General features: G+C 59.2%; 56 protein-coding genes (1 of these 56 running past the window's edge). 29 read left to right on the top strand and 27 right to left on the bottom strand.

Translation table 11 applies throughout. The features are described 5' to 3' along the window. The 6 genes from ABIN98_RS05955 to ABIN98_RS05930 all read left to right on the top strand — a co-directional run. Positions 1–421 carry the 3' portion of a glutathione S-transferase family protein gene (locus ABIN98_RS05955; protein ID WP_346908275.1) on the top strand. 386 nt of this gene lie to the left of the window's left edge, so 421 of the gene's 807 nt are visible here — the last part of the coding sequence; its start codon lies off the left edge, out of view; it ends in the stop codon at positions 419–421. Positions 422–582: 161 nt separating this feature from the next. After that, a complete protein-coding gene (locus ABIN98_RS05950) occupies positions 583–1,215 on the top strand; it encodes a TetR/AcrR family transcriptional regulator (protein ID WP_346908273.1) in 633 nt (210 codons plus the stop codon). A 6-nt stretch (positions 1,216–1,221) separates the two neighbouring features. Then, positions 1,222–1,995, top strand: coding sequence for an enoyl-CoA hydratase/isomerase family protein (locus ABIN98_RS05945; RefSeq protein WP_346908271.1), 774 nt, complete (start codon positions 1,222–1,224; stop codon positions 1,993–1,995). Positions 1,996–2,034: 39 nt separating this feature from the next. Then, positions 2,035–3,570 carry an AMP-binding protein gene (locus ABIN98_RS05940; RefSeq protein ID WP_346908269.1) on the top strand — a complete coding sequence of 512 codons (1,536 nt, stop codon included), beginning with the start codon at positions 2,035–2,037 and terminating at the stop codon, positions 3,568–3,570. Continuing rightward, the gene (locus ABIN98_RS05935) at positions 3,567–3,950 is read left to right on the top strand and encodes a MaoC/PaaZ C-terminal domain-containing protein (RefSeq protein ID WP_346908267.1); all 384 of its coding nucleotides are present in this window, start codon (positions 3,567–3,569) and stop codon (positions 3,948–3,950) included. The genes ABIN98_RS05940 and ABIN98_RS05935 overlap by 4 nt, the downstream gene beginning before the upstream one ends. Continuing rightward, positions 3,947–4,318, top strand: a complete 372-nt coding sequence (locus ABIN98_RS05930) for a phosphate acetyltransferase (RefSeq protein WP_346908265.1) — start codon at positions 3,947–3,949, stop codon at positions 4,316–4,318. Before ABIN98_RS05935 ends, ABIN98_RS05930 begins: the two co-directional genes overlap by 4 nt. Before the next feature lie 4 nt (positions 4,319–4,322). Here ABIN98_RS05930 and ABIN98_RS05925 read toward each other — a convergent pair whose 3' ends face one another. From ABIN98_RS05925 to ABIN98_RS05895, 7 genes are all read right to left on the bottom strand, one after another. Then, entirely contained in the window at positions 4,323–4,649 is a 327-nt protein-coding gene (locus ABIN98_RS05925; RefSeq protein ID WP_346908263.1) for a hypothetical protein, read from the bottom strand. Between the two features lie 10 nt (positions 4,650–4,659). Beyond that, the gene (locus tag ABIN98_RS05920; RefSeq protein ID WP_346908261.1) at positions 4,660–5,160 is read right to left on the bottom strand and encodes an alpha/beta fold hydrolase; all 501 of its coding nucleotides are present in this window, start codon (positions 5,158–5,160) and stop codon (positions 4,660–4,662) included. Next, positions 5,157–6,218: a branched-chain amino acid ABC transporter permease gene (locus tag ABIN98_RS05915; protein ID WP_346908259.1), complete on the bottom strand. Its 1,062-nt coding sequence runs from the start codon at positions 6,216–6,218 to the stop codon at positions 5,157–5,159. The genes ABIN98_RS05920 and ABIN98_RS05915 overlap by 4 nt, the downstream gene beginning before the upstream one ends. An 11-nt stretch (positions 6,219–6,229) precedes the next feature. Beyond that, complete coding sequence (locus tag ABIN98_RS05910; protein ID WP_346908257.1) at positions 6,230–7,258, bottom strand: branched-chain amino acid ABC transporter permease; 1,029 nt, start codon at positions 7,256–7,258, stop codon at positions 6,230–6,232. Next, on the bottom strand, positions 7,255–7,980 hold the full coding sequence (locus tag ABIN98_RS05905) for an ABC transporter ATP-binding protein (protein WP_346908443.1): 726 nt from the start codon (positions 7,978–7,980) through the stop codon (positions 7,255–7,257). Before ABIN98_RS05905 ends, ABIN98_RS05910 begins: the two co-directional genes overlap by 4 nt. Then, on the bottom strand, positions 7,980–8,750 hold the full coding sequence (locus ABIN98_RS05900; protein WP_346908255.1) for an ABC transporter ATP-binding protein: 771 nt from the start codon (positions 8,748–8,750) through the stop codon (positions 7,980–7,982). Before ABIN98_RS05900 ends, ABIN98_RS05905 begins: the two co-directional genes overlap by 1 nt. A gap of 238 nt (positions 8,751–8,988) precedes the next feature. Next, a complete protein-coding gene (locus tag ABIN98_RS05895) occupies positions 8,989–10,188 on the bottom strand; it encodes a substrate-binding domain-containing protein (protein ID WP_346908253.1) in 1,200 nt (399 codons plus the stop codon). Positions 10,189–10,589: 401 nt separating this feature from the next. Here ABIN98_RS05895 and ABIN98_RS05890 point away from each other — a divergent pair, with 401 nt between their 5' ends. Then, complete coding sequence (locus tag ABIN98_RS05890) at positions 10,590–11,219, top strand: glutathione S-transferase N-terminal domain-containing protein (RefSeq protein ID WP_346908251.1); 630 nt, start codon at positions 10,590–10,592, stop codon at positions 11,217–11,219. A 22-nt stretch (positions 11,220–11,241) separates the two neighbouring features. On the opposite strand, the gene ABIN98_RS05885 is transcribed toward ABIN98_RS05890, so the two are convergent. Genes ABIN98_RS05885 through ABIN98_RS05875 form a run of 3 tightly spaced genes read right to left on the bottom strand, consistent with a single transcriptional unit; the run spans position 11,242 to position 15,961 of the window. After that, positions 11,242–13,230, bottom strand: coding sequence for a MacB family efflux pump subunit (locus tag ABIN98_RS05885; protein WP_346908249.1), 1,989 nt, complete (start codon positions 13,228–13,230; stop codon positions 11,242–11,244). 5 nt (positions 13,231–13,235) lie between these two features. After that, positions 13,236–14,465, bottom strand: a complete 1,230-nt coding sequence (locus tag ABIN98_RS05880; RefSeq protein ID WP_346908247.1) for an efflux RND transporter periplasmic adaptor subunit — start codon at positions 14,463–14,465, stop codon at positions 13,236–13,238. Beyond that, positions 14,462–15,961, bottom strand: a complete 1,500-nt coding sequence (locus ABIN98_RS05875; RefSeq protein ID WP_394701451.1) for an efflux transporter outer membrane subunit — start codon at positions 15,959–15,961, stop codon at positions 14,462–14,464. Before ABIN98_RS05875 ends, ABIN98_RS05880 begins: the two co-directional genes overlap by 4 nt. A gap of 803 nt (positions 15,962–16,764) precedes the next feature. On the opposite strand from ABIN98_RS05875, the gene ABIN98_RS05870 reads away from it, so the two are divergent. From ABIN98_RS05870 to ABIN98_RS05820, 11 genes are all read left to right on the top strand, one after another. Continuing rightward, positions 16,765–17,421 carry an RNA polymerase sigma factor gene (locus ABIN98_RS05870; protein WP_346908245.1) on the top strand — a complete coding sequence of 219 codons (657 nt, stop codon included), beginning with the start codon at positions 16,765–16,767 and terminating at the stop codon, positions 17,419–17,421. A gap of 134 nt (positions 17,422–17,555) precedes the next feature. Then, entirely contained in the window at positions 17,556–19,136 is a 1,581-nt protein-coding gene (locus ABIN98_RS05865) for a flagellin (RefSeq protein WP_346908243.1), read from the top strand. A gap of 101 nt (positions 19,137–19,237) precedes the next feature. Further along, positions 19,238–20,926 carry a flagellar filament capping protein FliD gene (gene fliD / locus ABIN98_RS05860; protein ID WP_346908241.1) on the top strand — a complete coding sequence of 563 codons (1,689 nt, stop codon included), beginning with the start codon at positions 19,238–19,240 and terminating at the stop codon, positions 20,924–20,926. Further along, positions 20,927–21,370 (top strand): flagellar export chaperone FliS, encoded by a 444-nt coding sequence (locus ABIN98_RS05855; RefSeq protein ID WP_346908239.1) that lies wholly within the window; start codon positions 20,927–20,929, stop codon positions 21,368–21,370. Positions 21,371–21,460: 90 nt separating this feature from the next. Next, positions 21,461–21,829 (top strand): hypothetical protein, encoded by a 369-nt coding sequence (locus tag ABIN98_RS05850; RefSeq protein WP_346908238.1) that lies wholly within the window; start codon positions 21,461–21,463, stop codon positions 21,827–21,829. Between the two features lie 372 nt (positions 21,830–22,201). Then, complete coding sequence (locus tag ABIN98_RS05845) at positions 22,202–22,870, top strand: FlgD immunoglobulin-like domain containing protein (protein WP_346908236.1); 669 nt, start codon at positions 22,202–22,204, stop codon at positions 22,868–22,870. Between the two features lie 10 nt (positions 22,871–22,880). After that, complete coding sequence (gene flgE / locus ABIN98_RS05840; protein ID WP_346908235.1) at positions 22,881–24,137, top strand: flagellar hook protein FlgE; 1,257 nt, start codon at positions 22,881–22,883, stop codon at positions 24,135–24,137. 47 nt (positions 24,138–24,184) lie between these two features. Beyond that, a complete protein-coding gene (locus ABIN98_RS05835; protein WP_346908234.1) occupies positions 24,185–24,403 on the top strand; it encodes a hypothetical protein in 219 nt (72 codons plus the stop codon). A gap of 23 nt (positions 24,404–24,426) precedes the next feature. Further along, positions 24,427–24,879, top strand: a complete 453-nt coding sequence (locus ABIN98_RS05830) for a hypothetical protein (RefSeq protein WP_346908232.1) — start codon at positions 24,427–24,429, stop codon at positions 24,877–24,879. Between the two features lie 42 nt (positions 24,880–24,921). Then, a complete protein-coding gene (gene flgK, locus ABIN98_RS05825; protein WP_346908230.1) occupies positions 24,922–26,301 on the top strand; it encodes a flagellar hook-associated protein FlgK in 1,380 nt (459 codons plus the stop codon). 11 nt (positions 26,302–26,312) lie between these two features. Further along, positions 26,313–27,209: a flagellin gene (locus ABIN98_RS05820; protein WP_346908228.1), complete on the top strand. Its 897-nt coding sequence runs from the start codon at positions 26,313–26,315 to the stop codon at positions 27,207–27,209. A gap of 61 nt (positions 27,210–27,270) precedes the next feature. Here the strand turns inward: ABIN98_RS05820 and ABIN98_RS05815 are convergent, their stop codons facing one another. Next, complete coding sequence (locus ABIN98_RS05815; protein WP_346908226.1) at positions 27,271–28,644, bottom strand: aminomethyl transferase family protein; 1,374 nt, start codon at positions 28,642–28,644, stop codon at positions 27,271–27,273. A 108-nt stretch (positions 28,645–28,752) separates the two neighbouring features. Between ABIN98_RS05815 and ABIN98_RS05810 the strand changes: the two genes are divergently transcribed. The 5 genes from ABIN98_RS05810 (at position 28,753) to ABIN98_RS05790 (ending at position 32,908) form a co-directional block, all read left to right on the top strand. Continuing rightward, positions 28,753–29,976 (top strand): LysR family transcriptional regulator, encoded by a 1,224-nt coding sequence (locus tag ABIN98_RS05810; protein WP_346908224.1) that lies wholly within the window; start codon positions 28,753–28,755, stop codon positions 29,974–29,976. A 320-nt stretch (positions 29,977–30,296) separates the two neighbouring features. Further along, positions 30,297–31,016, top strand: coding sequence for a MotA/TolQ/ExbB proton channel family protein (locus ABIN98_RS05805; protein WP_346908222.1), 720 nt, complete (start codon positions 30,297–30,299; stop codon positions 31,014–31,016). Beyond that, on the top strand, positions 31,006–31,386 hold the full coding sequence (locus ABIN98_RS05800) for a biopolymer transporter ExbD (protein WP_346908221.1): 381 nt from the start codon (positions 31,006–31,008) through the stop codon (positions 31,384–31,386). Before ABIN98_RS05805 ends, ABIN98_RS05800 begins: the two co-directional genes overlap by 11 nt. Positions 31,387–31,394: 8 nt before the next feature. Beyond that, positions 31,395–31,793, top strand: coding sequence for a biopolymer transporter ExbD (locus ABIN98_RS05795; protein ID WP_346908219.1), 399 nt, complete (start codon positions 31,395–31,397; stop codon positions 31,791–31,793). Then, positions 31,790–32,908 (top strand): TonB family protein, encoded by a 1,119-nt coding sequence (locus ABIN98_RS05790; protein ID WP_346908218.1) that lies wholly within the window; start codon positions 31,790–31,792, stop codon positions 32,906–32,908. Before ABIN98_RS05795 ends, ABIN98_RS05790 begins: the two co-directional genes overlap by 4 nt. Before the next feature lie 5 nt (positions 32,909–32,913). Here the strand turns inward: ABIN98_RS05790 and ABIN98_RS05785 are convergent, their stop codons facing one another. Beyond that, positions 32,914–34,158 (bottom strand): MFS transporter, encoded by a 1,245-nt coding sequence (locus ABIN98_RS05785; protein ID WP_346908216.1) that lies wholly within the window; start codon positions 34,156–34,158, stop codon positions 32,914–32,916. Positions 34,159–34,462: 304 nt separating this feature from the next. On the opposite strand from ABIN98_RS05785, the gene ABIN98_RS05780 reads away from it, so the two are divergent. Next, positions 34,463–35,572, top strand: coding sequence for a glycosyltransferase family 2 protein (locus ABIN98_RS05780; RefSeq protein WP_346908214.1), 1,110 nt, complete (start codon positions 34,463–34,465; stop codon positions 35,570–35,572). A 9-nt stretch (positions 35,573–35,581) separates the two neighbouring features. Continuing rightward, on the top strand, positions 35,582–36,280 hold the full coding sequence (locus ABIN98_RS05775) for an FkbM family methyltransferase (protein ID WP_346908212.1): 699 nt from the start codon (positions 35,582–35,584) through the stop codon (positions 36,278–36,280). A gap of 13 nt (positions 36,281–36,293) precedes the next feature. On the opposite strand, the gene ABIN98_RS05770 is transcribed toward ABIN98_RS05775, so the two are convergent. The 3 genes from ABIN98_RS05770 to ABIN98_RS05760 are packed head-to-tail and all read right to left on the bottom strand — an operon-like array spanning position 36,294 to position 39,399. Next, positions 36,294–37,325 (bottom strand): glycosyltransferase, encoded by a 1,032-nt coding sequence (locus tag ABIN98_RS05770; RefSeq protein WP_346908439.1) that lies wholly within the window; start codon positions 37,323–37,325, stop codon positions 36,294–36,296. A 20-nt stretch (positions 37,326–37,345) separates the two neighbouring features. After that, positions 37,346–38,293, bottom strand: coding sequence for a glycosyltransferase family A protein (locus ABIN98_RS05765; protein ID WP_346908210.1), 948 nt, complete (start codon positions 38,291–38,293; stop codon positions 37,346–37,348). Further along, positions 38,290–39,399, bottom strand: a complete 1,110-nt coding sequence (locus ABIN98_RS05760; protein WP_346908208.1) for a glycosyltransferase family 4 protein — start codon at positions 39,397–39,399, stop codon at positions 38,290–38,292. The genes ABIN98_RS05765 and ABIN98_RS05760 overlap by 4 nt, the downstream gene beginning before the upstream one ends. Positions 39,400–39,673: 274 nt before the next feature. On the opposite strand from ABIN98_RS05760, the gene ABIN98_RS05755 reads away from it, so the two are divergent. From ABIN98_RS05755 to ABIN98_RS05745, 3 genes are all read left to right on the top strand, one after another. After that, positions 39,674–40,549: a polysaccharide deacetylase family protein gene (locus ABIN98_RS05755; RefSeq protein ID WP_346908206.1), complete on the top strand. Its 876-nt coding sequence runs from the start codon at positions 39,674–39,676 to the stop codon at positions 40,547–40,549. Positions 40,550–40,607: 58 nt separating this feature from the next. Then, complete coding sequence (locus tag ABIN98_RS05750; protein WP_346908204.1) at positions 40,608–42,053, top strand: amidohydrolase family protein; 1,446 nt, start codon at positions 40,608–40,610, stop codon at positions 42,051–42,053. A gap of 261 nt (positions 42,054–42,314) precedes the next feature. After that, a complete protein-coding gene (locus tag ABIN98_RS05745; RefSeq protein ID WP_346908202.1) occupies positions 42,315–43,109 on the top strand; it encodes an MBL fold metallo-hydrolase in 795 nt (264 codons plus the stop codon). A gap of 10 nt (positions 43,110–43,119) precedes the next feature. On the opposite strand, the gene ABIN98_RS05740 is transcribed toward ABIN98_RS05745, so the two are convergent. The 6 genes from ABIN98_RS05740 to ABIN98_RS05715 form a co-directional block, all read right to left on the bottom strand. After that, the gene (locus ABIN98_RS05740; protein ID WP_346908200.1) at positions 43,120–43,947 is read right to left on the bottom strand and encodes a hypothetical protein; all 828 of its coding nucleotides are present in this window, start codon (positions 43,945–43,947) and stop codon (positions 43,120–43,122) included. Next, entirely contained in the window at positions 43,944–44,561 is a 618-nt protein-coding gene (locus ABIN98_RS05735) for an isochorismatase family cysteine hydrolase (protein ID WP_346908198.1), read from the bottom strand. Before ABIN98_RS05735 ends, ABIN98_RS05740 begins: the two co-directional genes overlap by 4 nt. Before the next feature lie 18 nt (positions 44,562–44,579). Beyond that, positions 44,580–45,386, bottom strand: a complete 807-nt coding sequence (locus ABIN98_RS05730; protein ID WP_346908197.1) for an ABC transporter permease subunit — start codon at positions 45,384–45,386, stop codon at positions 44,580–44,582. After that, positions 45,383–46,384 (bottom strand): hypothetical protein, encoded by a 1,002-nt coding sequence (locus ABIN98_RS05725; RefSeq protein ID WP_346908195.1) that lies wholly within the window; start codon positions 46,382–46,384, stop codon positions 45,383–45,385. Before ABIN98_RS05725 ends, ABIN98_RS05730 begins: the two co-directional genes overlap by 4 nt. After that, a complete protein-coding gene (locus ABIN98_RS05720) occupies positions 46,381–47,517 on the bottom strand; it encodes an ABC transporter ATP-binding protein (protein WP_346908193.1) in 1,137 nt (378 codons plus the stop codon). The genes ABIN98_RS05725 and ABIN98_RS05720 overlap by 4 nt, the downstream gene beginning before the upstream one ends. A gap of 89 nt (positions 47,518–47,606) precedes the next feature. Further along, positions 47,607–48,719, bottom strand: coding sequence for an extracellular solute-binding protein (locus ABIN98_RS05715; protein ID WP_346908191.1), 1,113 nt, complete (start codon positions 48,717–48,719; stop codon positions 47,607–47,609). Positions 48,720–49,115: 396 nt separating this feature from the next. Here ABIN98_RS05715 and ABIN98_RS05710 point away from each other — a divergent pair, with 396 nt between their 5' ends. After that, positions 49,116–50,249 (top strand): 2-oxoglutarate and iron-dependent oxygenase domain-containing protein, encoded by a 1,134-nt coding sequence (locus tag ABIN98_RS05710; RefSeq protein ID WP_346908189.1) that lies wholly within the window; start codon positions 49,116–49,118, stop codon positions 50,247–50,249. Between the two features lie 60 nt (positions 50,250–50,309). Here the strand turns inward: ABIN98_RS05710 and ABIN98_RS05705 are convergent, their stop codons facing one another. The 6 genes from ABIN98_RS05705 to boxB form a co-directional block, all read right to left on the bottom strand. After that, on the bottom strand, positions 50,310–51,347 hold the full coding sequence (locus tag ABIN98_RS05705) for an alcohol dehydrogenase catalytic domain-containing protein (RefSeq protein ID WP_346908187.1): 1,038 nt from the start codon (positions 51,345–51,347) through the stop codon (positions 50,310–50,312). Positions 51,348–51,361: 14 nt separating this feature from the next. Then, entirely contained in the window at positions 51,362–53,422 is a 2,061-nt protein-coding gene (locus ABIN98_RS05700) for a 3-hydroxyacyl-CoA dehydrogenase NAD-binding domain-containing protein (protein WP_346908186.1), read from the bottom strand. A gap of 137 nt (positions 53,423–53,559) precedes the next feature. Next, complete coding sequence (locus tag ABIN98_RS05695; protein ID WP_346908184.1) at positions 53,560–54,474, bottom strand: helix-turn-helix transcriptional regulator; 915 nt, start codon at positions 54,472–54,474, stop codon at positions 53,560–53,562. Positions 54,475–54,583: 109 nt separating this feature from the next. Further along, a complete protein-coding gene (locus ABIN98_RS05690) occupies positions 54,584–55,027 on the bottom strand; it encodes a thioesterase family protein (RefSeq protein ID WP_346908182.1) in 444 nt (147 codons plus the stop codon). Continuing rightward, positions 55,027–56,223, bottom strand: coding sequence for a benzoyl-CoA 2,3-epoxidase subunit BoxA (gene boxA / locus ABIN98_RS05685; protein WP_346908181.1), 1,197 nt, complete (start codon positions 56,221–56,223; stop codon positions 55,027–55,029). Before boxA ends, ABIN98_RS05690 begins: the two co-directional genes overlap by 1 nt. A gap of 103 nt (positions 56,224–56,326) precedes the next feature. Next, positions 56,327–57,671: benzoyl-CoA 2,3-epoxidase subunit BoxB (gene boxB / locus ABIN98_RS05680; protein WP_346908180.1), on the bottom strand; the 1,345-nt coding region annotated here is incomplete at its 5' end.

The following is a 57,671-nucleotide window of genomic DNA, read 5'->3' as shown; positions in this document are numbered from 1 at the left end:
TGAAGCCATGCTCCGGCAAATGCCGAACCCGATCTCAAGGGAGAAGCGGCGCGATCTTCTGGAGAACGGTGTCGATTCCCTCCACGTCGAAGCGGCCTTGAGGGAAATGAGATCCACACTTGCCGACATGAAAGCCATGTTGGTGCAATACGACTGGGTCAGTGGCCCAACCTACGGTCTCGCCGATATTGCGCTTCTCGCCTATATCGACCGTCTCGATCGCCTGGCGATGAGTGGATTGTGGGAAGACGAGTTCTCTGAGGTCGCTGATTGGCTGGAGCGCTCCAAGAAGAGAGACAGCTACAAGACTGCGATCGAATCCTTTGTCGATCCATCCGCTGCGGAAAAAATGTATCAGACCGCGGTAACGTTCTGGCCGGCGATTGCCCGGACCTGGTCCGATATTCGAAACGGCGCCTGACCGGACCGGCATCAGCATCCACTCACAGCCCCCGGAATGGTGGCGCGGCACCCCCGAGCATCCATCTGCCAACGCGCTGCAACAAAAGGAATGCTTGCATCCCCGGTCCGAATATGAATACTGATTCATGTTTCAGTTAGACGCATGTCCGGAGTTGGACCTTGGCAAAAGCAGCGCGAAAAACAGGCACCAGGACCGACCAGTCAAATGGCCAGATCCAGCCAAAGACGGCCCGTGGCGAGGCCACGCGCAAGGCGATCCTGTCTGCCGCCGAACGGGTCATCGGCGAACGCGGTTTCAACGAAGCATCCATCGGCCACATCACCAGCGAAGCCGGCGTCGCGCAAGGCACATTCTACATCTATTTCAAGAGCAAGGACGAAGTCTTTTCCGAACTGGTTCTGGAAATGGGCAGGCTGGTCCGCCGCGCGCTCAGCGAGGCGACCCAGAATATCGAAAACCGGCTCGATGCGGAAAAGGCCGGCCTGACCGCCTTTCTGGAATTCATTCGCGCCCATCCGGATCTCTACCGGATCATCCAGGAAGCGCTCTTTGTCGATCCGGAAGCCTATCACGCCTATTACCACACCTTCGCCGAAGGTTATCGAAGCGGGCTTGAGGCAGCGGTAAAGGCCGGTCAGATCAAACCCGGCGATGCGGATACCCGCGCCTGGGCGCTGATGGGTATATCTCGCTCTCTGGGCGAACGGGCCGTCATCTGGGGAGACAAAACCCCGGTCGAAGACGTCGTCGAAACCGCCCACGACCTGATCGTCAACGGCCTGAAGCCGTGATCCCCCATGCCGTCACTCGTTACTTTTTCCCATGACCGGAATATCGCCAGGGTTCGGCTAAACCGCCCGGACCGGCACAACGCGCTGACACCGGGGCTTCTGGACGATTTGCGGAACTGTTTGCAACTTGCCCGCGGCGTAGACCCGGATGCGCTGGTGCTGTCAGCTGAAGGCCGAAGCTTTTCGACCGGCGGCGACGTCGGCGGTTTCATGGACCATGCGAAAAACCCCGACGAACTGCTTGCTTATTCGGATCGCATTGTCGGCACCTTGCATGACGCAATCATCGACCTGTTGGAGTTCCCTTCACCGGTCTTTGCGGCCGTCAACGGCCCCGTTACCGGTGGCTCGCTCGGCCTCGTCCTGGCGGCGGACCTTATCGCCATGAGCGAGACAGCCTTCCTGCAACCCTATTATGGCGTGGTCGGCTTTGGTCCCGACGGTGGCTGGACCGCGCTTTTGCCGGAACGTATCGGCACGGCCAAGGCGCTGGAGCTACAGTACCTGAATTCCCGGCTTAAAGCCGAAGATGCCCTCCGGCTGGGTCTGGCAAATGCGGTCGTCCCGGAAAAAGACGTTGCGCACCAGATCGACACCTGGACGGCCTCCATCGCGAATATGAACAGCAACACCCTGAAGACGACCCGGGCCAATATCTGGGACAAGCCCCGTATTTCGACCGTCCGCGAGCGGCTGAACCAGGAAAAACACCGGTTTCTACAACGCGTGACCGCCCGGGACACTCTGGAAGGCATGAAACGCTTTACCGGAAGACCATAAGCAAACGAGCTGCCGCTCCAAAAACCGTGTTGGGAGGACATGATGGAATGGCTTACGGACATGGCGGCAAAACGAGCCGAACTGTCGCCGCACAAGACCGCCTTTGTCGACCATGACACGGGCGCGGAATTCACGTTTTCAGACGTCAACAACCGGGCAAATCGCACCGCCAATGCGCTCCTGTCCCTGGGATTGCAGAAGGGCGACCGGATCGCTGTCCTGTGCCTCAACCGGGTAGACTTCTTCGTCCTGCTGTTTGCCGCCCAGAAGACGGGAATTATCCTGGTTCCCCTGAACTGGCGCCAGCCGGAAGCCGAACTGGAACCGATCCTTGTCCTGTCAAAGGCAAATCTGATCATTCATGACGGCGAATTCGGAGAAACCGCTCTGAACCTGGCAAATGCCCTGAACCTTCCCCGATATGCATTTGGCTCGCATGAAGCAGACGGTCTGGAAACGCTGATTGGCAAGGCCTCGTCTGAACCGGTCGGCGACGGTCGCATCGCTGCTAGCGCGCCCTGGTATCTGCTTTTCACCTCCGGCACCACCGGTATGCCCAAGGCGGTCATCCAGACCGCGGGAATGGCCTGGGCGAACATGATCAACTATTCCCAGGCAACAGGCCTTTCCGGTGCGGACCGGTGTGTCAATTATCTGCCGCTGTTTCATACCGCAGGCATCAATCTGCCGACCCTGCCGCTGTTCCTGTTGGACGGGGTTTCCTTCATCCTGTCCAAGTTCGACCCTGATGCGGTCGTCGATCTGCTGGCGAAGGGCGAAATCACCTCTTTCTTCGCCGTACCGGCGATCTATCAGGCGCTTGCGCTGCACCCCCGGATCGATGACGTTGATTTCGCGAAACTGAACTCCCTCGGCTGCGGCGGCGCACCGGTTCCGGCGCACCTGCTCACCGACTTCCTGGATCGTGGCGCAACCATCTGCAACGGCATGGGCATGACCGAAACGGGCCCGACCGTCTTCCTCATGGATCCGGAGAATGCTTCGCAAAAGATCGGCTCCGTCGGCAAGGCGCAGATCCTGTCCGAAGTCCGGCTTGAAGACGCGAACGGCGAAATCGTGCGAGGAGCGGGCGAAGGCGAATTGCAGCTCCGCGGACCCGGCATCACGCCCGGCTACATGGATAACCCGGAAGCCACCGAGGCCGCCTTCACCAAAGACGGCTGGCTCAAATCCGGTGACGTCGCCCGCCGCGATGAGGACGGCTACTACTACATCGTCGACCGCATCAAGGACATGTACATTTCCGGCGGCGAGAACGTTTATCCGGCCGAAGTGGAAAAGGTCCTGACCACCCATCCGGCGATCCTCGAGGCCGTCGTCATCGGGGTCGAAGATGAAAAATGGGGTGAGGTCGGCGCCGCCTTCCTGGTCCAACGTCCGGGCACAACCATCGACACTGCGTGCCTATCAGCCTGGTGCCGCGAACGCCTCGCCCCCTACAAGATCCCGAAGAGCTTCCAGGTATCAAATGACTTGCCGCGGACTGCCGCCGGCAAGGTCCGCAAGAACATCCTCAAGGAAACCCTTGTCCAAGAACCGGAGACCGTCCGTTGACCGCGCCCCTTTCCGTAATCGAGGAGAGCTGGGTCCCGACCCAGCAGGATTTCGACGACTTCGCCCGACTGTCCGGAGACGACAACCCGATCCACGTCGACCCGACCTTCTCCGCAAGCACCCGCTTTGGGCGAACCGTCTCCCACGGCATGCTGCTCTATTCCCGTGTCTACGGCCTCCTGTGCAAGCACTGGCCCGGCGCGACACACGACATGCAGTCGCTAATGTTTCCCAATCCATCCTACGCTGGCGAAGAATTAGTGTTCCGCCTCAGCCCTGGTGCGGATGAACCAAACAGTATTGCGGTCGAGGTCAGCCGCAAGGCGGACGGGCTCGTGACCCTCTCGGGCGAATGCCTCATTTCCGGAGACGTTCAATGACATTCGAAATCGGCCAGAAAACAGAAGTCACGCGGACCTATTCCGGAGCGGACATGACCGACTTCGCCCTGCAGGCCGGATTGGACGGCGATGCCCCGAAGACGGTGCCCGGTCCGCTGATCGGTGCGCTGTTCTCCTATCTGCTCGGGGTTAAACTCCCCGGCCCCGGCACCAATTACCTGAAACAGGACATGCGTTTTCTGGCGGACGCCCCTCTCGGCGAGGCCCTGACCGCATCGGTTACGATCACCCGGCTGCGCCCGGAAAAGCATCTCGTCGATCTGGAAACCGTCTGCGTGACCGAAGGCGGTACCCGCGTCTGCGAAGGCCGCGCGCTCGTCTACGTCGAGGATGTCGGCAAGGCGTAAAGGGTCAAGTCCGGACGGAAGTCGCGATTTCGCCCTTCTGTCCGGCTTCGCTCAGCAAACCCGAGAGCCAGGTATTGAAGGCGTCAGCCTCTTCCAGATGCGGGCAATGACCTGACCTGTCGAAGATCCGCAAGCTGACATCGGGGACATTGGCCGAATGCCAATCGTGAACCCCTGCCCCATAGAGCGCGCTCTTTGCCCCAAACGCCAAATGCAGCGGGATATCGAGCTGCTGCAAGAAGGAACGGAAATCCTGTCCCGTCAGCGATGCCCACATGGGCCTGAGCAGGTTCGGATCCGCCTTTCCGATTTCCCGTTTGGCAAAGGCCAAGAGGTCCGGATCAGGGACAAGCCCTCGGGCAAAGATGGCGCTCCGCGACCTTAGGCGCGAGCTTCGGCCAGTCGGGCACCATCGCCTCCAGAACATGAACATTGCGTTTCGCATCCAGGCCCCCGAGAGAGCCGTTCGGCCAGTCCGGCGCGTTCAGCACCTTGGGCGACATGTCGATGGCAACGATCTGCCTCAGCCGTTTGGTTCCATGGCGCTCTGCGTAGGAATAGGCGACATGCGCGCCCATGGACCAACCGCACAACGTAACGCCGGAAAGGCCGCGGCTATCGATCAGCTCCCCCACCGCATCGGCCGCCGCTTCGATCGTCAGCGGCAGCCGCGAACCTGTTTCCCCGTGGCCGGGCAGATCCGGCACGAGAAGCCTAACCTCGCCGGACAAGGCCTCTAGCTGGGGCCGGAAGAACCCGCCATGACACGACCAGCCATGCAGAAGCACAAGCGGAGAACCGCTCCCCTCCTCTACGCGGACATGAAGACCCCCTTCACTCATGCACGGGAGGCCCGGAGCCTGCCGACGATTCCGGTCGGGAAGAAATAGACCGACAGGATGAAGAGCACACCGAGCCACAACAGCCAGCGATCCGCGGCGATCAAATCGGAGACAAACGGAATGAAGCTGGTCGCGTCGGAGGCAACGCCCATCAGTTCCTGAAGATAGGTCTGGGCCAGAATGAAGATCGTGGCCCCGAGCACCGCGCCGTAGAGCGTGCCCATGCCGCCGATCACCACCATCAGCAGGATATCGATCATGATTTCCATGGAAAGCGTGGTCGCAGGTCCCGTGTAGCGCAGCCAGATAGCCAGCAGCGATCCGGAAAGCGCGGCGATCACCGCCGAGAGCACCGTCGCCGTCGTCCGGTACCAGACGACCCGGTAGCCGATGGCCTCCGCCCGGAACGCGTTATCGCGAACCGCCTGTAGGGTCCGCCCGAACGGCGAGTTCACGATGCGCAGCATCACCAGAAACAGGAACGCCGAGGCAAAGAAGATCAGATAATAGGCGAGCAACTTGCCATCGATCCGGACGTCGAAAATCTTGTCCTTCATCAGCTTGAAGGCCGGCGTCAGCACCCGCGGGATCTTGTAGTTGAGACCGTCCTCGCCACCGGTCAGCCAGGACATCTGCGAAACCAGAACCGCGAAGGCACTGGCGACCGCGAGCGTCACCATGGCGAAGAAAATCGCCTTGACACGCAAAGAGAACAAGCCGATCGCCAAGGCGAAGATCGCGGCAACGACGGCACCGGCGGCGGTACCCCACAGGATCGATCCGAAACTCGGTCCGGTCACCGACAGGGCAAGCGCCGTGCCATACGCACCGATCCCAAAGAACATCGTGTGGGCGAAAGACACGATCCCGGCGTAACCCAGCAGCAGATCATAACTCGCGACCAGCGCGATGAAGATGCAGATCCGTGCTGCAGTCTCCAGGGATTTGGTCCCGGGAAACAGGAAGGGCGCAAAGGCGAGCGAGATGACGATCGCCAGCAGCAGAAGCGTCAGAACCCGGCTGCGCGGCCTGTCGCCGGAAAGCAATCTGGTGAGCATGGTCGGCCTCCTCACTTCGCCTTGACGACGGGGTAAAGCCCCTGCGGCCGCCACATCAGGATGACCACCATCAGCCCAATGGTCGAAACCAGCGCAACCTTGGGCGCAAGGAAGGCGGTGTAGTTCGACAACAGGCCGACCAGCAGGGCGCCGATGAAACAACCTTCGACCGACCCGAGCCCGCCGATAATCACGACGATGAACACCAGCACCATGATTTCCTGCCCCATATGGGCCGTAATCGTCTCCTGGTAGAGGCCCCACATGACGCCACCGAGACCTGCAAGCGCGGACCCGGCCATGAACACCATCAAGAACAGAAGCCGGATCCGATAACCAAGTGCCTCGACCATCTCGCCGTTTTCGACGCCGGCGCGCACCAGCAGGCCGATCTTGGTGGACTTCAGCACGTAGCGCATGGCGAGGAATAGGACGAGGCCGATCCCGACTGCCACGAGCCGGTATTTTTCGACCGCCGCTTCACCGATGACAAACGAGCCCTGAAGGCTTTCCGGCCGCGCCACATGCATCTCGTCCGGACCCCAGAAGACATATATCAGCTGCTGCGCAACGATGAGGCCGCCCATGGTCACCAGGATCTGCTTCAGGTGCTCGCCATAGACGGGCATGACGATCACCCGCTCGAAGGCATAGCCCATGGCGGCCGTCGCGAGCATCGATACAAGGATGGCGATAAAGACGGCTGCAAGATTGAGGAAGACGCTCGGCGACGATGTCCACCCACCCAGCCAGATCAGGACGGTAAAGCCTACAAAGGCGCCGACGGAGATGAAGGCGCCGTGGCCGAAATTGATCACATCCATGAGACCGAACACGACGGTCAGTCCCGAGGCCATGATGAAGATCATCAGCCCCATGGCGAGACCGGCGACGGTCAGCGTCAGCCAGGTCGCCGGATTGCCGACCGCGATCAGCCCCAGCAATGCGAGTGCCGGAACCAGAATGACCGGGAGCTTTTCGACCAGACGGTCGCTGAGCGGCGCCTTTTCGATGCGCGGCTTGATCGTTGCATCGCTCATTGGTGTGCCTCCAGGCTGAGCCCCATGAGGCGCTCCTGCAGGTCCTTGTCGGCGACCATCTCCGCCATGTCCCCGTCGTGAATGATCCGGCCGTCATCCATGACGGCCACCGTGTCGCCGATGCTCGACGCCATGGAGAAATTCTGTTCGACCAGCAGGATGGTCGTCTCCGTTTCCTTGAGTTCCTTCAGCGCATCGGTCATCGCATTGATGATCGCAGGCGCAAGGCCCTTGGTCGGTTCGTCGATCAGGATCAGCACCCGTGGCTCGACAATGGCTCGCGAGACGGCGAGCATCTGCTTCTGACCGCCGGACAGATTGCCTGCGGACGCGTTCCAGAAGGTGCGGATCGGCGGGAACAGATCCTGGATCCAGGCAAGCCGCTTCGGATCGATCGGCCCCCTGGTTGCGGCCAAGGTCATGTTTTCGGCCACGGTCAGATCCGTGAAGATCCCCATGTTCTCCGGAACGAAGGCGATGCCGGAGCGGGAGATCGCCGGCGTATCCAGCCGGGTGATGTCCTTGCCCTGGAAAGTGATTGATCCGCTGCTTGCGGTCCAAAGTCCCATGATCGTGCGCAAGGTCGTGGTCTTGCCCGCCCCGTTGCGGCCGAGCAGAACCGAAACCCCGCCCCTGGGAACGGTCAGGTCCACCCCCTGCAGGATATGATAGGGACCGATATGCGTATGCACCCCGGAGAGTTGGAGAAGCGGTTCGGACATCATGCAGCCTCCGGTGCCTTGCCGAGATAGGCTTCCTGCACGATCGGCATGGCGATCACCGCCGCCGGTTCGCCGTCGGCCACCAGCGCGCCGTTATGCAGAACGATGATCCGGTCGGCGAGCGAACGGATCACATCCATCTTGTGTTCCACCAGAAGGATGGTGCGATCCATGTCCTGCTTCAGCGTCTTGATCAGATCGAGGATCACCGGAACTTCGTCCACGCTCATGCCGGCGGTCGGTTCGTCGAACATCAGCACCTGGGGACCGAGGGCGATCATCATCGCCACTTCCAGTTTTCTCTGATCTCCGTGCGGCAGCACGGCCACGACCTGATCGGCCACATCGATCAGCTTGACTTCCGCCAGCACATGCTCCGCCCGTTCGATCAGCTCCACATGGCTTTCCGCGATCGACATCATGTCGAAACCCTTGCCGGCTTTGGCCTGTGCAACGAGGCGCACGTTTTCCCGGACGGTCAGGGAAGGAAACAGGTTGGTCAGCTGAAACGCCCGGCCGATCCCCCGGTCGGTCCGCTCCGGCACCGAAATACGGGTGATGTCCGCGCCATTCAGGATGACCGTCCCGGAGGTCGCCTTCAACTGACCCGAAATCAGGTTGAAATAGGTCGTCTTGCCGGCCCCGTTCGGGCCGACAATGGCGGTCAGCGTACCGCGTTGAAACGCGCAACTGACATGATCGACGGCGACATGACCGCCGAAACGGATGGTCAGATCCCGCGTTTCGAGAATGGGATGTTCGCTGGTCACGAGTCCGGCCTGTTGTTTGTTGTGATAGGTCGTGGCCGATGGGGCTGTGTCTGGCCCCATCCCTTGAGACAACTGGCTGAACCGGTTACCGGAAACGCGTTCGTGGTTGGATGAAGCCGAACGCGATCCTTTGAACCGTCTCTCTTTTGCCACCTCTCAACGGGGCGGAATTCGTTGCCGGTCTCAAGGGATGGGTGGCCGGGGAAAGCGTTGGATAGGCTTCCCCCGAACCCGATTGTTACTTGTTGCGAACGGGGATGTTCATGTCTTCGATCTTGAGCTCGCGCACGAGCTCCGGAATACCCCACTCGACATTCGGGTCGGCCTTGATCTTGAAGTGATACATGGACTGCAGCGCCTGGTGATCTTCCTTGCGGAACATCATCTTGCCCTTGGGCGTTTCGAATTCCATGCCTTCCATGGCGGCGATCAGGGCTTCGGTATCGGTAGAACCGGCTTTCTTGAGCGCATCGACGATCGCGATACCGGCAGACATGCCACCCGCGGTGAAGAAATCCGGCGGCCCATCGTAGCGCTTCTGGTGCTCGGCAACGAGCCAGTCGTTCACCGGGTTCTTCGGAATGTCGTAGTAGTAATAGGTTGCGCCTTCCATACCCGGCAGTTCCTTGTAGGCCTTCATGGCCGCCAGGATGTTGCCGCCGGTGGCGATCTCAACACCGTAACGGTCCGGATCCATGGCCTTGATCTTGCCGATCGGATTGCCGCCGCCGGCCCAGATCACGAACAGGAACTTGCGGCCCGGCTCATCCTTGAGCGCGTCGAAGACCCGCTGTGCACTTGCGGTAAAGTCCTTGGTATCTGTCGGGGCGTATTCCTCGAACACCAACTTGGCACCGGTCCCGGCCAACGCTTCCTTGAACGCAGCCACGCCGTCGCGGCCAAAGGCATAATCCTGGGCAAGCGTTGCGATGGAAACGTTGTCCGCGCCCAGAGCGACCGCGTTGGCAATCGCGTCCTGGGACGAATTGCGGCCGGTGCGGAAGATATAGCGGTTCCAGTTCGCGCCGGTGATGCTGTCGGCAACGGCCGGCTCGACGATCAGGACTTTTTCGTATTCTTCGGCAACCGGAAGCATCGCAAGCGCCACACCGGAGGACACCGGCCCGACGGCAATATCCGCCTCGTCATCGCCAAAAGCTTCGGCCAGCGCCGCCTTGCCGATATCCGGCTTGAGCTGGGTGTCCTTCTCGATGACCACAAGCTTGTTGCCGTTGACTTCCATGGTGCCGTCGGTGGCGTATTCCAGCCCCATCATCAGTCCCACATGGGACTGCTTGGCATAGGCCTCATAGGGCCCAGTCTTGCCATAGACATGGGCGATCTTGATGTCATCGGCCTGTGCGGTCCCTGCCCCGGCGGACAGAGCTAGAAGACCGGCAAAGACGGTCCCGGTCAGCCGTTTGTAATCGAACGTCATCCTGAATTTCCTCCCGTGTCAGCCCGGCTGAAGGCTATATCAGCATCTCTCCAATCCCCCTCCAGGAACGAGAAAACCAGCCGGCGCATGCGAACTATATGAAACATGAATCAGTATTCATGTCAATCTTGGTAATCGGGTTGGCGTAGGGATAATCCGAGGTACGATCCGAACCGACAAACGGCCGGGATCCACCCTTAAAGTTTGGCCAAAACTCCGAAAAGTCCCGACGTGTGAAACGATAGATCCCGCCTCGCACTTCGCTTTCCGTTCGAAATTCGGTGCTGAAAGATCCGAATCCGGACCAGGCCCATTGCAGTTGCCGCCCGAAAGCTGAATCATGCCCCCCGAGCGCTTTTCAATAGCAACAACGGAATGAACAATTACGGGGGCCTTTCCGCATGATCGATCTTTACACCTGGACCACGCCGAACGGCCGCAAGGTTTCCATCCTTCTGGAAGAACTCGGCGTCGACTACACCAGCCACCCGATCAACATCATGGAAGGCGATCAGAACAAGCCCGAGTTTCTGGACATCAGCCCGAACAACAAGATCCCGGCCATTGTCGACCGGGACAATGGACTGAAGCTCATGGAATCCGGCGCGATCCTGATCTATCTCGCCGACAAATACGGAAAGTTCCTCGCCCGCGACGGCGAACAACGCATGCGCACCATCGAGTGGCTGATGTGGCAGATGGGCGGCCTCGGCCCCATGCTCGGCCAGGCCCACCATTTCTGCCACTTCAATCCGGGCAAGGCGGAGTACGCGGAGCAGCGCTATTCCGCCGAGGCCAACCGGCTCTACGGCGTCCTCGACAAGCGCCTGGAAGGCCGCGACTATATCGTCGACGACTATTCCATCGCCGACATGGCCTGCTGGCCCTGGATCTCCCGTTTCGAATGGCAGACGGTCAATCTGGACAACTTCCCGAACGTGAAAGCCTGGTACCAGAGGATCGCCGCGCGGCCGGCCGTTCAGGCCGGATATGACGTTCCCAAAGCGACCACACCCATCCCTATGCCTTAGTCGCAGGCCTTAATTACAGGCCTTAATCGCTGGACAGCGCCACGACCGGATCGAGCCGGGAGGCGTTGCGGGCGGGCAAGTAACCGAACACGACCCCGATCAGGCTGGATATGGCCACCGCCCCGAGCATGGCATTGGTGGAATAGATCAGCCGGAAATTGGACCCGAAGTAGGAAAACGCCACTCCGAAGGAAAGCGCGAGCAGAATTCCGAGCACACCGCCGACCAGGCACACGAGAACCGCCTCGATCATGAACTGCTGCATGATATCGCTCTGCCGCGCGCCGACCGCCATGCGAACGCCGATCTCCGAGATCCGCTCTGAGACGGAAACAAGCATGATGTTCATGACGCCGATCCCGCCGACGAACAGCGAGATCACCGCAATCGCGGCGATCAGAATGGTGAGCGTCTGGGTCGTGCTGGTGATGGTTTCCCGGATGTCGTCGGTATTGAGGATGAAGAAGTCCTTGATTCCATGCCTCAAGGTCAGGAACTCAGTTACGGCCTGTTCGGCAAGATCGGTATCGACATCATCAGCGACGCGGACGGTGATACTGCGCAGGCTGGTGCTTCCGAGCATTCGCGCCTGCATCGTCTTGTAAGGCAGATAGACCGCCAGGTTCTGACTGCCGCCGAAGCCGCCCTGCTGCTGGGCCACGACACCGACAATCTTTACCGGCACCTTTCCGACCAGGATAATCTTCCCCAACGCGGCCTGGCTGTCGCCATCGAATAGCGTTTCGACCGTGTTTTCGTCGACCACCGCCTCCTGACCATAGGAAGCAACGCTTTTGCGATCGAAGAAACGCCCCCCGATCAGCTTGGATCCCTTGGCATCGAAATAGGAAACCCCGACCCCGCTCACCTGGGCGGTTGCCTCAACCGATCCGTACCGCAAGGTGTAGCTGCTGGAAACCGTGGGCGTGACGGCAGCGACATACCCCTGGTTCGCGAGCTGGTCGGCGTCTGCGACAACCAGGGTGGTGACCTTGCCCGATCTCATGTCGCCGAAATCCTTCCCCGGGAAGATCTCCAGCGTGTTGGTTCCAAGGTCACTGATATTTTCCAGAACCTTCTGCCGCGACCCTTCGCCGAGCGCGACCACGCAGACGACCGAGGCAATGCCGATGATGATGCCGAGCATGGTCAAAAAGGCCCGGATCCGATGGGCGCTCATGGAGCGCACAGCCATCCAGAGCGCTTCCATTGACCGTTCGATGCGCCCGCGAAGGAAACCAAATCCGCGTCTTCGCGATGGAACGCGGTCGGAGGCGGCCTCCTCTGCCGTTTTGCCGGCCTCCGTCGTGCCGTCCTCATGGCCGTTGATGATCCGGTCTGAAATGATCTCGCCGTCGCGGATTTCGATTTCCCGGTCGGCCAGGGCCGCTACCGCCGCATCGTGGGTTACGAGAATGACCGTCTTGCCGGACTCATGAAGTTCCCTGAGCACCTTCAGGACATCTTCACCGCTCTTGCTGTCGAGCGCTCCGGTCGGTTCGTCAGCGAGAATGATTTCCGCGCCGTTCATCAGGGCCCGGGCAATCGACACACGTTGCTGTTGCCCTCCCGAGAGCTGGTTCGGTGTGTGATCGAGCCGGTCCGCCAGACCGAGCCGCCCAAGCAGATCCTCAGCCCGGGTTTTCCTATCGCCTGCGGGCGTGCCCGCATAGATCGCCGGAATTTCGACATTGCCGACGGCCGTCAGTTCCGACAGCAGATGATAGCGTTGAAAGATAAAACCGAAATGTTCGCGGCGAAGTGCGGCAAGCTCATCCGGCTCGCGTTCCGACGTTTCGCGCCCGTAGACTTCATATTGCCCGCTGCTGGCCCGATCGAGACAGCCGAGGATGTTCATCAGCGTGGACTTGCCCGACCCGGACTGGCCGATGATCGCAACGAACTCCCCCTTGGATATCTCCAGGTTAATGCCCTTGAGCACTTCGATCGCGGTTTCCCCGGTCTGGAAGGCACGGCGGACATTCCGCAACTTGAGCAGAACCTCGGCCATCAGTCCTAGAGCCCCATTCCCGGAGGTCCGCGGAACCCGCTGGAGTTCGCAGTACCCGATTGTTCCCCGATTACGATGGTGTCTCCGTCCTCCAGACCGGAACGGACCTCTGCACTGACCTTGTCGTTGAGGCCGATCTCGACGTCTATCTCCTCGACGGTTCCGGTTGGGGTCAACACCCGCACCTTGTAGCCGCCATCCTGCCCCGTATCCTTCAGCGCAGCAGTCGGCACGGTCCGGACATTTTCAGCTCGCCCCAGCAGGATGTGGACCTCGGCGGTCATGTAGGTGCGCAGGTGTCCTTCCGGGTTCGGAACGTGGAATATGCCGTTGTAATAGATCGCTTCCGTAGAGGTGGAGGACGAGGATGAACTGGTCGAGGTCGATGAGGTGATACTGCTGTCGCTGGTGATCGACTCCGGCGCCGGTTCGATCGATTCCAGCGTCGACGTATAGAAGACGTCCGGTTCGCCGATGATCGAAAAGGACACTTCCTGACCCGGTTTTACCTTCACGACGTCGGCTTCGGAAATTTCCGCGCGCACTTCCATGATGTCGAGTTGTCCGAGGACCACGATGGTCGGCGCAGATTGGGTCGCATTCACCGTCTGTCCGGCCTGATTGACGATTGCCAGAACCGTTCCGGCCATGGGAGCGGTAATGCGCGTGTAGCCGAGGTTCGCCTTGGCGGTCTCCACAGCCACTTCCGCTTCCACGATTTCCGCCTTCAGCGCGTCTATCTGCGCTTCGATCGTCTTGACATCCGCATCCGCACTTTCCAGATCGGCCTGGGACGTCGCATTTTGTTTCGCCAGTTTGTTTTGCCGGCTTAGCGTTTGCTCAGCTAAAACTAAACTCGCCTGCTTTTCAACGAGTTGGGCACGGGTCTTCGCCAAGGAAGCTTGGGCTGTTTTGAGGTCGTTTTCCTGGGTAACGGAATCGATCTCCGCAATCAGGTCTCCTTCTTCGACCTCCTGACCCAATTCGACATCGAGGGCCGTGATCCGGCCGGAGACCTGCGCCCCGACGGCGACCAGCTTCTTCGGCTTCAGGATACCTGTTGCGAGAACCGTTTCTTCTATGGTTCCCGTCGACACTTTGGCCGTGAGGTATCCGGTTGCCGGATCAGGCGTCTCGAACCAACCGGAATAGTAGGCCACCCCTCCGGCGGCCGCTGCACCGATAAGGAGAAAAAGGGCAAAACGCTTGAGTTTGCTGGATTTGCCTGCGGTCATTTCTTCTTCCCAAGCGCGAGACGCGGCCCGTCGTTCTGATCTGCGACTTCCGGCGTGGAACTGTCGACTTCGCCGTCCCAGCCGCCGCCGAGCGCCTTGTTCAATGCAATGTAGTAGGAAACGACCTGGACCCGGCTTTGGATCCGGCTGTCTTCGGCCGAATAAAGCGACCGTTCCGCATCCAGCACATCAAGAAAACTTACTTCGCCCGACCGGTAAAGCGAGTTGGAAAAATCCGACGCCTTTTTATAGGCCGCGACCGATGCGTCGAGGCTTTTGACCCGCCGGCCTTCCTGTGACAGGCCCACGAGTGCGTTTTCGACATCCTCAAGCGCACCGAGGACGGCTGCCTTATAGGCCAGGAAGTACTGATCCCGCTGCGCCTTGGAAACATCCACGGCCGCCGCCAGTTCGCCCGCGTTGAAGATCGGCACGGACAGGGTCGGTCCGAAAGACCAACTTATAGAGGAGTTCTTGGCAAGATCGCCCGGTTTGACCGCCGAGGTCGCTATGCTCCCGGTGAGGCTGACGGCCGGATAGCGCGCCGCCTGCGCCTCTCCGATCTTGGCCGTTGCCTGCGCGAGCTGCCGCTCGGCAAGACGCACGTCCGGCCGCGCCAGCAAGACATGGGCTGGGACACCGACCGCTGTCCGTATCGCCGGTTTCGGAATCCTGCGCGACTTTTCCAGGCGTTTCGTCAAGGCTGCGGGTTCGCGGCCGGTCAGCACAGAAAGCCTGTGGACCGCCTCCGCATAGGCGGTCCGCAGGGTTGGGATATTCGCTTCCGTACTGGAAGCTTGCCCTTCCGCATTGGCCACATCAACTGCGGAAGTCGCGCCGGCATCATACTTGGTCTTGGTCAGGCGTGCGGTTTCCCGCTGCGACCGAGCGGTACTCTGCGCCAGCGCAATCCGGGCCTGGTATCCCCTCGCCTGCACATAGTTATCCGCGACATCGCCGATCAAGGTCAGCAGCGATGCCCGAAGCTCCTCGTCAGCGGCATCCAGACCATACCGGGCAGCTTCCACGGAACGGCGGTTACCGCCGAACAGATCGAGTTCCCAGCTGGCATCCAGCCCGGCCTGAAACAGGTTCGATACGGAGGAGGATGAACCGCCGCTTGAAGCGCTCTTGCTTCGGATCGCCTGCCCGGACCCATCGACTGCTGGATAAAGTGTAGCCCCGGTCTGGCGATAGGTGGCACGTGCTTCCCTGATCTTGGCCTTGGCTGTGCGGACATCGAGGTTCCCCTTGACCGCTTCTTCAATCAAAAGATCGAGATCCGGATCGCCCAGTTTGAGCCACCAGTCAGCCAATTGCGGTGCAGCTGGCGGGGTCTGACGGGTCGTATTCGACCACTTTGCGGGAAGATCAAGCCCCGGCGTCTGGTAATCCGGCCCCACCGCACAGGCCGCAAGCAGAGCGAAACAGGAAATCGCACCAAACTGCCGCGCAGCGGCCCAAAACCGCCTTCCGCCGGGCTCTTCCTTTTCAATAGGAGCCTGATGGACAGGCAGGAGCAGCCGCCCTGTAGATCCCTTTCGCAAAGATGACCTGGGGGAATTCCTTACTCGGTTATTACGATTAGACAAGGCCTTAACGATCCTGAGACATACGCGCACAGAAAGGGCGATTGAGCGCCCTCCGGAAATTCAGATATAAATCACATATTTTTCGGGTATTATTAAGTCAACGACCAAGAATGTAACCAAATGTGACAATATTACAATTATAAAAACTCAGAAACATTCGGAAATATTTTGATACATAGTATTACAATATATTTTTTCTTGAGTTATACATGTTTTTTACGACTCAGGCATTGATACGATTTAATGTGACCGCTTAATCAAGGGGCAGTTACGGCAGTATTCCTTCAGGTCGTTAAATGCCATTGCACCTTATTTCCTGCTCTCCCTCCCCCCGGTTTCTCCTTCGACCGGTCGGCTCTCAAAACCGATCCGAAACAAAAGTCGCCGCGCATCGAAAAAAGTTTAATACTGCAATATTTTATTTCAGCTAAAGCGTTACCCACGTCGATTGATTACTTCATGGCGGTATTTCTTACCTACTTAAACACCAACATCAATCCCTATTTACGACAATACAAGCCTCTCGAGACGATTATTACTTTTATATATTTCTATAGTCGGCATATTTTTCCTTCCAATAGGCAGATTTTTCCTAGTAAGAAAATCAAAATTACTTGTTTTTTTGCGCCTGATTTCTTTTACCCGCCCGTTCAACTCCCAGAAGCGGCTCAAAGTCCCGAAGAGTCGAAACGGCGGGAGTTTCGAAAATGAACTTGGCGACAACGTCCTCTGTAACCGGCGCGGAAAGTGACCGCACATGCGTGCAGGAGCAGGTGGAAAAGATGAAAGAGGATCTCCGCGTCTCAAGCGACGACGATCTTCTCTTTCACATCGGACAAGGGAACCAGACGGCATTTCGGATCCTTGTGGATCGCCATGTGGACCGGGGATACGCCGTCGCACTGCGCATTCTCAACAACCCGTCCGATGCTGAGGACGTGGTCCAGGATGCGTTTCTCCAGGTCTGGACCAAACGGGCCCAGTGGCAACCGGGCCGGGCAAAATTCTCAACGTGGCTGTTCCGGGTCGTCACCAACCGTTGCATCGATCTTCTCCGCCGCCCGAAGGCGGAAGCCGTCGAAGTGCTGCCTGAAGTTCCCGACGATCAACCGGACCAGGTCGATGAACTCGCCAAGCAGGAGGCGACCCGGTTGCTGAACGACGCCATGTCCCGCCTGCCCGACCAGCAACGGGTGGCACTGGTCCTCTCTTATGTCGAAAACCTGAGCAATGGAGAGGTCGCGGAAATCATGGAAACAACCGTCTCCGCGGTCGAGTCGTTGTTGAAGCGCGGACGCCAGAAATTGCGCCACTTCCTGCGTAATCATGGTGATGCGATCTCTCCCTTGTTAATAAATGATTAACGAAAAACTTTGATCGAACAAGATTTTATCCGCCTGATATTGGGCGGTCCTTCCGTTGAACTCCATGACGTTGGCAACAAACGTTCTCACCACGCCTGATCAAGGGGCGTGACCCAACAAATCAGGAGTGCAACATGCCTGTCATTTCCACGAATACTGCGGCGAATACTGCTGTTCGCTATCTGAATTCCAACTCGGCAGATCAGTCGGAGTCCCTGGCAAAGCTTTCCAGCGGATCCCGGATCACGAAAGCTTCCGACGATGCGGCCGGTCTTGCGATCGCAACCAAGATCTCGTCCGATGTCACCGCCCTGGAGCAGGCGTCCACCAACGCGTCCCACGGCATTTCCATACTCCAGACGGCAGACGGCGGTGCATCGAACGTTTCCGATATTCTGGACCGGATGAAGACGCTTGCCTCCCAATCCGCTTCCGGCACGGTGACCGATACGGAACGCAGCTACATCCAGGCTGAATTCGAACAGCTGCAGGAAGAAATCGACGCGATCTCGACCTCGACGCGCTATAATGGCCAAAGCCTGCTCGACGGCACCAGCGATTTCTCCGACGACACGGAACTGACGACGGCATCCGCAACCGGTTCCATCACCGACGTCGAAACGGAAGCCGCTAATGTCATCGGCACCGGCGCACTGGCCGACCTTTCGCTGGCCGCAGGTGAAACCGCAACTTTCACCGTCTCCCTCGACGGAACCGACTACTCCGTAACGTTAGGTGATGACACGTCCTCCGCGGCACAGACCATCACCGCGGCGAACATCGTCTCGGCGATCAACACCGCGACCGGCGCATCAACTGCCTCCCTGTCGACCGCCTCCGCTACAACCGGTTATCTCGAACTGACGTCTGATCTGGAAATCTCAGTTTCGGATTTCTCGACCAGCGGTTCCACGAGCTTCGCTGCATCGAACCTCAACCTCACCACAACGAGCGACCTTGGTACGGCGGACGATTCCCTGACCCTCGGGGTCGGCACGACGGCGTCGTTCACGATCCAGAGCCAGGACAGCGATGAAGCCGTCACCGTCACACTGGGCGATGCGGACAGCACCTCGACACAGACTTTCACCGCCGATGAAATCGTCGACGCCATCAACGATGCTCTGACCGTCGCCGGCGACTACACGATCCAGGCCAGCACGGACGACGACGGCAACATCGTCATCCAGACCCGTGAGGACGGTGAAGACGCTTCATTGACCATCACCGGCTTCACCGGCTTCGACGCAGAAGAAATCGGCCTGGACGACAGCGGCACCGGCACCATTTCGGAAGTCGGCACCACCACCGAGTCAGCCACGACCGGCGCCGACGTTGTTGTCGGATCCGACTATACCGACACCATCAACCTGAAGCTGGCCGAACTGACCACGTCCTCGCTTGGTATCGATGAGTTGGATGTATCCACCCAGGCAGGTGCGGAAGAAGCGCTCGCGGTTCTGGATATGGCCATCGATGAAGTGTCGAACGCGCGTGCCGAAATGGGTGCTACCATGTCGCGGTTCGAGTTCCGCAGCGATCAGATCGATACCAGCATCGAAAACCTGGAAGCCGCGGAATCCGCGATTTCCGATGTCGACATCGCATCCGAACAGGCCTCCCTTTCCGCCGCCAGCGTGAAGGTCCAGGCTGCGGTCGCAGCCGCGGCCCAGGCAAACGAGATGCCCCAGAACCTGCTGCAGTTGCTGCAGTAACAAGCTTCCCGGACCGCAGGTGATTAACTCCACACCTGGCACCATGCCTTTCCTGGCCTGCGGTCCGGGACCCCGATTGTTCGCCCGGGAGCGCTCTGGACATGACGACAACCTCAACGACCACTTCGACGACGACATCCACGACGGCCAGCACCTATACCTATTCGTCTTCCTCGTCCGATATCGACTGGGAGGCACTGATCGAACTGGCCGTCTCGGCGAAGACCCAGAAGGCGGATACGATTGACCTCAAGATCGAGGACAACGAGCTCAAGATTGCTTCCTATGAGGAAATGCAATCCCTTCTGCAGGATCTGGTTTCGGCGGCGGAAGAAATCCGCGGCACCGCCGACAGCCTGACGACAAACGATGACGTCTTCTCCCTGCGCGAAGCCTATCTGACCGGAACCGTTGACGTGGACGCCGAATCCGCGGTCGTTGTCACAGCCGATGGCGGCACGGAGACAGGCACCTACGACCTGCAGATCCTGCAACTGGCCACGACCCAGAAAATCGCCGGAGCCTCCTATACAGACAGCACCTCCGACCTCAGCCTCAGCGGCACCTTCAGTCTCGGTCTCGAGGATATGGAAACCGCCGAGTTCGAGGTGACCGAAGGCATGACCCTCGACGAGATCGCCGAACTGATCAACACCCAAAACGATACGACCGGCGTATCGGCTACGGTTCTTCAGGTTTCCGAAGGCAACTACCGTCTGATCCTTTCGGGAACCGAAACCGGTCAGGAGATCACAATGTCTTCCGTGTCCGGTACCGACATCGGCAGCGCGTTGGGGCTGACCGGAACGGACGGAAGCTTTACCGACGAGCTGCAAGCCGCACAGGATGCCGTCATCACGCTCGACGGGATCGAAATCACCCGAAGCACGAACTCCATTGACGACGTTCTCGACGGCGTTTCCTTCACCCTCTACCAGGAGACCGGAGAAGACGCCTCCATTTCCGTTGAGATTTCGTCCGATCTGACGAGCATCAAGGAAAGCATCACCAACCTCGTCGACGCCTATAACGCCTATCGCGAATGGGCGCTGACCCAGCAGGAAACGTCTTCCAGCGGCGGCGCTGCCGATGATGCGACCCTGTTCGGAGACAGCACGCTCCGGAATGCCAACAGCGATATCGCTGACGCCCTGTCGACGATTATCGATACCGACTCCATGGCGCTGCTCGGTCTCACCTACGACAACAGCAATTATCTGGAACTCGACGAGGACACGCTCAACGACGCCCTTTTGAACAATCTGGATGCGGTTGAGAACCTGCTCGCCTTCCAGATGGAGTCGAGTTCCAGCAACGTCGCGCTCCTTACCCGGAACGACGCCATGCCCGAGAGCCTGACCCTCGATATCGAGGTGGATTCCGAAGGCAATCTGGTTGGCGCATCCGTTGATGGTGATGACAGCCTGTTCACGATCAGCGGCAGCCGCATCAAGGGAGCTGAAGGTTCCATCTATGAAGGCGTGACCTTCGTCTTCACCGGAACGTCATCCGAGACCGTCGAGCTGAGTTTCAGCTCCGGCCTCGTCGAAAACCTTTTCAACGAGATCGACGCCTATTCGAACTCCGACGACGGTGTCCTCACCGATTTGATCACCAGCCTCACCGAAACAAACGAAGACCTCCAGGATGAATCCGACGACATCCGCAGTCGCGCCGAGGTCTACCAGGACAATCTCACCGTCAGATACTCCGAATATCAGGCTGCCATCGAAGCCGCCCAGTCGACACTGGATTATCTGGACGCCATCCTCAATTCAGGAGACGATTAAATGTCAATCAGGATGAACCAGGCCATTTCCGCTTATCGTCAGGCCAGCACCGCAGTCCCCCCTCTGTCTGCCCTGGTGCTTCTGTTCGATGAAGCCTTGAATGCTCTTATCCTTGCGTCTCGCCACACGCGGCAGGGTGAGTACGAACAGGCAAACCTGAGGACACAACGCGCCATCGCCATCCTGCGCGGATTGCGCCAGAACCTGGATCTGGAAAAAGGTGGAGATTTTGCCCGCCAGCTCTGTGACGCCTACACGCGCAATATCTTCGCGTTGAACGCATCCATCGGCAAGAAAGACGCCGTCGAGCGTTATCGCAAGCTGGCGACAGGCCTGCTCGACCTGCGCAATGCCTGGAGCGAGCTCACCACTCTGTCGGAACGCGCGCTGGAGCCGCTTCTTAACGAGATCGAAGGCATATCGGCCGTTAATAACGTTGCATAACTTTTGACAATCTGGACTCGACTCGACAGCACCGATAACGTTGCTGAAGTTTTCCGCGACGAGGTCAATGTGCCAGAAACTGTTCGAAACATGACCCTCAGTGACTTTCAGGAACGCGTGGATCGGCATGGTGCCGATCTCGCGCGCTGGTCACCCGAAGACGTGGCGCCTGCCCGGGCTCTTCTCGGGCAGTCGGAGCGTGCACGCCAGCTTCTGCGAGAAGCGGATGAACTGAGCGCACTCTTCAAAGCCTCTTCCCAGGTCAAGGCGCCGTCCGGCCTCGCTGACCGTATTCTGGCGCGACTATCCGATGACGACGTTCAATCGGAAAACGCCTTCAGAGACGATCGGTGTGTTTCTCCGAATACCTCGGATACAAATGACCGGTCGACCCGGACCGCGTCGGAGGCATCATCTGTTTCCGACAATTTCCCCCAGAAACGAGTTGCCCGCTCCTGAAGCACCGACCTTCGGCCCGAGCAGCAGATTAATTTCCAGCTTTTTTCACCTATGACAAAGGCGCGACCGATTGGTCCTGCGCCTCCTTTTCCCTGTGTGCCGCTCCGGTCCGATATCCGCCCCAACACCGTGGGCGGTTTCTCAGTCATTGTCCCATGACACCTGCCCAAATGACCGCTGCCAACAAGTAGCGCAAAACGTTTGCGGGCAAAATTTTCCTAGTCAGGCAAAAATTTCCTAGTATTTTCAAGAATTTAGTTCGCCTGATTTCTCATCCTGGACCGTTTTACTCAACAAAGGGATGAATTCCGGCCACACAAGCCGAACGACCTGTCCCTTTCCGAGCATTAACAAGATGTGGATGGGACTGACATGAGTATCTCTACTGTCAATACCTATGTCGACACCTCGACAACGAGCAGTTCGACTAGCAGCTCATCAAGTCTGAACATTACAAGTTCAGATTTTCTGGACCTCATGGTCGAGCAGCTTCAGAACCAGAACCCGCTCGACCCGACGGACACGGATTCCTACCTGGACAAGCTTGTCTCCTATGCGAGCTACGATACCCAGACGGCGATCAACGATCAGCTAACCTCTATCGTCGACACCTTGTCGAGCACCATTTCCTCCAGCGGACTTGGCTATATCGGCCAAACCGTCGAAGCGACGGGAAACACCACCACCCTGACCGATGGATCCGCCGAGTGGAGCTACACCCTCGACGATGAGGCCGCCAGCGTAACCGTCAACATTCTCGACGAGGACGGCAACACCGTCTGGAGCAGCGACGGAGAAACCTCCGCTGGCAAGCACACGATCTCCTGGGACGGCACCACCTCCGACGGTACCCAGCTCGCCGATGGCGGCACCTACACCCTAGAAGTCGAAGCCACCGATGAGGACGGAAACGAAGTCAGCGGCGAAACCACCGTCATCGGCACGGTTACCGGCGTCGACGTTTCCGACGGAGAGACCGTGCTCAAGATCGGAAGCGCTTCGGTTCTGGTCGACAACGTCCAAAGCATTTCGGCACAGTGAGGGTCAGATCATGAGTTTGATGGGCGCCCTCAATTCGGCGATTTCCTCCCTCTATGCGCAGAGCCAGGCGTTATCGAATATCTCCGATAACCTGGCGAACTCGGAAACCACCGCCTACAAGACCACGTCGACCAGCTTTTCGAGCCTGGTCGCCGGCAGCGGCAGCAGCAGCAGCGGCGGCGTGACTGCCACCAGCACCTCCAATGTCACCGAACAGGGACTGCTGGTGGCCTCCAGCAGCGCCACGGACCTGGCCATCGAAGGCGACGGCTTTTTCGTGGTCTCCAACAGCGTCGAAAACGGCGCCTCCTATTACACCCGGAACGGCGAATTCGAGGTCGACAGCAACGGCTATCTGACCAACAACGGCTATTACCTGATGGGTTGGGAGACGGATGCCGACGGCAATGTCATTGGCGGCACCAGCGAGAATTCCCTGACGGCGATCGACATCGACTCCGTGCAGAGTTCCGTCGACGCCACCTCCGAAGTGGAGATACAGGCCAACCTGCCGGCAGATGCGGAAGTCGGCGATACGTTCGAAACCACGTTCGAGGTCTACGATTCCCTGGGCACCAGCGCCACGGTGACCGTCAACTGGGAAAAGACCGCCGAAAACACCTGGGAAATGTCATTCGACGATCCGACGCTTTCAAGCACGGGTGATATCATCGGAACATCTTCGACCGCATCCATCGAGATTTCGTTCAATGAAGACGGAACCCTGGCCTCGACGGACCCGGATCCCGCGGAATTCAGCATCACCGGCTGGACCACCGGTGCCGCCGACAGCACGATCTCTCTCGACCTGGGCACGATCGGAGATACGGACGGCCTGACCCAATACGCCTCCGACAGCGACGATCCGAACATCGAGGTTCAATCCATTACCCAGGACGGTCTCGCTTACGGCTCGCTGTCATCGGTTGAAATTTCGGACGACGGTTCTGTCACCGCCTTCTTCGACAACGGCGAGGAACGGGTGATCTACAAGATCCCGGTCGCCACATTCGGCAATGCCAACGGGCTGACCGAAAAGAGCGACGGCGTCTACGCCCGCAGCTCCGCTTCAGGAAACAGCACCTTGCATCAGGCTGGCGAAGGCGGTGCCGGTACGATCAACGGCGGGTGGCTGGAAGCCAGCACCACCGATACCAGCGAGGAGTTCAGCAAGATGCTGACGGCCCAGCAGGCCTACTCGGCCTCGTCCCAGATCATGTCGACGGCGAGCGACATGTTCAACACCCTGCTGGATGCGGTCCGTTGAGCGGGCCGGAGGATGATCATCGGCCTGACGTTGAGAAACTGCGGCAGTTGACCTCCGAGGCACGCCGCCTTGGCGAGAGCCCGCAGACCCAGACGACCCGCCTGCGGATCATGCTCCTGAAAAAAGACCTGCAGGGTCTTCTCAAAGACCTGCGCCAGGGGCGCACGGAAGTGGGAAGGCAGAAAGCACGGCAACTTGCCGTGAGTACAGCCGCAGGCGCCTACGCCCGTATCCGCGCCCTGAGCAAACCCGGCAACCGCCGCTGATGACCAAAAAATCGAGGATTGAGATGAGTTCCGAAACGATACGCGACAAGCTCGACGCCAAAATCCGGTACATGATCGGCATCGCCGATGAACTGATTGCCCTCGCGGGCGAAGAAAACCAGAGACTTGCCCCTGGGCGTCCCGTGAAAATCGACGACATTGTTGCCCGGAAACGGGAACTGGTCCAGGAATTCGAGACATGGCTGAAACAGATCCATGCGCAGCCGACCGTCCTGTCCCTGGCGAGCCCGGATCTGACCTCCCTGCTCTTCCGGAGAAACCGCGAACTCGGCGAAGCTCTGGCGGCAAACACAGAATTGCTGAACCGGGCACTGAAGGCCAGCCGGCGCCGGACGGCGACCATTGTCCGCGCCATCCGCGAAGCGCGCACCCTGCCCGCCGGTTACAGCGACAAGGCGGCCTATCGGCCGGCGGCGAGCTATCCGATTTCGATCGGCGCAGGCTGCAAGGCCTGAGACCCGTTTGCGATTCCTGCGCAAAACACGTGAGAGACGGACATGACGTCCCTGAGTACAGCAAGCAAAATCGCATCGGGCTCGCTTGCCGCAACGCAGGTTCAGCTCGCTGTCACCTCATCGAATATCGCCAATGCGGATACGGACGGTTACACCCGCAAGACCGCCTCTCAGGTCGCCGAAACAACCTCGGGCGCCGGCACCGGCGTTTCGGTATCCACGATCAGTTCCAAGGTCAGCCGGATCCTGATCGAACAGCTTGCAGAAGCAACATCCGATACCGCGGCAGCCACGACGACCGCCAGCTATCTGGACCAGCTTCAGTCGGCCATGGGCTCCACGACCAGCAGCGACGATACCGGCACGTCGCTGGCAAATTCCATTGCCGATGTGGAAACGGCCCTGTCGAACCTGGCCAACACTCCGAAAAGCACTACGTTGGCTGCCAGCACCGTCGACGCCCTGGAGAACCTGACATCGCAGATCCGCAACCAGTCTTCCGACATTCAGGATCTGCGGCAACAAGCGGACGAAGAGATCGCCACCGCCGTCGACAGCGCAAACGAGGCGATCGAAACCATCGACCGGCTGAACGATCTGATCCTGCAGGCATCGGCACGCGGCGAAAGCACGGCCGATCTGGAGGATCAGCGCAATTCCGCACTGGTCAGCCTGTCTGAATCCCTGGGCGTTACCAGTTTCATCACCTCCGACGGCACCATGAAGGTCTATACGACCTCGGGTCAGGTCCTGGTCGATGCCAGCGCCCACACGCTGTCCTACGATGCCTCCAGCACGGTAACGTCGGACCTCACATATGACGGAAGCGCGAGCGGCCTTTCCGGCATCACTGTGGACGGCAACGATATTACCGGAGATATCTCAACCGGAACGATCGCTGCACTTGTCGAACTGAGGGACGAGACCCTTCCGGCCGTCCAGGACATGCTGGACGAACTGGCCACCAGCCTGATCGACAGCCTGAACACAATCCGCCCGGACCTTCTAACCGGAGCGGACGCCACCGATATTTCCGTGAATACGGACTTGATCGAATCCCCATCCGATCTGTTGAGTTCGACAGGCGCCGCTGAAATGGCGACCGATCTGCTCGATGCCCTTCAGAACGACACGAACTTCGGCGCTGCCGGCGGTCTGGGAGCGCGCACGTCATCCTTTGCCGACTATGCGACTGACATCCTGTCTTCCGTCGTGACCCAGACGAACAATGCGTCCTCCAAACTGGAGACGGCGGAAGCCGAACTCAGCGCCATTTCGGATACGGTGTCCTCGACCTACGGCGTCAATGTCGACGAGGAAACGGCGCGCCTTGCCGACCTTGAAAACCTTTATTCGATTTCATCGCAGATCCTGAGCGTCATCCAGGAGATGTTCGAAGACCTGATCGCGGCCGTTCAGTAAGGAGGGAAGTCATGGCGATGCGCGTTTCCACCTTCGGTCAGAGTTCCAGCCTCCTGCAGCAGGCCCTGGCAACCCAGGCCAAACTGGCGGAAAAGCAGGCACAACAGTCGAGCGGCCTGATTTCCTCAAGCTATGCCGGGCTTGGTTCCGATGCCGGTCAACTCGTCAATCTAGAAGTCTCGATCTCCCGGTCCAACAGCTATATCTCCGCTTCCGAACAGGCGGTGACCCGGATCGAGATGATGTATTCCGCCCTGGGCAGCATTAACGACATCCTCACGGAAGCCCGGGCAGCGGTTACTGCCGTCGCATCCGGCGACGAGACCGATACGCTCCAGTCTCTCGCGCAGAGTTATCTGGAAGATATCGCGTCCTATCTGAACACCCGTTACGAAGGCCGCTACCTTTTTTCGGGAAGCGAAACGGAAGTGACGCCGGTTGATCTGGAAAACTATGTCGCAACGGATCTCACCACCGATAACACCGATTATTACCAGGGCGACGACACGATCATTTCGGTCAAGGCCGCGTCGGACCGGACCATCAGTTACGGGATCACGGCGGATTCCGAAGGCCTGGAAAAGGCATTGCGCGCCCTCTCCTACCTCGCCAACGCCGATCCGCTGGATACGGACGAGTTGAGCGATATTACCGATCTGCTGATCGAGGCCCAGGATGCCGTCATCGCCCTGCAAAGCGGCCTCGGCTTCAAGTCATCGACACTGGAAAACATTATTGCTTCCGAAGAAGACTTCGTGGCTTCGGCAAGCGAGATGACGACGGACCTGTCATCGGTCGACATTGCCGCGGTCGCGGTCGAAGCGGCCAACTATGAAACTCAACTGGAGGCGAGCTATGCGGCGCTCGGCAAGCTCAACGATTTGAGCCTGCTCGACTATCTGCGCTAACGTCTTCGATAGATAGAGTGCGCCCGACCTGACCGGTTCGGGCGCACTCGAAAATACGTTGTTATTTCTGAGCCCGGTATCCCGAGCGCGAAGCCTCGTGGATCGGCCACGGGTGAACCTCCGCCGCGATTTCGATCTGCCGGTGTTCTTCCACGTGCGGCTTATCGGTACCGCCATTCGCTTCGCCCCACAGGATATCGAGCTTCGTTCCCTGCTCCGCCAGGTCACTGCGTACCATGGCGAGAGAAATCCAGGCCCGCTCGTTTGCCGAATAGACCGGATAGGTCGAAATGCCGACCATCTTGCCGTCGAGCAGGACCTGATCGTAAGGGTGTGCCGCATAGTTGCCGGTCGGCAATTCCATCAGCTTGGGCGCCGGGAACTCGTCCATCATGCCGGCGAAGATCTTCAGGACGTCGTCCTTGTCCCACACCAGTGTCACCTTGGTCCGGTGTTCCTGATCAGCCATTTTCTCCAGCGCTTCGCGGCCGATGAAATCGTGATCGAACTTGACCACACGGCCATAATCCAGGTCCCAGGGCGTCAGGTAGAACTCTTCCACATTGTCCGGCTGGAAACTTCCGCCTACCGAACAGACCGCTTCGAAGCTGCCGGCGGACAGCCACTCGCGATAGCCTTTCATGGCCTCGCCCGTATAGATCGCAGGCAAAGGAGATGGAATCCAGCCGGACTCCATTGCCGAAGTCGAATATGCCCGCGATCCCGCTCTTAAAAGGCCGTATTTTTTGCCGACCTCGAGCAGGCGATCATAGACCTTCTGTCCTTCTTCGTAGGGGCCCCAGATTTCCAACCCCTGGGCACCGCCCATGCCGTGGCAGAGCGTTCTTGCCTTGCAGCCAGCAATGGTGATTTCGCCCATGTTGAAGAACTTGGTGGTCAGCGCACCGCCTTCATTGACTTCATTCAGGAGGTCCAGCGCGAGCGGCCCCTGAATTTCGTAGCGGTAGAGCTTGCGCGGCTTGTCCGGGTTTTCCAGGCTACGAATATCGAATTCGGTGGTGACGTCGAAGTCGCCGATTTCCGCCTGATACGCGATCCAGTTCGCCAGCGGCGGCCGACCGATATAAAGATACTCATCGTCCTCCAGGCCAAGGAGAATTCCGTCGCCGATCACATAGCCGTCCGGGTTCACACAGATGAGCTGCTTGGCCTTGTCGCGTCCGAACTTGGCAAAGCTGTTTACGCCCACATAGGACAGAAGCTTGAGCGCATCGGGACCACGCACATAGAGGTCGGTCATGTGATAGGACTGGTTCAGCAGGACCACACCGTTGCGCCAGGACCGCACTTCCTCGATCCAGTTGGTGTACTGCGGCGCGATGGGAAACACGTAAGCCCCCTCCGGCGCGTTCTGCAGCATGTGGGACGGATTACCGATCCCGTTGATCTTATCCTCAAGCGACTTGTCGGCCATAGTCTGGCGGTCCTCCCTGTTCCATTGTCCCTCCACGACTAGCATCCCGTGCCGGTTTCGCCTTATGCTCATTTAGAATAACTGAGTCCATTTTGGTAATATAATGACATGCAGCGCGAAAAACGGCTGACGCTCAAGCACATACGCGCAATCGATGCAGTCGCGTCGGCCCGCGGCTTCGCCCCGGCGGCCGATAGACTGGCTACGACTCAACCGGCGATCTCGCGGTCAGTCGCTTCGGCGGAAAAACTGCTCGGTGTGCCGTTGTTTCAAAGAGGCTGGGGCGGAACCGAACCAACCGCACTTGGAGAAAACGTGCTGCGCCACTGCTCCAATGCCCTCAAACTCATTCAATCGGCCGAAGACGATATTGAGGCAATGAGCGGCATCCGGCCTCGGCTCGCCAATTTCCTGCGTTCCCACCATCTCGATGCGATTGCCGCTGTCCTGACATTCGGCAGTGCGTCCGCGGCGTCTCAGCATCTTGGCATCACCCAGCCGGCTGTCAGCCGGGCTATCGGGGCGGCAACGGAATATTCGAAACAGATCCTGTTCGAACGCAAGCGGGCCGGATTGGAGCCGACGAAGCAGGCCCGTCGTCTGAAGGAACTTCACGATTCACTGGAGCGGGAATTAACTGCCATTAAAAGTCTGGTGGATCGGCCACGCCCGGGTTTGATCGGGCGGCTCGCTGTGGGAATGCTGCCTTTTTCCGGACAGGACCTCATTGCCAAGGCCTTCGGCGAGCTGACGAAGACCAACCCGGATCTCCGCCTCATCGCCGTTCCCGGGAGCTATGCCATGCTTGCGGAAGCTCTGCGGCGTGGCGAGCTTGATTGCATGGTCGGCGTCCTTCGAAATCCCGCGCCCTATCCGGATCTCCAGGAAACCTACCTCTATGAGGAAAAGTTTACCCTGGTGGCAAGGAGCGACCATCCCTGCCACCGAAAGAACCTGTCGATTGCCGACCTGCGCGACGAAAGCTGGATCGTGGCACAGCACGGCACACCTATACGAAAATACTTCGAGACCTTGTTTCGAAGCGTTGGGGCCGTGCCCCCCGCCCAGACCTGCGAGATCCATTCCTTCACCAATGCGGAGAAGGTGATCGTCAACAGCCATTCCATTGCACTTCTGTGTTACGGCGAACAACAGTTGAAGACCCTGCCGGATGGTCTGAAAAAGCTGGATGTAAACCTGCCTGACGCACTTACCGCCGTCGGTATCACATATCGAAAGGCCGGAGACCCAGGCGAAGTGCTGCAATGTTTCGAAAAGCTGCTGCGCGACCTCGTCGCCGAATCGTCCGACGAACCGGTCACGGTCCCTTAGCGGCATCCGCACACGCTTGCGCCTGACACATTCGAGATGCATTTCCTTCTTGCCAAATCCAACCGCTTGAGCAACAATACCTGAAGCCAATACTCAAGTATATTAGCCAAACAATTCAGGTTGAATGCGCCCCGCCTGTCAGGGCCCGGCATGATATTCCCAATACCTGCAACTGCCACACCTACGCACCTCATTCTTCCATTCAATTCCCCAAGAGGATCGGAAGGTCAGGTTGCAGGGGAAAAATCAATGGTATGTCGCAACCTCGACCTGAGTTCACCTACTACCTTCAAACTCCGGTCCATCTAATGGAATTTGCGATGTTTTCCTCTTCTCAAGACTATCTGCCCGCCTTTGTGCTGCCACTGGTAGATCTGTTGCGTTCTGGCGGCCCGGTTGTGGCACTGCTCCTGATTCTGTCAGTCGTGGCATTTGCCCTGGTCATTGCCAAACTGCTGCAGTTCCAGCTTTTGCGCGTCGGCCGCCATGGTCCTTCGCGCAAGGCACTCGACCTGTGGCTGGACGGAGCACGGTCGGAAGCCTTGAAACGGGTCTCCGCAAGCAAGAGCGTCATGAGCGACATCTTGCAGAAACTCATGCGCCGCGGGCTCCACGCCAGCACCGATACCACGCACCTGAAGGAAGATATCGAGCGTGTCTGCAATGCGCGTATCAACATGCTCCGCGCCTGGCTCAGACCTCTGGACATGATCGCGCAGACCGCGCCTCTGATCGGATTGCTTGGAACCGTTCTCGGTATGATCGAAGCCTTTCAGGCCATGCAGGGCGCAGGTGCCGCCGTCGATCCATCGGTGCTTGCAGGCGGCATCTGGGTCGCTTTGCTGACGACCGCTGTCGGACTGACCATCGCCATTCCCATTTCGGCGATCGTCGGCTGGTTCGACGGCAGGATCGAGGCAGAACAGGCGGAGATGGAAGCCATGGTCACCGCCTTCTTTACCGGTGCCGCAGCCGACCGCGGAACCGCCAGTGTCGTTACCCTGGATGCCCAGCATGCGGAGCCGAGGTATGCGACTTAGCAAACCCACAAGGAGAAAGCCGGTCGGCCTGACGTCGTTGATCGATGTCATCTTCCTGCTGCTGCTGTTTTTCATGCTGACGTCCAGCTTCACGCGTTATCAGGCGATGCCGGTCGCGAATGGCGGCGAAGGCGGCGGGGCCGAGATCAAACCGGCCTACTTCCGGATTCATGACAGCAACAGGATGGACCTCAACGGCCAGTCCGCCGAACGGGAAAACCTGCCTCAGCTGTTTGCAGCTCTTGCCGCAGGCGAGAAGGCATTGCTGGCCATCTGGTCCGGTCCGGAGGCAAAAGTGCAGGACGTCGTCGATGTCATGTCCGCTGCGCGCCGGGAAGGCCTCAACACCGTGATTGTGACGGGAAAATAGGAAACCCCATGCATCTGAAGTTTCCAGTCCGCAGAACACCGCCGGAAAACACCATTCCGCTGATCAATGTGGTCTTCCTGATGCTGATCTTTTTCCTGTTTGCCGGCTCGATCGCCCGCGACGATGCGCGGCGTCTGGAACCGCCGGTTGATATTACCGAAGACGAAAGCATCCGCTCCACAGGTGCCCTGATCATCGATCGCGACGGCCATACCCATGCTCAGGACGCAGAAACGTCTATCGAGGCCTGGCTGGAAGCCACCAAGACCGACGACACTGCGGACGGTCCGCTGAAGGTGGCTGCGGATGGAGACCTGCCAGCCGACAAGCTTGAGGAAGTCCTTTCAGCCCTGTCCAAGGCAGGCGGTACGAACGTGGTTCTGATTACCAGAAAGAGCGCCCAGTGAAATTCTCACGTCTTGTGGTGGCAGGAGTTATCCTGTCGGTGGCAACCCACGCGGCAATCTCGGCCTATTTCACACCTGATGCCGATGAGGTGGAGATCGCAGCTTCCGAGGGCGGCGCGGTCTCAGTGATCGGATCCCTGGAAGATCTGATAGCCGGTACCGATGGCGCTCTGGAAGCGGTCGAACCCCCAACGGAAGAAATTCAACCGGTCGAAAATGCGACCGACGTTTCCGCCGTCCAACCGGAACCGGCACCTCAGACCACACAGGATATAGAGAAGGCGGTCGAGATCGCATCCGCCGCAATCCAGCCCGTAACCCAGGGAGTAACCGACACCCGGCAGGTGACGGCTGAAACAGTCCCTCCGGAAACGCCTCGAATAGAGCCGCAGAACGATCCGGTCGAGGAGTTGAAGCCCGTCGAACCTCAAAGAGAAACGACGGCTACTCCGACCGAGACCGCTGTCGAAGCCGCTGCACCCTCTGCCGTTCAAGCGGAAATGCCGGAGACCGATACCGTTACCCCAATACCGGCTGAGCAGCCGGTCGCACCCGAGGTCATCAAAGCCGTTGATGCCAAGCCGGTCGAGGCAAAGCCCCTGGAAGCAAAGCCGGTCGAAACGCTCGAGGCAACGACACCTGCTCCCGCTCCACCGATTAAGCCGGAAGTGCCTAAAGAGAAAAAAATCGCCAAGCAGCAGCCGCAAAAAAAGAAAATATCGGGCGCGGATAAAAACTCCCGCCGGGGCGGTGAGCAAGTCACCAGCGCGGCCGGCAGATCCAACGCAAACGGACGCAAGGACGGCAAGTCCAAAGACGGCGGCACAAAGGCGCGCTCGAACTATAACGGCAAGGTTCTCGTCAAACTGCGCCGCGCCAAACGGTATCCGTCCCAGGCCCGGCGCGATCGCCTGCAAGGAACGGCGACCGTCAGCTTTACAGTGGCCCGAAGCGGTGCGGTCAGCGGCGTCCGGCTCGCACGTTCATCAGGACATTCGCTTCTGGATCAGGCAGCCCTTGAGATGGTGCACCGCGCCTCCCCCATGCCGAAGGTTCCCGATGACATTAGAGGCAGCAAACTGAGCTTCACGGTTCCGGTCCGATTTGACCGCTAATGCCTTCAGAATTTCGTCAGCTCACGCAGTTGAGGAAACAGCTTGTACCAGAGCAGCGTGACACCAAGCGTCACGCAAGCGCCGAGCGCAACGGCCGCCGGCGTTCCCATCAGTGCGGACATGGTCCCGGCCCGGAAATCGCCCATCTGGTTGGACGCATTGATGGAGACCGAGTTGACCGCACTGACGCGACCGCGCAAATCATTTGGTGTTTCGATCTGGACAAGGGTCTGCCGGACATAAACGCTGACCATGTCGGAAGCGCCATAGACCGCCAACGCCGAAACGGACAGCCAGTAGTTGGTCGACAGGCTGAGGACGAGGATAGACAGGCCGAAGATGGCCAACGAGATGAAAAAACTCGGGCCGATCCGCCATATCAGTCCCCACCTCGCCAGTGTTACGCCCACGACCAGTGCGCCGATGGCCGGCATGGCCCGCATCACCCCCAAGGCTTCGGGGCCGACCTTCAGAATATCCACCGCAAATACCGGAAGAAGACCCATGACCCCGCCAAAAAGGACCGCGGCCAAGTCTATGGAAATGGCTCCGAGGACCACCTTCGTCTGCCAGATGTGCCGGAAACCGCCGAGGAGCATGGTGAGACCGAAAGGCTCTTTCCCCGCGATCCTGAGATCCGCCCGCACAAGAAACATGGCAGCCGCGGCGATGAGAAACAGCACCGCGGCGACGAAATAGACCTTCGCATCGATCAGTGCGATGAGAAACCCGCCGATCGCCGGCCCGCCCAGTTGCCCGATCGTCATCACGGAAGAATTTGTTGCCACGGCTTTGGCGAAGACCTCACGCGGCACGATGTTCGGAAGCGCGGCCTGAAGGGCGGGGAATATGAAGGCTTGCGCGGACCCGTTGAGAGCCAAAAGCGCAAAAATCGGCCAGATATCGTCTGAACCGGTCATCAGATAGAAGCCAATTGCGGTCATGGCTACGAAGTTCACGCAATTGCAAATCCCGACGATCAGGCGCCGATCAAACCGGTCCGCAGCAAAGCCGGCGACCAGGAACAGGCACAGGACCGGCAGAAACATGAACAGTCCGATCAGGCCGAGATAAAGGACCTCTCCCGTTTTCTGATAGACATGCCAGCCGATCGCCACGGCAAGGATCTGCGTTCCTGTGACAGATCCGGTCCGGCTCAGAAGAAAAAGCAGGAAGTTCCGGTTTTTAAAAAGCGATTCCGGATCGGAAGACGGATTGCCGGTATCCGGCCTCCGGGTATTTGCGGTCACGACCGTTGAGATCCTTATGCTCCAAGGCAATGACGGGTCAATTTGAAATGACACTGCCGATCGATGCTCTATCCCGTTTGAAGCATATCCGGGTTCAGGGTCAAGCCCGGAAAGCGGGCCGCCCATCGGCTGCGTTGCGCCGCTTGCACGATGCACCGCATCGCGCTTCACGACGCGCATGGGCGAATGAACTGCTTTCTGACATCAAATGCTTCAAAGTTATCGCACGATGCTCTAAAGCGGGTACGGAAAATACAAATGGGATCCAGTCAGGGATTCAAACAGGGAAAAGCACGTCTTTCTGATGCAAGAAGACCTGAAAGAAACCTTCAAGGCCAGCTTTGATGGATCAGAGCCTCCTCACCTGTCCTTGCCGTCGGACGCAATCGTCGCTGTGGTCCTTTGCTACAATGAAGCGATCAGACTGCCCGATTTCCTGAGGTTCCACCGAGCAATCGGTGTCGACCATTTCATTATAGTCGATAACGCATCGACGGATGAAACCAGCAATTATCTGGATAATGAAAACGACGTTACGCGGATTTTCACGGCCAAGCCGTACAAGGAGAACAAATCCCATTGGCGTCATGTGATCTGCGACCTTTTTCTGGACGGTCACTGGACCCTTTTTCTGGATGTCGACGAGCTGTTCGTTTATCCCGGCTGGCCGAAACTCGACCTCCATGCCCTGACACGGCATTGGGACCGGAAAGGGTGCGACGGTGTCTTCACGACCATGATCGACATGTATCCGAAAGGTGCGCTGGATCAAATTCAGTTTAAGCCCGGCGATTCCATGCTGGACGCCTCGCCGTACTTCGATCCGGATGGATACCGGCTCATTCCAATGCACCCGCGCATGAGAAGCGAGTACAACACGCCTCCCTACGCGCTTTTCGGCGGGGCCCGTGAGCGGCTGTTTTATGAAGGCAGGAAACGTCGCCCCGGCATTCTGGACAAACTGATCCTGAAGTACTTTTTCCATCTCAGGACAAAGAGCAAACCCGGTTCCGTTCTTGCCTCTTTTCAACGCAAGCTTCTGAGGATCGTTCAAAGCAGCCTGCCCAAATTCCCGCCGATGATGAGCAAGGTTGCGCTCATCAAATGGCGGAAAGGGCTCCGTTTCGCCGGCGGCGCCCATCGCATTCAGCAAAAGCTCACACTCGCGGACGACTGGGGCGCGTTGCTGCACTTCAAATATCTCAGTGACTTTTCGCAGAAAACAGAAGATGCCGTTCAAAGAGAACAGCATGCATCGCACAGCCATCATTATAAACTGTACAATGATCAAAAAGATGAGGTGATGACGCGCGGCGCTTACTATGAAGGGTCTCGAAGGTTCAACGGCGTTGGAGACCTGGAGGCCTGTGGCCTTATGCGCTCCAGCGCCGATACGCGCAAAATAAGAGAATAGCAGATACCGATGTTCGAAAAAATCGGCCGGTTTTTCCGTGCACAAGTCAGACGGCGGCTAAAGCCGGATGTCATCACCATCGAAGGTCTGAAGATCAGCACGGATCTCGGTGACGTGACCAAAACCATCCGCAAGGCGCTTTATCGGGAAACCTACGAGGCGCCCGAACGCCGGCTTCTGAAAGAAATCGTCGTCCCGGGAGACCGGGTGCTCGAGGTCGGTGCCGGAGTGGGGCTGGTCAGCCTGACCTGTGCCAGGATCTGCGGCGCGGAGAACGTTCTCTCTTATGAGCCGAACCCGGGCATGCGTCCGATCATCGAAAAGAACTTCGCCCTGAACGGCATGACGCCAAACCTCCGATCGAAGGCGCTGACCACCTCGCCTGGTACAGTGGACTTCTATTTCGCCGAGAACATCTATTCATCCAGTCTGTACGACCGTGGCCTGGGCGAAAAGACACCGGTTCCGTGCGACGCAATTTCGGATGTGTTCGCCGAATTCAAGCCGAACGTGATCGTCATGGATATCGAAGGGGCCGAAGTCGATCTTCTTCCCTCATGCGATCTGTCCGCCATCGACAAGATCATCGTGGAAATGCACGCGCATGTTGTCGGCGCGGACAAGGTTCAGGATCTCGTCGAGTATCTGGAAAGCCAGGGATTTTCGCTCAAGAAAACCCTGAGCATCAGTTACCTGTTCGCCCGGTGACGCGGAGCCGGCTCTAACCGGCACGCTTTCCGGAGAAAAGATCGATATAGGCGTCGCAGATGGCGTCGCGGGAATAGCCCGTCTGCAGCTTTTCGGTTGCGTTTTCGACAAGCCTGGCGACCAGGCCGGCATCGGCCTTCAGGCGATCGATCGCATTTCCCACACCCTCATGGTCGTCGATGGGCACGATCAATCCGTTGACATTGTCGTCTATCAACCAGCTCGGTCCTTCGCTGGCCGTGGAGATGATCGGTTTTCCGACGGCCCAGGCTTCCAGAACCACATTGCCGAGCGGTTCGTGGCGGGAGGGAATGACCATCACGTCGCAGGCGGAAAGGTAGGGCCCAGGGTCCATCGTCCAGCCGATGAAGCGCACGCGATCCGTGATCCCGAGGTCAGCGGCCAAACGGCGAAGATTGTCTTCCTCCTCGCCCTCTCCGATCAGCCACAGGTAAGTTCCTTCACTCCGGGCGACGCCTTTTAAAAGCGTGTCGAACCCTTTCCGGCCAACGAAGCGCCCAAGGCCGAGGACCACGCAGGCATCGTCGGGCGTGTCCAGGCTCCCCCTGGAAATCGGCGTCACCGGCCTGGTATCCGTGAAATTCGAAATGACCCGGGTTTTGGATCTGTCCCAGCCGATGTCGCCAGCCGCCCTGGCAATGTCCGGCGTGTTGCAAACCAGCACATCGCAGTTGGCGAAGTAATCCAGCCGTTCCGGATAATCGCCAAGCCGGGCCGCGGTCAGTATATTCGGGTCGTTCGGGATCCAGCGGGTTGCCTGCGGCATCCAGGACATCATCGCGTGTGGCCGGAAAGCCCGGTTCATTTTCGCAATCCGGCGATTGATGAAGAAGCGCGCGATATGAGATCGGCTAAACTTGATCTCGGTCACCTCGCAGACCTTGTCGATGTCCTTCTTCCATACCCGATCGGGAAAGACGAGCGCCTTCTGCTCAACACCACGTTCAGCCAAAGCGTTGACAAGGCTCACGAAAAAACGCTCTGCGCCACCCTTGATTCCCAAGTGGACGTGCACGACTCTCAAAGACTGCTGCATGGCTTCCATCAGTTCCCGTCGACAGTGTCATAATAGCTGGGCAGGACATGGAACAATCCGCGCAGGTTCCCAAGCCCGCGCGCCAGACGTACCCGCCCCTTGTAGTAGGCGCCATCGAACGCCTTGGCTCCGGCGATCCTGAGCGCGCCGGTAAACAGGCAGATAAAGGCCCCGCCGATAATACGCCGGATGGCCTTGCCGCCGAATTTCATGAATGCATGGCCGGTACCCCGACGCAACTTGCTCGTATAGGAATGGGCAGCGGCCGACGTCATGACCCTCTGGATCAACCGTTCCGGCTCCATGCGGCTCGCCGGAATTTCTTCCTCGACGCCGGCCATCGGCGCCCACACGATCCGGCATCCGAGATCATGGGCCCGTTGGAAGAAATCGATATCCTCGAAGCCGAAGGTCAGGGCTTCGTGGAAGCGCAGATTAAGTCCATCCTTGGCGAACAGCTTCCTGCTCAAAAGCGTGTTGTTGGTCGGCGCTTCGCCCAGCACCGCGCCTTCGGTCTCGGCGGCGGGTTTCAGATGCTTCCACCATTTTGGCGGCGGCGCCTCGTAGCGGCGGCGAACCGGCCCGGAGACCACATCAGCCGAATGGACCTGAGCCACACGCAACAGTTCCCCAAGCCAGTGAGGATCTGCGACTTCGTCATCGTCGATCAGGGCGATCCAGTCGTAACCGCGCTGCACGGCGACTTCCAGCGTCTTGTTCCGAGCCTTGGGAATACCGCGCACCGGTTCCTGGTAATAAAGCACCGGAAACCCGCCATCGACGTTAAGGGTTTCAATCGCTTCGCGGCTTAACTGCTGGCTGTCATTCTCAATCACGCAGATCTCGACACTCTGATCTTCGCTTACCGTCTGCCTCAGAATCGACTGGACGCACTCAGAGACCATGCGGGGTCTCTGCGCCGTGCAGATCATGACGCCAATCTTTTGCTTACTCATAGTCCTGTGGTCCGGTGACGCGAAAGAACGTCTTCATAAAGGGAATCCAGCCGGGCCGAAAGAACTTGTATCGAAAAGGACTCCCGCACCCGTTGCGCCCCCGCCTGGGCCAGTCTCCCCCTCAGGCTTTCATCCTTCATGAGCAGAGAAAGCGCCCCCGCGAAATCGCGCTCATTGGTCGGATCAATCCACAAGGCGGCATCGGTCGTGGTTTCGCGCAAACCGCCCCTTCCGGACGTAAGGAGCGCTGATCCGCCGGCCATCGCTTCAATCGCTGTACGTCCAAACGGCTCTTCGAACAGCGAAGGAACGAGCGTGATTGCCGCGGTTTCGAACGCTTCTTGAACAGCCGAATGCGGCTGATCGAAACAGACCTCCGCACGGTCTCCAAGGGGCGCGAGCAAAGACTTGATCCGGTCGATATAGGCCTCGTCGGTAGCAAGCGTGCTTAAAATGAAACGGGTCCGCCAGCCCCCCTGCTCCGCGAGAACTGTTGCCACCGCCTGCGCAGCTTCAAGCACGCCTTTATCCGGCACGGCACGCCCCGCGAACAGAACCGTATCGTCCCGTTTCTTGGCGGGTGTCCAGGATGTCAGATCAAGACCATTGTGGACGGTCGAAGACTTGCCCCCCAGGCCTGGCAGGCTGCCCAGGAAGTTTTCACGGCTGAAATCACTGACGAAAATCAGGTGATCGAACGCATTGTAGCGCCGCCGGTCCAGCTGTTTCTTGATAAAGCCGCTCCCGATCTTCGGCGTATTATGCTTGTGCAGCAGGACCGGGATATCGGGAAAATCCTTTCGGATTGTCATGGCCGAAGACAGGTGCTGATGCACGACAACCAGGTTCGGTCGACAGTCTTTCGCACGGTCGGCAAGTTTGCGGACAAAGCGTTTCTGGCTATCCCCAGGGTCTCTGGAAACGCCCTGAAAGGAGATGTCGGCAAAGGGATCGGCCAGTGCCTCGCCGATGACCGTTGTCGTGCTTCGATAACGTGAATGGGCAACGAAATCACGAACGCATAGATCTATGGCCGTCGCCCGATCGGGGCCGAAATGCATTCCGCGGGGCAGGACGATGGCTATATTGACCGGTTCAATCGGCAAGTCGATTTCCGTTTGCAGAAACGGGCCGTTGTGAGCCCGCGAATGACAGGTAAGTTGCTTATAGGCGTGGCGGGTTGCATCGACAATACCCGCACCGGCTATGATGCCTGTCCGCTATCCCCGTCCCATAACGGCCCCGGCTCCCCCGGGTCATCCACGGACTTTCCCAACCGGCATGGTTGTTGCTTTACCTGACCCAGGAAGCACGCAAGGCACTGAACCACAGCGCTTGCCTTTAAAGCCACCATACGCGTGCACATCTCAGAGGCCGATAATGCACAGTCGATATCCATACGTCCCGATCACAGACAGACCGGATTTCTCCTGGCCTGACGGCCGACGTCTGGCAGTCTATATCGGCCTGAACCTGGAGACCTTCTGGTTCGGCGAGGGCCTGGGCGCGGAATTGGCACCAGGCGGGCCACAGCCGGACGTCCTCAATTATGCCTGGCGCGACTACGGCAACCGTGTCGGGGCATTTCGGATGGCCGATCTGTTCGATACGCTCGGCCTGCCGCTGAGCGTGCTGGTGAATTCCAACCTCTATGACGATTGTCCCGGTCTGGTCGAACGGTTCCAGGCCCGTGGCGACGAAATCGTGGGCCATGGCCGCACCAATTCCGAGCGCCAGGGCATTCTGCCTGAAGAAGAAGAACGGACCCTGATCGAGGACGCCACGGTCCGGATCGAACAGGCGGAACGACGCCGCCCCGAGGGCTGGCTCGGCCCGTGGATATCCCAAAGCCTGGTTACACCGGACCTCCTGAAGGAAGCGGGCTACAGCTATCTGCTCGACTGGTGCCATGACGACCAACCGGTCTGGTTCAAAACCCGGTCCGGCCCGATCCTGAGTGTCCCCTACCCGCAGGAACTCAACGACATCCCGATGATCGTCGGCCGCAAGATGGATGCCGCCACCTTCGCCGACATGATCATCGACAATTTCGAGGAAATGCTGGCGCAATCCGCCGATCAGCCCCTGGTCATGGGAATTGCCCTGCACCCCTATCTGTTCGGCCAGCCCTATCGATTGAAGCATCTGCGCCGGGCCCTCACGACAATCCAGTCGCTTTCGGACGAGCGTGTCTGGTGGACAACCTCAGGCGCGATCGCGGATCATTTCAAAACGATCGTCCTGCCTAAGGCTTGAGCGTTACTTGTCCAGTCACAGTCATCGGGAAGAAAGACATGAAAAGGAAACTCAGAAAATGACCGGTACTCGCGTCTTTCAGGTTGCCGATGCCTTGCTCGGTTCGGCGTATGAACCGGGCGGTCCAGCAGAAATCACCGTTCAGCACGGTCTCATTACGGCCATCCGCCCCCTGAAGGAGCCTTCCTCGGGACCACGATTGCTTGCCATGCCGGCCTTGGCGGATGCCCACAACCACGCCCGCCCCCTGTCGACGACCTCGTTCGGCTGCGGTTTGAAGCCGCTGGAAACGTGGCTGCCGAGCCTGGCGGCCATGCCGTCCGTCGATCCCTATCTGGCAACGGCGGCCGCCTTCGGCCGTTCGGTCCGCGGCGGCTGTGTCGGCGCCATGGCGCACCTGACCCGCCCGATGGGCCTGACGCCCCTGACCGAAGAAGCAAAGGAAATCGCACGAGCGGCTTCCGATGCGGGTCTGGCGATCGGTCTGGCCATCGCCATCCGCGACCGCAACCCGCTGATCTACGGCGACCACGAACCGCTATTGAGCGGCCTTCCTCAGGACATCCAGTCCCTCGTCCGTCAAACCTGGCTTGGAACCCCGAAGTCGCCGGCGGAGCAAATTGCCCTGGTGGATGCGGTCGCAGAAACCGTCGGCGACATGCCCGGTGTCGATGTCCAATACGGCCCCAATGGCGTTCAGTGGTGTACCGACGCTTTCCTGAGCGCGATTGCCGAGGCTTCGGAGCGGAATGACCGGCGCGTCCATATGCACCTGCTTGAGACGCTTCCCCAACGCAACTGGGCGGATCAGGCCTATCCGCAGGGGATCGTCCGTCATCTCGCCGATATCGGCCTATTGTCTCCCCGGCTCACACTGGCCCATTGCGTCTGGGCACGGCCGGAGGAACTGGAACTGATCGCCGAATATGGCGCGCGTATTTCCGTCAATCCGTCCTCCAACTTGCATCTGGCCTCGGGCATCGCTCCGGTTGCGGAAATGAAGAAGGCCGGCGTTGCCTTTGCCATGGGCCTCGATGGCTGCGCCTTCGACGAGGACGACGACGCCTTGCGTGAACTGCGCCTGTTCCGCCTGCTCAATGCCGGTTGGGGCTTTGCCGATGATCTTACCCCTGGCGACGCGCTGAAAGCCGCCTGCTCCACCGGCCGCGCGGCCATGGGGCTGACACCGGGTGGAACGATCGAGGTCGGACAGCCGGCGGATCTGATGTTCCTCGATCTGGATGCCCTCGACCGTGACGGTCTGATGCCGGTCGACCCCCGCCACTATCTGTTTGCCCGCGCGACCCAGGATCACATCGTTGAACTGGTCTCGAGCGGACGAACGACTCTGAAGACCGGAAAGCTCATCGGTCTGGATCTCGAAGCGGTCGAAACGGAATTGCGCGCCCAATATCGCGCGGCCCTGCCCACCACCGATAACGCTCGGAAAGCGTTCTCATCAATCGAGCCGCACGTGGCGGAATTCTACAAGGGATGTTGCTGATGGCTCTGATAGCGGCGGTCCCTGCGTTGTCTTCCGCGGGAAAGCCGAAATCTGATCAAAAAGGCGGCAACGCGTGTCACTGGATGCTCCAATCGACAATATGATTTGACTTAGCCGGCACGTGTCGTACGCCGCATACCTCTGAAAACAGGATCTTTTTCGGGGTTCCGATAAGAGCTCCCCCATCTGGCACACACCTTGCGACTATCCTGTCAAAGCCGGTGCGTTTCAGGGCGTCAGATAAACAGAAAGCGGAACAGAATGGATCTCCAGAGCTACCCAATCGCGGAAAATTGGTTTTCGGTCACCAAGGTCGACGACACCACAGACATGCTGCTGGAGCCTCATGTCCATGTGTTGGAACAGGCCAACCTGTTCTTCGTGCGCGGCAGTGACCGGGACATGATGATCGACACCGGCATGGGGATCGTCCCGATCCGCCCCTATCTGGAACCGCTCTCGGATAAGACTTTTTCCGAAATCGTCTGCGTCTCCACGCATACCCACATCGACCATATCGGCGGCGTGCACGAATTCGACATCCGTCTGGTCCACCCGATCGAGGCGGACGAAATGGCGGCCCCGTCGGGCATGAACACGATCATCCGCGACGAGATCAATCCCAAGCTGCTCGCCCTGTTCGAGGAAGCCGGCTATCCGCCCCTGGATGAACTCCTGATCGATGCCCTGCCCTATGCGGGCTACGACCCGAAAACCTATTCCCTGACGGGCGCGCCGGCGACCGGGCTTCTGGAGGAAGGCGATACGGTCGATCTTGGGGACCGTCAGTTCGCGGTTTTGCATGTGCCCGGCCACTCACCCGGCAGCATCGCGCTGTTTGAGGAAAAGACCGGCGTCCTCTTTGCCGGAGATGCGATCTATGACGGACCGCTCATTTATGACGGACCCGGCATGAGCGTCGAAGCGTATGTCGCCACCATGAAGAAGCTGCAAGCACTGGATGTCTCTATCGTCCATGGCGGCCATGATCCGAGCTTCGGCAAGAAGCGGCTCGATGAGATCGTCGAGCACTACTTGCGGATCTGGGGCGTCTGACACTCAGCCTTCAGAGTAGCTCCGGCAGACGATCCCGCGCCACCTTGTGCCACTGCCGTTGATAAGGCAGACCGTCGAAAGCCCGGTGCTTCGTCTGAAACGGATCACCGTTGGCTGGCACGTCTTCGAAAAGGCAGTCCCCGACCCGGGTCGGCAGGGTCGACAGGTCGATAACCGCCGCCCCGCTGTGCAGATGGCCAAAACTGTATTCGGCTTCGAACAGGCTGTTCAGCAGCTCCGGCTCCGGGTTCGGACAGATCAGGGCGTCGGCCAGTTCCACCTGGAACGTCGTCAGACGACGGGTCCGGTCGGGCCGGTCGCAGGCGAACAGGAAATGCGTGGCCGAATGGACGAGAATGGCGATCCGCCCTTCCCCGTCCGAATAGATTTCCGCCCGCATTCCCGATGATCTTGAGGGATCGTTCTGCCAGAGTTCGACGAAATCCGCCTCGACCCCGTGTTCGTACATTCCGTCCGGCGCGTGGCTCAGGCGGCCGATATCCTTGCCCTCTTCTGGCCCCTGCAGATTGATGAAGCGCCGCCACGTACAGACACTGTCTTCCACGGTGGAGAGGCCGGCAAAGCCTTCGCATTTTCCAAGCCGGAACAACGTATCGCAGTCCAGGTCCTTGAGCGCAGCGCCCCCGAACCCGGAAGCGAATTCCGCAGGTACCCGCAGATCGGCATAAAGCTCCGGCGCCTGGAACCAGTAGACCCGGGTTTCGTGGTCCTCGTGAGACGGATTTTCTGCAGGCGCCTTGATATAGGCGCGCTTCCAGAGACCGACCACGTCCCGGTCCGTGATATCCCCGGTCAGGGGTTCGGCCAGCGCGCTCAAGCCGCCGCCGCCTTGTGGCTTGAAAAAGCGGACATCACCTCGTCACTCATGCGCACCGCCCCGGTTTGCAGATATTCCATGGCATTAAGCGCGGCGTCATGGGCGTCGTCACTCGAGCCACCGACACAGTCCTTCACCACGCGGCAATAGAAATCCTTCTGATGGCCGTCGGCGAAGGTATAGTGCACACAGACATTGGTCAGCCCGCCGACCATGACCAGCGTATCCGCCCGAAGGCCGCGCAGCAGGATATCGAGATCGGTCCCGATGAAGCAGGAATAGCGGCGCTTCTTGATCACGTAATCGTCTGGGCGCAGGCCGACGATGTCGTCCGCAATCTCGGTGCCTTCCCGGCCCTCGACACAATGCACGTCCTCGGTCCCGTCCAGTTCCCGACCGAAATCGATCATGTTCGGTCGGTGCGCCTCCTGGAAGAAAATCACGGGAACGTCGTTTGCCCGGGCCGCATCGATTACCTTGCGTGCCTGACGCATCGCCTGGGTGTAGGCGGTCATTTTCGGAATGCCGCCGTTGTAGTTTTCAAGAAAGGCGCTCTTCTGGATGTCGATCACCAGAAGCACGGGATTGCCGACGAGAAGCGGTTGCGTAGCCATGTAAAGTACCCTCTCTAACTAGTCCTTCCGTGCCTGGTCCGCGCCCATGAGGCGGGGCAAATCGCCGAAACGCGCGGTCAGGCTGAAGACAATGATCGAAACGATCAGGAAGGTGATCGCACCGACCGCCATGGTCGGCGTGAACCCGTTGCGAAGCGAATTGAAGATCTGCAGCGTCACGGTCGCATAGGACGACGCGGAGACGAAAAACATCACGATGAACTCGTGGAAGCTGAGCACCACCACAAAGAAGAAGCCCGACAGCGTATAGGACATTGTCTGCGGCAGGATGATCGTCCTCAGGATCGTCCCCTCGCTCGCCCCCATCGTGGCCGCTGCGTCGAGATGCGCCCGGTCGATGGACTGGAGGCCGATGGAAATCGTCACCAGCGGCAAGGCCGCCAGAAGCGCGGTATGGCTCAGGATGCCGGTGAGCATGTTCCCCAGTCCACCGATGAACGTCCACAGGAAGCTCAGTCCTACGCCGAAGACGATCGGTGGTAGCGCGAACGGCAGCCCCGCCAGGCTTGCCAGAACCTTGGAAAAGGTTGTGTCCTTCTTCCACTGGTCATAAGCGATCGGCCATGTGATCAGGATGGCAAGCGTCGCGGCCGATAGCGCGATCACGACGGAGTTTTCCAGCGAATTCAGCCACACCGGCTCGTTGACGAAAAAATCCACGAACCGGCCGAGGGTCGGATCCTCCGGCGGAAACAGCATGGACCGTCCGCCATTGAGTGCCGACAGGCAGACAACCATGATCGGTAGGGCGACATAGATCGCGCACAGAACCATGAACCCCTGTTTGAAAGCCGCCTTGATCATGCCTTGCGCTCCGCCAATCGTGCCAGCAGCAGGCTGAAGCCGATGAATATGCCGGCTGTTATCAGCAGGATGACCGCCTGGGCCGCCCCGAAGGGCGCATTCAGGGTCGCGCCGCGGATGGACTCATAGATCGACACCGGCAGGGTCTGATGTGCGGGTTCCGCGAAATAGGTTACGGTCACATAGGTGCCGAGCAGATAGACGAAGAGCAGCAGCAAAGACCCGAAAACCGGCAGGCGCACTGCCGGGAAGACAATCGTGCGCAGCACCGTCACAGACCCTGCACCCATGGTACGCGCCGCCTCGATCATCGATCGGTCGATCCGCGACAGCGGCGCAAACAGCAGGATGACCGCATAGGGCCAGACCAGATAGGCCATGGTCAGGACCGTGGCGAGCTGCGAAGTCTTGAACTTCACGTTCCTCGGGCTCGCCAGGTCCCAGTCACGTAGCACCGTCAGCCACCCGGTTTCCTTCAGCCAGTCGGTAACACCGACAGCCTTGAGCAAGGCCGGAAGACCGGAGCGGTTGGACAAGAGAATGTCCCAACCCATGACGACAAAGACTTCCGACATGGACAGGCTGGCGAGCACGAACACAAGCCACATGGCCTGACTGCGCCGCGACCCCTGGGTCATGAAATAGGTGAAGGGAAAAGCAAAGCCGACGGCAATCAGCGATCCCAGCACCGCATAGGCCAGCGTGTAATAGAGTTTGAGCGTGTAAAGCAGCGTGACGCTGTTGGGCCAGTCCACCCCGACGAAGACGCGAATGTAGTTGCTGAAATCGAAGCCCCAGACCCAGCTCGCGCCTTCGATCTTCTCGCCGAAGCTCACCACAAGGACGAGCAGGAACGGCGCCACGAACACGAACAGGATGACCGCCGTAATCACGCCCATGACGATGTTCGAAAGCCCCAGCCCTTTAATGAACGCTGAGGCGCTCTTGCCGTCCGCGCGGCCGACCTGAATGTCCGAGGCGGCGGCCGGATAGCTCATGCCGCGACATCCTGTTTGTTCGATGCGATGGAACCGCCGCCCTCTCCGGTATCTGATCGGCTCTGTGCACCGGCAACATCATCCGTATCGGGAAACAGGCGTAGCGCATGCGGCGGGAACTCGGCTGAAACCGTCTCCCCTTGGGAAAAGACAGTCTCGGTCGAAGCCGGCATCTCGCAGATGACCGTGCCGACCGGCGTTTCCACATAAACCTCGCGCGTTGGTCCGATATCCCGCAGGAACGTTACCGTCCCCGCCAGCCGGTTCGGGCCGATCTCATCGGCCGAAGACAGTGACACGTTTTCCGGCCGGCAGGCGATCTGGACCGCCGATCCATTCAGGAAGGATGCCGCCGGTTCGGGCCGGAAAAGGAACCCGCTGACGTCCACTCCGCCATCTTTCGCTTTGCCTTTGAGGAAGTTCGCCTTGCCGATAAAGGAAGCGACAAAGGCACTGGCCGGCCGGTGATAAATCTCGGATGGGCTGCCGATCTGCTCGTAGCGGCCATTGCTCATGACCACGATCTGGTCGGCCATGGTCATGGCCTCACGCTGGTCGTGGGTGACCACGATCGTTGTGATATCGAGCTTCTGCTGCAAGAGCCTCAGTTCCACCTGCATGGCTTCGCGCAGCTGTGCGTCCAGCGCCGACATGGGTTCGTCGAGCAGAAACACATCCGGCTTCTGGGCGAGCGCCCGGGCGATGGCGACGCGCTGACGCTGGCCGCCGGAAAGCTGACCGATCCGGCGGTCCTCGAAACCGGCCATCTTGACCAGATCGAGTAATTCTTCGGCTCGCGCACGCCGGGTGGCCTTGTCCACGCCCGCAATCGTCAGGCTGTAGGCAACGTTTTCGGCGACAGACATATGCGGGAACAGGGCGAAGGACTGAAACACCATGCCGAACTTGCGCCGGTTGGCAGGCTTTTCGGTAATGTCGTTTCCGTCGAGTGAAATCGTTCCCCGGCTCGGGTCCTCCAGACCGGCAATCATGCGAAGGAGGGTCGTCTTGCCACAACCGGATGGGCCGAGAAGCGCCGTCAGCTTTCCTTTCGGAAAGGTGAGGTCGATGTTGTCGACCGCTGTAACTTGGCCGTAGGTTTTCTTGATACCAGCAAGAACGAGACCGGGCATGCCGTTCCTTTCGGTTTGTGAGAGGAATTCAGGGACGGTCGGCGGGAGGAACGACACACTCCCGCCGATATTCTGGTTGGAAAGCGCCCTTATGCGCCTGCCAACATTGCGTCCCACTTCTCTTTGATGAAGCTCTCCTTATCGAGATAGGCCTCATAGGCCGGCGTGATGTAGGGTTCGCCCGACACACCCGCATATTCTTCATCCGACAAGTCGGTGAGGCTCTTGTCCACGAGCGGGGCAGTCCCGATCTTGCGCGACATCAGGGCCTGGGTCGCCGGATCGCAGGAGAAGCTGATGAACTCGGCCGCTTCATCGGACTTGTCCGACAGCGGGCTCAGGCACCAGGAGCCGTAGCCGATCGGATTGCCTTCCTTCGGGAAGATCGGCGCAATCGGGAAACCGTCAGCCGCCATCAGCCCGGCGACGTCGAGGTAATACATACCCCCGATGACGTCCTCGTTCTTCATGGCCTGTTCCATCTGGCTTTCCGCCGTCCACCAAAGAGCGACGTTCGGCTTGATCTCGGCGATCTTGTCGATCACCGCGGTGATGCCCTCTTCGGTCATCAGGGTTTCGGCCCCGTCGAAATAGGTGGTAGCGGCTATATCCAGGAACCGCGCGTCATACTGTTTGGAAAGACCAAGAGATGCTTCGAGCGCCGGGTTTTCCCAGAATTCCTTCCAGCTGGTCGGAGCCGGCTTGATCTCGTTCGGGTTGATCACCATGGCGGTGAACCAGGCCATGGCGCCCACGCCCAGGAGGCCATCGGACCCTTCGTAGAGGAAGTCGGCCTTCATGTTGGTGGCGTTGGGGATCTTGGCCGCATCGAGAGGCTTCAGGAGCCCGCCGATGCGCATCGCCTTGATCATGGTGTCCTTGCCGTAGAGCGACAGATCGGCCGGTGCCGAGCCGGAAGCAGCCGCCTGCTGCATGGTCACCAGCCAGTCGCTGGAATTCGGCTGTGTGACCGATTCCACCTTGATACCGGTCGCTTCGGTAAAGACCGGATAGATGTGCTTCTTGAAGCTGTCTTCGAAGTAGCCGCCGTAAGACCCGATCTTGATGGACCGCTCCTGCGCAATCGCCGGCATGCCCAAAACGGATGTTCCGGCCGTGAGTGCGGCAGCGCCTGCGCCTGCGCGCAGGATGTCGCGCCGTGTCATGCTGTCGAAACGGCCGTTGATCTTCTTCTGTGTCATGGGAAGTTTCTCCTGAACCCGTAATTGCAAGGCAGATCCCTGCTTTTCCGCCTCTGCACCCTCCGGCACAGGCGGCTGAGTAAAGGAAGCATGCATCGAGCATGCCAATTTCAATTTCTTGCTAGAATGATGTATTTTCGGGCTATTTACGCTTTGGCAAGCAACTTTTCCCTGCCCTCAATAACAGCATAGAGTATATATTTTAATCACGCCCTATTTTAGTGCAGATGCTAGGTATTTCAATGGAGTTCGCCTCAGGCACCATTATCCGGCCTGCCGAATTGCAACCCCGGACTCCGGAAAACGGAACGTGCCGTTTCCATCAAAAACCACCCGGAAAGCATGTCCGGGTTCGCGCGGGCCGACCCGTGCACAAGTCACTACCGAGGGACGAACATGCGAGATCTTCTGGATACTGCCGCCACCGATACGGCGACGCCGGTCGATGGGACGGACGATCAAATCGCACTCAGCGCTGAAAATGTGGAACTGCCGGTCATAGACCTGTCCGGCCTGCATACCGGCTCCCAGGAAGACATGGCTGCTGTGGCCAAAGCCCTGGGCGACGCCGCCCGCACATCCGGGTTTTTCTATATCAAGAACCACGGGGTCGATCAAAGCCTGATCGACGCTGCGCTGGCTGCATCGCGCGAATTCCACGACCAGACCCGTAGTTACAAGATGAAGTACTGGTCGGGCTTCACCACCCACCATCGCGGTTATGTGCCGTTCGAGGAAAACGGGTCGGATTTTCCTAAAAAGATCAACTTCAACGAAGCCTGGGACATGTCCTTCGAGGCTCCGGCAGATCATCCCGATTATCTGGCCGGCTGGCGCATGACCGGACCCAATATTTGGCCGGATCTGCCCGGCTGGAAGGAAACGATCTCCAGCTATTACGATGTCATCTTCGGGTTGGGCCTGAAGATGCTGAGCGCCCTGGAATTCGAGCTCGGCGTCGAATCCGGGACACTTATCAAGTACATCAACAATCCGACCTCCCAGCTCCGGCTTTTGAAATACGTCGAAAACGACATGCCGACGTCAAAGGACACAGTCGGAATCGGAGCGCATTCCGATTTCGAATGTTTCACGATCCTGCTACAGGGCGGCCCGGGTCTCCAGGTGCTCAACGCGGACGACTACTGGATGGAGGCCCCGCCCCTGCCCAGCACGTTCATCGTCAACATCGGCGATATTTTCGAGACCTGGTCCGGCGGACAGTACAAATCGACCCAGCATCGTGTGACCAACATCGGCCGGGAAAGGTATTCCATGCCGCTGTTCTTCGGCCTCGACTATGACGCGGTTGTCGAACCGCTGCCGAAATTCCGCACACCGGAAACGATCGAAAAATATCCGCCGATCAAGGCCGGCGAGCACCTGATGCGCATGACGGTGAACGCTTTCCGCTACATGGCGGACGCCTATGCGAAAGGCGAAATGAAGCTTGACTTCGACGTGCCGGAAGACAATCCGTTCAAGCGCACGGCGAAACAGATTGATCGAGCCGGTGTGGCGGCCGAATAGTCGTCACCAGCATCATCTCTCTCCAGGAATTCCCGGCCGGCTCCATCCGGCCGGGATTTTCTATTCGAACGTGATCCCGATCTTTCCGAACTGCCGCCCGGCCTCCATCCGGTCGAAAGCCTCGTGCACGCGGGTCAGCGGATAAACACTGTCGATATGCGGCTTGACCTGATGCCGGTCCACGAACGCGACTAGCTCGGCCAGTTCCGATCCGGTTCCCAAGGTCGAACCCAAAACCTTAAGCTGGCGGATGAACAACCGCCTCAGATCAGCTGACGGATCGTCGCCACTGGTCGCGCCACAAGTGACAATCCGGCCACCGCGCACAAGCGCACGCATCGCCTGCGGCCAGACCGCCTTGCCCACGTTCTCAATCACCAGATCGATCCCACGCCCGCCGGTCAGGTCCATGACCTCATCCACGAAACGCTCGCTGTCGGTCCGAATACCGGCGAACGCACCGAGCTTGAGGGCCGCGTCGAGCTTTTCCTGATCCCGGGACGTAACGATGGTTCTGATGCCCCCGTCCGCCCGCAATTGAAGAGCCGCCAGCGACACCGAGCCACCAATCCCGAAAACCAGAACGGTTTCGCCAGGCTTGACCTGACCTTTGGTATGGATCATTCGCCAGGCCGTTAACCCGGCAACGCACAAGGAGGCAGCCTCGACCCAGTCGAGATGCTCCGGTTTCCGTACCAGGTTCTCCTCCGGCACACAGACGAAGCCCGACAGGGATCCATCGATATGCTCGCCGAGATACCGCGCGGACGTGCACAGAACCTCTTCCCCACGCAGGCAGAACTCACAGCGCCCGCAGGTGCGCACCGGATAGACCACGACCGGATCACCAGGCGCAAAACGCGATCCCGGATCCGCCTCCTCAACCGTTCCGGCTCCATCCAGACCCATGACCATCGGCAGCTCGTGAGTGATCCCGGCGCCGCTGTTGCGCATGTAGAGGTCGACCCGGTTGAGACCCGAGGCCCGCATGCGGACAAGTACTTCGCCTGGTTGGCGGCGAGGCATCGGTCTTGTCGTGACCGATACGACTTCATTGCCGCCGTGGCCGGTGAGCACGGCCGCCCGCATGCTGTCCATGATGCGGTTCTCCCTCAGAGCTCTGCGAACGTCTTGCCGCTTTCCGCCAGCCGGCGTAGCAGCGGCGACGCTTTCCACGCGATCGGATCCTCCTCGGCGAAGGCATCGATATGCGCAAGGACCTTGTCCAAGCCGATCTGATCGGCGTGAAACATCAGTCCGCCCCGCCAGCGCGGGAAGCCGTACCCGTGCACGGTCACCAGATCGATGTCGCTGGCGCGCTGCGCGATCCCTTCCTCCAAGATGTCGGCCGCCTCGTTGATCATGGCGCAGACAAGCCGGGTGCGGATGTCCTCATGGGTATAATCCCGCCTTGTCACCTTGGCGAAATGCGCCTCCTCGCGGACGAGATCCTCCACCAGCGGATCGACGACCTTACCGCCGCCGCCGGGATACCGGTACCAGCCGACGCTGGTCTTGCGGCCGAGCCGGCCTTCATGAACCATCCGGTCCGCAATCGGTATGTAGCGCCGGTTCGGATCGCGGGTCGCTTCCTGACGCTTGCGGTTGGCATAGGCGATATCGAGCCCAGACAGGTCCTGTGCCTCATAGGGGCCCATCGGATAGCCGAATTCCACCATCGCCTCATCGACATCCCACGGGTTCGACCCGTCCATCATCACCGTGTCCGCGGCTTCCCGATAGCGCGCCAGGATGCGGTTGCCGATGAAGCCATCGCAGACACCGGCAAGCACCGGGATCTTCCGCAACCGCTTGGCCACGGCAAAGCCGGTGGCGAGCGCCGTATCGGAACTTGCCGTTCCTTGCACAATTTCCAGAAGCTTCATGATGTGGGCAGGGCTGAAGAAATGCAGCCCGACCACCCGTGCCGGGTTCGACACGCTTGCCGCGATCTCGTTGACATCCAGATAGGAGGTGTTGGTCGCCAGCACCGCGTCTTCCGGCAAGGCCTTTTCCAAGTTGGCGAAGACCACCTTCTTGACGTCCATGTCCTCAAACGCAGCCTCGATCGCCAACTGCGCCGGCGGGAGATCGTCATAGCCGGTCACGATCGTAATGCGGGCCTTGCACGTCTCGGCCTGCTCCGCCGTCAGAAGACCGCGTTTCGCAGCACCATCGGCCAGCCGGGCCACGTTGGAAGCCGCCCGTTCAGCTCCTTCCGCATCAGTCTCAACAATGGTGGCGCTGATGCCGGCACTGTCGAGGGCATAGGCAATGGACGCCCCCATATTGCCGCCACCGACGACAACCGCCTGCCGGACATCGGCAGCTTCCGCAGACGCGATCGGCTCGGGTGCCTTTGCTCCCCGTTCCGCGAAAAAGATATGCCTGAGCGCCTTCGCCTGACCACCCGCACGCAGACGCAGGAAGGCTTCCCGTTCCCGCACCAGAGCATCCGCAATAGGCGTATCGGCGGCGGCTGCGACCAAATCGATGGCTTCCAGAGGCGCTGTCTGCCCTTTCATCCGCTTCGATGCCTGAGCCTTTGCCTTTTCCACGGCCGCTTCATCGGCTTGCGGCCCGGGACGTTCAGCGAGCGGAACAACATCCGAGAACAGATCAACATTCAATTCGAGCGCTGCTGCAACCGGATCGTCCTCGATCCTGTCTATAAAGCCGATCTCAAGCGCCGGTGCGGCCTTCATCACCTTGCCTTGCGGGATGATGTCAAGCGCCGCCGCCATACCGACCAGCCGCGGCAGGCGTTGGGTTCCGGTCGCACCTGGAACCACACCAAGCGTTACTTCCGGCAAACCGATGGTGGCTTTCGGCGCGGCGATCCGGTACCGGCAGGCAAGCGCGATTTCCGCGCCGCCCCCGAGCGCCGCACCGTTGATGGCTGCGATCCAGGGCACGCTGCTCGCCTCGATCGCGTTGATCACATCCGGCAGATGCGGCTCGACCGGTGGCAAATCGAACTCGCGTGTATCCGCGCCTGCGCAAAAGATCTTGCCGGCTCCGGTGACGATGACCCGCTCGACATCTCCGTCTGCCGCGAGACCGGTGACCGCATCGAGCAGTCCTTTGCGGATCTCGGCGGAGATCCCGTTGACGGGAGGATTATCAATCAAAACGACAGCGGCGGTTCCCCGCCTTTCGATCGTTACCGGCATCTAGGCTTACCTTTCAATTGCAGCTGGCTGTGCAAGGGACTGTTTGTTCATTGGTATTGAGTTGAATCCGAGGGGCTGCCAATGCCACCCCAATGCTCGAAAGAGCCATGAAAATAACCCGGTATGGAAACAAGGCTTCAGACGATCCCGAGGTCCCGGATCTTGGACATCAGATCCTGCACGCTGTCTTCGACGCTCTTGCCGCTGGTGTTCACGGTGCTTTCCGCCTTCGCATAAAGCACCTCCCGGCTCGTGAGGATGGATTTCAGCTCTTCCATGGCCTTCGGATTGCCGGCCATCGGACGCTCATCGCCCTGTCCGCGCACCCGGTTCATATGCTCTTCCGGCGACGCCTTGAGCCAGATCGTATGGAAATTGCGCAAGAGGAACCCGTAGGTCTCAGGCTCCGACACGATACCGCCTGCAACGGCAAGAACCACCGCATCCGAAGTGGCGACCACTCGTTCGATCGCCTGCCGTTCCAGACGGCGATAGCCTTCCTGGCCGTAAAGCGCCATGAGTTCGCTGACCGGCATGCCGCTCTGCTCTTCGATGTCGCGATTGAGTTCGATGAAGGGGACCGACATTTCCTTGCCGAGCAGGCGCCCGAGCGTGGACTTTCCCGCACCGCGTAGCCCGATCAGGCAAATACGCTGGCGGCGAAGCTGCGCCGGCCGGCCCGGGTCGAGGATCTGCATGACCCGTTGCCGCTGTTCGGTCGTGGCCTGACGGTAGAAGTCCGCGACACGGGCCGCTTCGGAATTCCAGGGATCTTCCTCGCCCACCAGCCATTCGACCCGGTGGTCGAGCGCATTGGCGACCTTGTACAGCAGCGCGATCGAAATGTTTCCGCCGCCGCCTTCAAGCTGGGCCAGATACCGCTGGGAAACGCCGGACAATTCCGACAGAACCCGCCTGGCAATGCCCTTCCGCTCCCGCGCCTTGCGCACCCGTTCACCGACCGCGGCGACAAAAGCATCCACGTCACCTTCGCGCGGCGTCAGCCGCTCGTCGGGTACCACCTCACCGCGAAAGTTCGTGATTTCGTCCATCACCGGGTCCGATTGCGCTCTTTAGGAGGCAACCTAGTCGCCGTATTTCGGGTGTGCAATATATTTCCGGGTCCGTTTCAAATTCTCCCCCTCATATCGGAGTACAGCCTTAATCGACGACCAGAGCCTCCAGCTTTGTCCGCATGTCATCCGGTGCCGGTATCTTTCGATGCACATCGGCCTCGACAAAGACTTCGACGAATTCGCCCTCGAAGCAGAGCACCCCATCCTGGAGCCCGCGGACCGAAAACCGGATTGAGCTTTCACCGAGCCTCAAGAGGCGCACTTCGCAAACGAGCGGATGGCGCGGGGTCACCGGGCTGCGGAAATCCATCGACAGGTGCACGAACGGCGTGCCGACATTGCGGTCCACATTGCCGTGGAACCAGTCGTACCCGGTGTGCACGCCCCACCACTCGTCGATCGCCTCAAGCGCGAAATTCGGTAGGCGACCGGTATAGGCGATCTTTGCCGGATCGCAGTCTGCCCACCGCACCGTGATGACGTGCGTGAAAACCTTCGATTGCGCGGTGCGGTTTGTAATATCATCCATCAATAAGTCTCTACGTGATAACGGCCTTCGTCCCGCATCCCGTTTCGCACATCCGCCCAGTTCAGTCCAATACCCCTGGAGATGTCCGCAAAGGCGCTTTCCACGCCTTGCTCCATCGAGCGCAGCCCGCAGATGTAGATGTAGGTATTAGGATCTTTCAGGAACTCGCCAATAGCCGCCGCCTCTTCCCGCAGCTTGTCCTGGACGTAGTGCTTAGGTTCGCCCTCGATACGGCTGAACACAAGATGTTTCCGCAGGATCGTCTCCGGCACCTTCTTCAGGGGGCCGAAATACGGCAGGGATTGAGGCGTCCGCGCCCCGAAGACCAGGGTCATGCCGGCAGACTTGCCGGCCGCATTGCGCTGCCGGCGCATGGTGAATGCCCTGAAAGGGGCGGATCCGGTACCCGTACAGATCATCAGAAGCTTCGCGTCCGGATCGTCCGGCATCAGGAAGGTGGCCCCGAAAGGTCCAGTCACCTTCACCTTGTCGCCGACCTTCAGATCGCAGACATAGTTGGAGCAGACACCGTTCGGCTCCCGCTTCACCGTCAGCGACAGATTGTTGTAGTTCGGCCGTTCGCCGTCGCGCGGGCTTGAAATCGAATAGAGACGCGGCAGATAGGGTTTGCCTGCGTCATCGGTTCCCAGCGGAATGATGCCGATGCTCTGGCCTTCGAGAACCGGGAACGGATGACCGTCGAAGTCCAGAATGATATGGCGCACGTCGCTGTCCGCGCCTTCGGCGGTCAGCCTGTAGTTGCCTTGAACCGTCGCCTCGGCCGGTTTGCCGATCGTATAGAGATTGACGGACGGCTTCGACGCCGACGCAGGTGCCTTCGACTTGCCGCCGGCCCCTGAATGGGCTTCGGCAAGCAGCGCTGCCATTTCCTCGTCCAGCGCCTCTATCGACGTATCTACGCCCCCGCCCGATGGGCCGAAATCCTGTTGTTCCGGCAATTCCATCCAGGAAAACTGATCGTCGACCGAATAAGGCGTTTCAACGACGCGCCACTCGTCGATGGATCCGGTCGGACATACCGGAATGCAGTCCATGCAGAAATCGCATTTGTCGAAATCGACCACGACATTGCTGTCGTTGTGCACAATCGCCTGGACCGGACACGTCATTTCGCAGGTATAGCAGCGAATGCAGATTTCCGGGTCAATCAGGTGCTGTTTTTGAGGTTGGCTCATCTGTCCTCCCGCAGCGCTCTTTCCGGCGCTTTGTTAGGTCTCATTTTGAATTCTACGACCTAATCGGGGAGCGCGGTATGGGCGCGCTCCCCTGTTTCCGGCGTCACGCCATGTGAAGCTTCACATATTCGAAATCGCCGGGCTGGTTGTTGATCCCGACTTTCGGCGGGGCGATCCAGCTTGCGTATTTGCCGGGTTCGCGTTCCGGCTTCATCAGCGACTGGATGAAGTCGCCGTCCGCATGGGTCGGCAGCCAGTTCTTCACACTCTCATCGTATTCGGCACCGCTGACCAGCTTTCCATCCGGGTCGAACAGCTTGTCGGCAAAGACGCCGATCTTGCGATTGAAGGATTCATGCGGCAGCTTCATCTCGAACTTGACGCCGGCCTTTTCGATGATCTTGTTCCAACGGCCGACACCGCCAGATGCGTCACGCGTGTAATCGTCACGCAGACGCATGTTGATCGCCGTCAGCGCCGGGACATCGCGCGTGATGATCTTGTCGCCGTCCACGTCGAGCACCTTGTAGGTGTCGCCGGTCAGCTTGTGGTCATCGTCAAGGCGGTTTTCCATATACCGGCCCTTGATGCCAGCGTTGAAGGCATTGGCCGCATTGGTGGACACTTCCTGGCCGAACAGGTCCAGGGACAGTGTGTAATGCAGGTTCAGCTTCTTCTGGATCGTCGGCAGGTCGATGACGCCGAACGCGCGAATACGGTCGGTATCATAGGGATCGTCGATACCGTTCTCGGTCATTACCTGACAGGTGCGCTCGATCGTGCGCCCGACGCCGGTTTCACCGACGAACATGTGATGGGCTTCTTCCGTCAGCATGAACCTGCAAGTGCGCGACAGCGGATCGAAGCCGGACTGCGCCAGACTTTCCAACTGCATCTTGCCATCGCGGTCGGTGAAGTAGGTGAACATGAAGAATGACAGCCAGTCCGGGGTTTCCTCGTTGAAGGCACCCAGCATGCGCGGCGCTTCTTCCGAACCCGACTGACGGCGGAGCAGATCGTCCGCTTCCTCGCGACCGTCGGCACCGAAATACTTGTGCAGCAGATAGACCATGGCCCACAGGTGGCGGCCTTCTTCCACGTTAACCTGGAAGAGGTTGCGCATGTCGTAAAGCGACGGTGCAGTCAGGCCGAGAAAACGCTGCTGCTCGACCGAAGCCGGCTCTGTGTCGCCCTGGATCACGATCAGGCGGCGCATCAGCGCGCGGTATTCGCCCGGAACCTCCTGCCACGCCGGTTCACCTGCATGTTCCCCACACGGGATCCTGCGATCCTCGACCTGCGGCGCAAGCAGCACGCCCCAGCGGTATTCCGGCATTTTCACATAGTCGAACTTCGCCCAACCCTTGGGATCCACGCTGACGGCGGTGCGCAGATAGACAAGGCTCTGCTGGAAGTTCTCCGGAATGAGATCGTTCCACCAGTTGATG

Source organism: uncultured Roseibium sp. (assembly GCF_963675095.2).
Taxonomy (GTDB): Bacteria; Pseudomonadota; Alphaproteobacteria; order Rhizobiales; family Stappiaceae; genus Roseibium.
Note: the sequence above shows the minus strand (reverse complement) of the source record. Positions and strands in the feature narration are given on the sequence as shown.

What these genes read in the sequence shown, in the direction of transcription:
- ABIN98_RS05775 (WP_346908212.1), top strand. Translation starts at nt 35,582, where the DNA reads ATGTTCGAAAAAATCGGCCGGTTTTTCCGTGCACAAGTCAGACGGCGG.
- ABIN98_RS05915 (WP_346908259.1), bottom strand. Translation starts at nt 6,218, where the DNA reads ATGCTCACCAGATTGCTTTCCGGCGACAGGCCGCGCAGCCGGGTTCTG.
- flgE (WP_346908235.1), top strand. Translation starts at nt 22,881, where the DNA reads ATGAGTTTGATGGGCGCCCTCAATTCGGCGATTTCCTCCCTCTATGCG.
- ABIN98_RS05810 (WP_346908224.1), top strand. Translation starts at nt 28,753, where the DNA reads ATGCAGCGCGAAAAACGGCTGACGCTCAAGCACATACGCGCAATCGAT.
- ABIN98_RS05795 (WP_346908219.1), top strand. Translation starts at nt 31,395, where the DNA reads ATGCATCTGAAGTTTCCAGTCCGCAGAACACCGCCGGAAAACACCATT.
- ABIN98_RS05905 (WP_346908443.1), bottom strand. Translation starts at nt 7,980, where the DNA reads ATGTCCGAACCGCTTCTCCAACTCTCCGGGGTGCATACGCATATCGGT.
- ABIN98_RS05805 (WP_346908222.1), top strand. Translation starts at nt 30,297, where the DNA reads ATGTTTTCCTCTTCTCAAGACTATCTGCCCGCCTTTGTGCTGCCACTG.
- ABIN98_RS05695 (WP_346908184.1), bottom strand. Translation starts at nt 54,474, where the DNA reads ATGGACGAAATCACGAACTTTCGCGGTGAGGTGGTACCCGACGAGCGG.
- ABIN98_RS05765 (WP_346908210.1), bottom strand. Translation starts at nt 38,293, where the DNA reads ATGAGTAAGCAAAAGATTGGCGTCATGATCTGCACGGCGCAGAGACCC.
- ABIN98_RS05895 (WP_346908253.1), bottom strand. Translation starts at nt 10,188, where the DNA reads ATGACGTTCGATTACAAACGGCTGACCGGGACCGTCTTTGCCGGTCTT.
- ABIN98_RS05920 (WP_346908261.1), bottom strand. Translation starts at nt 5,160, where the DNA reads ATGAGTGAAGGGGGTCTTCATGTCCGCGTAGAGGAGGGGAGCGGTTCT.
- flgK (WP_346908230.1), top strand. Translation starts at nt 24,922, where the DNA reads ATGACGTCCCTGAGTACAGCAAGCAAAATCGCATCGGGCTCGCTTGCC.
- fliD (WP_346908241.1), top strand. Translation starts at nt 19,238, where the DNA reads ATGACGACAACCTCAACGACCACTTCGACGACGACATCCACGACGGCC.
- ABIN98_RS05735 (WP_346908198.1), bottom strand. Translation starts at nt 44,561, where the DNA reads ATGGCTACGCAACCGCTTCTCGTCGGCAATCCCGTGCTTCTGGTGATC.
- ABIN98_RS05850 (WP_346908238.1), top strand. Translation starts at nt 21,461, where the DNA reads ATGACCCTCAGTGACTTTCAGGAACGCGTGGATCGGCATGGTGCCGAT.
- ABIN98_RS05715 (WP_346908191.1), bottom strand. Translation starts at nt 48,719, where the DNA reads ATGACACAGAAGAAGATCAACGGCCGTTTCGACAGCATGACACGGCGC.
- ABIN98_RS05890 (WP_346908251.1), top strand. Translation starts at nt 10,590, where the DNA reads ATGATCGATCTTTACACCTGGACCACGCCGAACGGCCGCAAGGTTTCC.
- ABIN98_RS05700 (WP_346908186.1), bottom strand. Translation starts at nt 53,422, where the DNA reads ATGCCGGTAACGATCGAAAGGCGGGGAACCGCCGCTGTCGTTTTGATT.
- ABIN98_RS05855 (WP_346908239.1), top strand. Translation starts at nt 20,927, where the DNA reads ATGTCAATCAGGATGAACCAGGCCATTTCCGCTTATCGTCAGGCCAGC.
- ABIN98_RS05780 (WP_346908214.1), top strand. Translation starts at nt 34,463, where the DNA reads ATGCAAGAAGACCTGAAAGAAACCTTCAAGGCCAGCTTTGATGGATCA.
- ABIN98_RS05830 (WP_346908232.1), top strand. Translation starts at nt 24,427, where the DNA reads ATGAGTTCCGAAACGATACGCGACAAGCTCGACGCCAAAATCCGGTAC.
- ABIN98_RS05865 (WP_346908243.1), top strand. Translation starts at nt 17,556, where the DNA reads ATGCCTGTCATTTCCACGAATACTGCGGCGAATACTGCTGTTCGCTAT.
- ABIN98_RS05750 (WP_346908204.1), top strand. Translation starts at nt 40,608, where the DNA reads ATGACCGGTACTCGCGTCTTTCAGGTTGCCGATGCCTTGCTCGGTTCG.
- ABIN98_RS05885 (WP_346908249.1), bottom strand. Translation starts at nt 13,230, where the DNA reads ATGGCCGAGGTTCTGCTCAAGTTGCGGAATGTCCGCCGTGCCTTCCAG.
- ABIN98_RS05945 (WP_346908271.1), top strand. Translation starts at nt 1,222, where the DNA reads ATGCCGTCACTCGTTACTTTTTCCCATGACCGGAATATCGCCAGGGTT.
- ABIN98_RS05755 (WP_346908206.1), top strand. Translation starts at nt 39,674, where the DNA reads ATGCACAGTCGATATCCATACGTCCCGATCACAGACAGACCGGATTTC.
- ABIN98_RS05800 (WP_346908221.1), top strand. Translation starts at nt 31,006, where the DNA reads ATGCGACTTAGCAAACCCACAAGGAGAAAGCCGGTCGGCCTGACGTCG.
- ABIN98_RS05815 (WP_346908226.1), bottom strand. Translation starts at nt 28,644, where the DNA reads ATGGCCGACAAGTCGCTTGAGGATAAGATCAACGGGATCGGTAATCCG.
- ABIN98_RS05725 (WP_346908195.1), bottom strand. Translation starts at nt 46,384, where the DNA reads ATGAGCTATCCGGCCGCCGCCTCGGACATTCAGGTCGGCCGCGCGGAC.
- ABIN98_RS05745 (WP_346908202.1), top strand. Translation starts at nt 42,315, where the DNA reads ATGGATCTCCAGAGCTACCCAATCGCGGAAAATTGGTTTTCGGTCACC.
- ABIN98_RS05930 (WP_346908265.1), top strand. Translation starts at nt 3,947, where the DNA reads ATGACATTCGAAATCGGCCAGAAAACAGAAGTCACGCGGACCTATTCC.
- ABIN98_RS05690 (WP_346908182.1), bottom strand. Translation starts at nt 55,027, where the DNA reads ATGGATGATATTACAAACCGCACCGCGCAATCGAAGGTTTTCACGCAC.
- ABIN98_RS05730 (WP_346908197.1), bottom strand. Translation starts at nt 45,386, where the DNA reads ATGATCAAGGCGGCTTTCAAACAGGGGTTCATGGTTCTGTGCGCGATC.
- ABIN98_RS05910 (WP_346908257.1), bottom strand. Translation starts at nt 7,258, where the DNA reads ATGAGCGATGCAACGATCAAGCCGCGCATCGAAAAGGCGCCGCTCAGC.
- ABIN98_RS05880 (WP_346908247.1), bottom strand. Translation starts at nt 14,465, where the DNA reads ATGACCGCAGGCAAATCCAGCAAACTCAAGCGTTTTGCCCTTTTTCTC.
- ABIN98_RS05820 (WP_346908228.1), top strand. Translation starts at nt 26,313, where the DNA reads ATGGCGATGCGCGTTTCCACCTTCGGTCAGAGTTCCAGCCTCCTGCAG.
- ABIN98_RS05720 (WP_346908193.1), bottom strand. Translation starts at nt 47,517, where the DNA reads ATGCCCGGTCTCGTTCTTGCTGGTATCAAGAAAACCTACGGCCAAGTT.
- ABIN98_RS05870 (WP_346908245.1), top strand. Translation starts at nt 16,765, where the DNA reads ATGAACTTGGCGACAACGTCCTCTGTAACCGGCGCGGAAAGTGACCGC.
- boxA (WP_346908181.1), bottom strand. Translation starts at nt 56,223, where the DNA reads ATGAGCCAACCTCAAAAACAGCACCTGATTGACCCGGAAATCTGCATT.
- ABIN98_RS05940 (WP_346908269.1), top strand. Translation starts at nt 2,035, where the DNA reads ATGATGGAATGGCTTACGGACATGGCGGCAAAACGAGCCGAACTGTCG.
- ABIN98_RS05710 (WP_346908189.1), top strand. Translation starts at nt 49,116, where the DNA reads ATGCGAGATCTTCTGGATACTGCCGCCACCGATACGGCGACGCCGGTC.
- ABIN98_RS05705 (WP_346908187.1), bottom strand. Translation starts at nt 51,347, where the DNA reads ATGGACAGCATGCGGGCGGCCGTGCTCACCGGCCACGGCGGCAATGAA.
- ABIN98_RS05845 (WP_346908236.1), top strand. Translation starts at nt 22,202, where the DNA reads ATGAGTATCTCTACTGTCAATACCTATGTCGACACCTCGACAACGAGC.